The sequence below is a fragment of the Streptomyces sp. NPDC088810 genome (genome assembly GCF_044750305.1).
In the GTDB taxonomy this organism is placed as follows: Bacteria; Actinomycetota; Actinomycetes; order Streptomycetales; family Streptomycetaceae; genus Streptomyces.
This window is the reverse complement of the sequence record NZ_JBIVJQ010000003.1, coordinates 1-55,090: the sequence shown is the minus strand read 5'-3', so window position 1 is coordinate 55,090 and position 55,090 is coordinate 1. Positions and strand designations below refer to the sequence as shown.

54 protein-coding genes, 1 rRNA gene, 1 pseudogene and 1 riboswitch (1 of these 57 cut by a window edge) are annotated in these 55,090 nt (G+C 71.5%); of the genes and pseudogenes, 21 read left to right on the top strand and 35 right to left on the bottom strand.

The features are described 5' to 3' along the window. Positions 1 to 1,858, top strand: partial view of a restriction endonuclease gene (locus ACIP4Y_RS11070; protein ID WP_401390828.1) — the 3' portion only. Its footprint begins 203 nt before the window's first position; only the last 1,858 of its 2,061 coding nucleotides appear in the window; the start codon falls outside the window, past its left edge; its stop codon occupies positions 1,856 to 1,858. A gap of 53 nt (positions 1,859 to 1,911) precedes the next feature. On the opposite strand, the pseudogene ACIP4Y_RS11065 reads toward ACIP4Y_RS11070, so the two are convergent. Continuing rightward, a pseudogene (locus tag ACIP4Y_RS11065) lies at positions 1,912 to 2,118 on the bottom strand (DUF4291 family protein); the annotation flags it as partial. Positions 2,119 to 2,171: 53 nt separating this feature from the next. On the opposite strand from ACIP4Y_RS11065, the gene ACIP4Y_RS11060 reads away from it, so the two are divergent. Both ACIP4Y_RS11060 and lnt read left to right on the top strand, forming a co-directional pair. Beyond that, on the top strand, positions 2,172 to 2,648 hold the full coding sequence (locus ACIP4Y_RS11060) for a nuclear transport factor 2 family protein (protein ID WP_401390825.1): 477 nt from the start codon (positions 2,172 to 2,174) through the stop codon (positions 2,646 to 2,648). A 135-nt stretch (positions 2,649 to 2,783) separates the two neighbouring features. Continuing rightward, on the top strand, positions 2,784 to 4,358 hold the full coding sequence (gene lnt / locus ACIP4Y_RS11055; RefSeq protein ID WP_401390822.1) for an apolipoprotein N-acyltransferase: 1,575 nt from the start codon (positions 2,784 to 2,786) through the stop codon (positions 4,356 to 4,358). Here the strand turns inward: lnt and ACIP4Y_RS11050 are convergent. The 8 genes from ACIP4Y_RS11050 to ACIP4Y_RS11015 form a co-directional block, all read right to left on the bottom strand. Beyond that, the gene (locus tag ACIP4Y_RS11050) at positions 4,276 to 5,187 is read right to left on the bottom strand and encodes a Gfo/Idh/MocA family protein (protein ID WP_401390819.1); all 912 of its coding nucleotides are present in this window, start codon (positions 5,185 to 5,187) and stop codon (positions 4,276 to 4,278) included. The two genes, lnt and ACIP4Y_RS11050, sit on opposite strands and share 83 nt — an antisense overlap. Before the next feature lie 202 nt (positions 5,188 to 5,389). Beyond that, on the bottom strand, positions 5,390 to 5,902 hold the full coding sequence (locus ACIP4Y_RS11045) for a hypothetical protein (protein WP_401390817.1): 513 nt from the start codon (positions 5,900 to 5,902) through the stop codon (positions 5,390 to 5,392). Between the two features lie 183 nt (positions 5,903 to 6,085). Next, a complete protein-coding gene (gene ung, locus ACIP4Y_RS11040; protein ID WP_401390814.1) occupies positions 6,086 to 6,769 on the bottom strand; it encodes a uracil-DNA glycosylase in 684 nt (227 codons plus the stop codon). Between the two features lie 107 nt (positions 6,770 to 6,876). Continuing rightward, the gene (locus tag ACIP4Y_RS11035; protein WP_401390811.1) at positions 6,877 to 8,454 is read right to left on the bottom strand and encodes an ABC transporter substrate-binding protein; all 1,578 of its coding nucleotides are present in this window, start codon (positions 8,452 to 8,454) and stop codon (positions 6,877 to 6,879) included. 193 nt (positions 8,455 to 8,647) lie between these two features. Further along, entirely contained in the window at positions 8,648 to 9,409 is a 762-nt protein-coding gene (locus tag ACIP4Y_RS11030) for an SDR family oxidoreductase (protein WP_401390808.1), read from the bottom strand. 22 nt (positions 9,410 to 9,431) lie between these two features. Next, complete coding sequence (gene fabG / locus ACIP4Y_RS11025; RefSeq protein ID WP_358647402.1) at positions 9,432 to 10,193, bottom strand: 3-oxoacyl-ACP reductase FabG; 762 nt, start codon at positions 10,191 to 10,193, stop codon at positions 9,432 to 9,434. Positions 10,194 to 10,350: 157 nt separating this feature from the next. Continuing rightward, positions 10,351 to 10,800: a DUF3037 domain-containing protein gene (locus ACIP4Y_RS11020; RefSeq protein WP_401390801.1), complete on the bottom strand. Its 450-nt coding sequence runs from the start codon at positions 10,798 to 10,800 to the stop codon at positions 10,351 to 10,353. Positions 10,801 to 10,834: 34 nt separating this feature from the next. Then, on the bottom strand, positions 10,835 to 11,611 hold the full coding sequence (locus ACIP4Y_RS11015) for a HipA family kinase (RefSeq protein ID WP_401390798.1): 777 nt from the start codon (positions 11,609 to 11,611) through the stop codon (positions 10,835 to 10,837). Between the two features lie 164 nt (positions 11,612 to 11,775). Here ACIP4Y_RS11015 and ACIP4Y_RS11010 point away from each other — a divergent pair, with 164 nt between their 5' ends. Further along, entirely contained in the window at positions 11,776 to 12,246 is a 471-nt protein-coding gene (locus ACIP4Y_RS11010) for a Rieske (2Fe-2S) protein (protein ID WP_358647408.1), read from the top strand. Between the two features lie 6 nt (positions 12,247 to 12,252). Here ACIP4Y_RS11010 and ACIP4Y_RS11005 read toward each other — a convergent pair whose 3' ends face one another. Further along, a complete protein-coding gene (locus ACIP4Y_RS11005; RefSeq protein WP_401390795.1) occupies positions 12,253 to 12,897 on the bottom strand; it encodes a cysteine hydrolase in 645 nt (214 codons plus the stop codon). A gap of 98 nt (positions 12,898 to 12,995) precedes the next feature. On the opposite strand from ACIP4Y_RS11005, the gene ACIP4Y_RS11000 reads away from it, so the two are divergent. Then, entirely contained in the window at positions 12,996 to 13,466 is a 471-nt protein-coding gene (locus ACIP4Y_RS11000; RefSeq protein WP_358647412.1) for a pyridoxamine 5'-phosphate oxidase family protein, read from the top strand. 15 nt (positions 13,467 to 13,481) lie between these two features. Here ACIP4Y_RS11000 and ACIP4Y_RS10995 read toward each other — a convergent pair whose 3' ends face one another. After that, positions 13,482 to 14,384: a LysR family transcriptional regulator gene (locus ACIP4Y_RS10995; RefSeq protein WP_401390791.1), complete on the bottom strand. Its 903-nt coding sequence runs from the start codon at positions 14,382 to 14,384 to the stop codon at positions 13,482 to 13,484. Positions 14,385 to 14,458: 74 nt separating this feature from the next. Between ACIP4Y_RS10995 and ACIP4Y_RS10990 the strand changes: the two genes are divergently transcribed. Continuing rightward, positions 14,459 to 15,394: a DMT family transporter gene (locus ACIP4Y_RS10990; protein ID WP_401390788.1), complete on the top strand. Its 936-nt coding sequence runs from the start codon at positions 14,459 to 14,461 to the stop codon at positions 15,392 to 15,394. Positions 15,395 to 15,451: 57 nt separating this feature from the next. Here ACIP4Y_RS10990 and ACIP4Y_RS10985 read toward each other — a convergent pair whose 3' ends face one another. After that, entirely contained in the window at positions 15,452 to 16,783 is a 1,332-nt protein-coding gene (locus ACIP4Y_RS10985; RefSeq protein ID WP_401390785.1) for an aminotransferase class I/II-fold pyridoxal phosphate-dependent enzyme, read from the bottom strand. 49 nt (positions 16,784 to 16,832) lie between these two features. Here ACIP4Y_RS10985 and ACIP4Y_RS10980 point away from each other — a divergent pair, with 49 nt between their 5' ends. Next, positions 16,833 to 17,513, top strand: a complete 681-nt coding sequence (locus tag ACIP4Y_RS10980) for a pyridoxamine 5'-phosphate oxidase family protein (RefSeq protein WP_401390782.1) — start codon at positions 16,833 to 16,835, stop codon at positions 17,511 to 17,513. A gap of 10 nt (positions 17,514 to 17,523) precedes the next feature. Here ACIP4Y_RS10980 and ACIP4Y_RS10975 read toward each other — a convergent pair whose 3' ends face one another. The 3 genes from ACIP4Y_RS10975 to ACIP4Y_RS10965 all read right to left on the bottom strand — a co-directional run bounded on the left by ACIP4Y_RS10975 (position 17,524) and on the right by ACIP4Y_RS10965 (position 20,358). After that, on the bottom strand, positions 17,524 to 18,480 hold the full coding sequence (locus tag ACIP4Y_RS10975; protein WP_401390779.1) for a DMT family transporter: 957 nt from the start codon (positions 18,478 to 18,480) through the stop codon (positions 17,524 to 17,526). Positions 18,481 to 18,671: 191 nt separating this feature from the next. Then, positions 18,672 to 19,676, bottom strand: a complete 1,005-nt coding sequence (locus ACIP4Y_RS10970) for an EamA family transporter (RefSeq protein ID WP_401390776.1) — start codon at positions 19,674 to 19,676, stop codon at positions 18,672 to 18,674. A 46-nt stretch (positions 19,677 to 19,722) separates the two neighbouring features. Then, positions 19,723 to 20,358, bottom strand: a complete 636-nt coding sequence (locus ACIP4Y_RS10965; RefSeq protein WP_401390773.1) for a Clp protease N-terminal domain-containing protein — start codon at positions 20,356 to 20,358, stop codon at positions 19,723 to 19,725. Between the two features lie 243 nt (positions 20,359 to 20,601). Here ACIP4Y_RS10965 and ACIP4Y_RS10960 point away from each other — a divergent pair, with 243 nt between their 5' ends. Further along, positions 20,602 to 21,030, top strand: coding sequence for an SRPBCC family protein (locus tag ACIP4Y_RS10960; RefSeq protein ID WP_401390770.1), 429 nt, complete (start codon positions 20,602 to 20,604; stop codon positions 21,028 to 21,030). An 81-nt stretch (positions 21,031 to 21,111) separates the two neighbouring features. Here the strand turns inward: ACIP4Y_RS10960 and ACIP4Y_RS10955 are convergent, their stop codons facing one another. Both ACIP4Y_RS10955 and ACIP4Y_RS10950 read right to left on the bottom strand, forming a co-directional pair. Continuing rightward, on the bottom strand, positions 21,112 to 21,738 hold the full coding sequence (locus ACIP4Y_RS10955; RefSeq protein WP_401390767.1) for a PadR family transcriptional regulator: 627 nt from the start codon (positions 21,736 to 21,738) through the stop codon (positions 21,112 to 21,114). 123 nt (positions 21,739 to 21,861) lie between these two features. Continuing rightward, positions 21,862 to 22,227, bottom strand: coding sequence for a MerR family transcriptional regulator (locus ACIP4Y_RS10950; protein WP_401390764.1), 366 nt, complete (start codon positions 22,225 to 22,227; stop codon positions 21,862 to 21,864). A gap of 92 nt (positions 22,228 to 22,319) precedes the next feature. Between ACIP4Y_RS10950 and ACIP4Y_RS10945 the strand changes: the two genes are divergently transcribed. Together ACIP4Y_RS10945 and ACIP4Y_RS10940 are read left to right on the top strand one after the other, a co-directional pair. Continuing rightward, a complete protein-coding gene (locus tag ACIP4Y_RS10945) occupies positions 22,320 to 22,757 on the top strand; it encodes a hypothetical protein (protein WP_401390761.1) in 438 nt (145 codons plus the stop codon). Between the two features lie 45 nt (positions 22,758 to 22,802). Continuing rightward, positions 22,803 to 23,615, top strand: coding sequence for a PhzF family phenazine biosynthesis protein (locus tag ACIP4Y_RS10940; RefSeq protein ID WP_401390758.1), 813 nt, complete (start codon positions 22,803 to 22,805; stop codon positions 23,613 to 23,615). An 8-nt stretch (positions 23,616 to 23,623) separates the two neighbouring features. Here ACIP4Y_RS10940 and ACIP4Y_RS10935 read toward each other — a convergent pair whose 3' ends face one another. Beyond that, complete coding sequence (locus tag ACIP4Y_RS10935; protein WP_401392476.1) at positions 23,624 to 24,424, bottom strand: CPBP family intramembrane glutamic endopeptidase; 801 nt, start codon at positions 24,422 to 24,424, stop codon at positions 23,624 to 23,626. A 687-nt stretch (positions 24,425 to 25,111) separates the two neighbouring features. After that, on the bottom strand, positions 25,112 to 26,629 hold the full coding sequence (locus ACIP4Y_RS10930) for a glutamate--cysteine ligase (protein ID WP_401390755.1): 1,518 nt from the start codon (positions 26,627 to 26,629) through the stop codon (positions 25,112 to 25,114). 571 nt (positions 26,630 to 27,200) lie between these two features. Between ACIP4Y_RS10930 and ACIP4Y_RS10925 the strand changes: the two genes are divergently transcribed. Both ACIP4Y_RS10925 and ACIP4Y_RS10920 read left to right on the top strand, forming a co-directional pair. Next, a complete protein-coding gene (locus ACIP4Y_RS10925) occupies positions 27,201 to 27,800 on the top strand; it encodes a hypothetical protein (protein WP_401390752.1) in 600 nt (199 codons plus the stop codon). Between the two features lie 307 nt (positions 27,801 to 28,107). After that, complete coding sequence (locus ACIP4Y_RS10920; protein WP_358646330.1) at positions 28,108 to 28,314, top strand: DUF5999 family protein; 207 nt, start codon at positions 28,108 to 28,110, stop codon at positions 28,312 to 28,314. Positions 28,315 to 28,406: 92 nt separating this feature from the next. Here the strand turns inward: ACIP4Y_RS10920 and ACIP4Y_RS10915 are convergent, their stop codons facing one another. Genes ACIP4Y_RS10915 through ACIP4Y_RS10900 form a run of 4 tightly spaced genes read right to left on the bottom strand, consistent with a single transcriptional unit; the run spans position 28,407 to position 32,618 of the window. Then, positions 28,407 to 29,450: an endo-1,4-beta-xylanase gene (locus tag ACIP4Y_RS10915; RefSeq protein ID WP_401390748.1), complete on the bottom strand. Its 1,044-nt coding sequence runs from the start codon at positions 29,448 to 29,450 to the stop codon at positions 28,407 to 28,409. 37 nt (positions 29,451 to 29,487) lie between these two features. Continuing rightward, on the bottom strand, positions 29,488 to 30,321 hold the full coding sequence (locus ACIP4Y_RS10910; RefSeq protein ID WP_358646334.1) for a carbohydrate ABC transporter permease: 834 nt from the start codon (positions 30,319 to 30,321) through the stop codon (positions 29,488 to 29,490). Then, the gene (locus tag ACIP4Y_RS10905) at positions 30,318 to 31,316 is read right to left on the bottom strand and encodes a carbohydrate ABC transporter permease (protein WP_401390744.1); all 999 of its coding nucleotides are present in this window, start codon (positions 31,314 to 31,316) and stop codon (positions 30,318 to 30,320) included. Before ACIP4Y_RS10905 ends, ACIP4Y_RS10910 begins: the two co-directional genes overlap by 4 nt. Positions 31,317 to 31,322: 6 nt before the next feature. Beyond that, a complete protein-coding gene (locus ACIP4Y_RS10900) occupies positions 31,323 to 32,618 on the bottom strand; it encodes an extracellular solute-binding protein (RefSeq protein ID WP_401390741.1) in 1,296 nt (431 codons plus the stop codon). 375 nt (positions 32,619 to 32,993) lie between these two features. Here ACIP4Y_RS10900 and ACIP4Y_RS10895 point away from each other — a divergent pair, with 375 nt between their 5' ends. From ACIP4Y_RS10895 to ACIP4Y_RS10860, 8 genes are all read left to right on the top strand, one after another. Further along, complete coding sequence (locus tag ACIP4Y_RS10895) at positions 32,994 to 33,524, top strand: universal stress protein (RefSeq protein WP_401390738.1); 531 nt, start codon at positions 32,994 to 32,996, stop codon at positions 33,522 to 33,524. A gap of 71 nt (positions 33,525 to 33,595) precedes the next feature. Further along, the gene (locus tag ACIP4Y_RS10890) at positions 33,596 to 34,153 is read left to right on the top strand and encodes a hypothetical protein (protein ID WP_401390736.1); all 558 of its coding nucleotides are present in this window, start codon (positions 33,596 to 33,598) and stop codon (positions 34,151 to 34,153) included. 242 nt (positions 34,154 to 34,395) lie between these two features. Further along, positions 34,396 to 36,354, top strand: coding sequence for an amino acid transporter (locus ACIP4Y_RS10885; protein ID WP_401390733.1), 1,959 nt, complete (start codon positions 34,396 to 34,398; stop codon positions 36,352 to 36,354). A gap of 44 nt (positions 36,355 to 36,398) precedes the next feature. Continuing rightward, on the top strand, positions 36,399 to 36,794 hold the full coding sequence (locus tag ACIP4Y_RS10880) for a molybdopterin-binding protein (protein WP_401390730.1): 396 nt from the start codon (positions 36,399 to 36,401) through the stop codon (positions 36,792 to 36,794). A gap of 184 nt (positions 36,795 to 36,978) precedes the next feature. Next, positions 36,979 to 37,791, top strand: coding sequence for a molybdate ABC transporter substrate-binding protein (gene modA, locus ACIP4Y_RS10875; protein ID WP_401392473.1), 813 nt, complete (start codon positions 36,979 to 36,981; stop codon positions 37,789 to 37,791). Then, positions 37,788 to 38,648, top strand: a complete 861-nt coding sequence (modB, locus tag ACIP4Y_RS10870) for a molybdate ABC transporter permease subunit (protein WP_401390727.1) — start codon at positions 37,788 to 37,790, stop codon at positions 38,646 to 38,648. The genes modA and modB overlap by 4 nt, the downstream gene beginning before the upstream one ends. Beyond that, on the top strand, positions 38,645 to 39,781 hold the full coding sequence (locus ACIP4Y_RS10865) for an ABC transporter ATP-binding protein (RefSeq protein WP_401390724.1): 1,137 nt from the start codon (positions 38,645 to 38,647) through the stop codon (positions 39,779 to 39,781). Before modB ends, ACIP4Y_RS10865 begins: the two co-directional genes overlap by 4 nt. Before the next feature lie 28 nt (positions 39,782 to 39,809). Further along, on the top strand, positions 39,810 to 40,229 hold the full coding sequence (locus tag ACIP4Y_RS10860) for a TOBE domain-containing protein (RefSeq protein WP_358646349.1): 420 nt from the start codon (positions 39,810 to 39,812) through the stop codon (positions 40,227 to 40,229). Positions 40,230 to 40,283: 54 nt separating this feature from the next. On the opposite strand, the gene gcvP is transcribed toward ACIP4Y_RS10860, so the two are convergent. Then, positions 40,284 to 43,169 carry an aminomethyl-transferring glycine dehydrogenase gene (gene gcvP, locus ACIP4Y_RS10855; protein ID WP_401390721.1) on the bottom strand — a complete coding sequence of 962 codons (2,886 nt, stop codon included), beginning with the start codon at positions 43,167 to 43,169 and terminating at the stop codon, positions 40,284 to 40,286. A gap of 175 nt (positions 43,170 to 43,344) precedes the next feature. Continuing rightward, positions 43,345 to 43,439: riboswitch (glycine riboswitch) on the bottom strand. Positions 43,440 to 43,558: 119 nt separating this feature from the next. On the opposite strand from gcvP, the gene ACIP4Y_RS10850 reads away from it, so the two are divergent. Then, positions 43,559 to 43,930, top strand: coding sequence for a PRC-barrel domain-containing protein (locus tag ACIP4Y_RS10850; protein ID WP_401390718.1), 372 nt, complete (start codon positions 43,559 to 43,561; stop codon positions 43,928 to 43,930). 660 nt (positions 43,931 to 44,590) lie between these two features. On the opposite strand, the gene ACIP4Y_RS10845 is transcribed toward ACIP4Y_RS10850, so the two are convergent. The 11 genes from ACIP4Y_RS10845 to rrf all read right to left on the bottom strand — a co-directional run. Then, positions 44,591 to 46,075 (bottom strand): DNA polymerase IV, encoded by a 1,485-nt coding sequence (locus tag ACIP4Y_RS10845; RefSeq protein ID WP_401390715.1) that lies wholly within the window; start codon positions 46,073 to 46,075, stop codon positions 44,591 to 44,593. 67 nt (positions 46,076 to 46,142) lie between these two features. Then, positions 46,143 to 46,826, bottom strand: a complete 684-nt coding sequence (locus ACIP4Y_RS10840; RefSeq protein ID WP_358646357.1) for a MerR family transcriptional regulator — start codon at positions 46,824 to 46,826, stop codon at positions 46,143 to 46,145. A gap of 263 nt (positions 46,827 to 47,089) precedes the next feature. Continuing rightward, the gene (locus ACIP4Y_RS10835; RefSeq protein ID WP_026253112.1) at positions 47,090 to 47,563 is read right to left on the bottom strand and encodes a bifunctional nuclease family protein; all 474 of its coding nucleotides are present in this window, start codon (positions 47,561 to 47,563) and stop codon (positions 47,090 to 47,092) included. 86 nt (positions 47,564 to 47,649) lie between these two features. Then, positions 47,650 to 48,387, bottom strand: a complete 738-nt coding sequence (locus ACIP4Y_RS10830; RefSeq protein WP_401390711.1) for a MerR family transcriptional regulator — start codon at positions 48,385 to 48,387, stop codon at positions 47,650 to 47,652. 44 nt (positions 48,388 to 48,431) lie between these two features. Next, positions 48,432 to 49,262 (bottom strand): FHA domain-containing protein, encoded by an 831-nt coding sequence (locus ACIP4Y_RS10825; protein WP_358646361.1) that lies wholly within the window; start codon positions 49,260 to 49,262, stop codon positions 48,432 to 48,434. A gap of 190 nt (positions 49,263 to 49,452) precedes the next feature. Further along, on the bottom strand, positions 49,453 to 50,298 hold the full coding sequence (locus ACIP4Y_RS10820) for a DUF881 domain-containing protein (RefSeq protein WP_401390707.1): 846 nt from the start codon (positions 50,296 to 50,298) through the stop codon (positions 49,453 to 49,455). Between the two features lie 5 nt (positions 50,299 to 50,303). Beyond that, positions 50,304 to 50,636, bottom strand: a complete 333-nt coding sequence (locus ACIP4Y_RS10815; protein WP_003988855.1) for a small basic family protein — start codon at positions 50,634 to 50,636, stop codon at positions 50,304 to 50,306. After that, a complete protein-coding gene (locus tag ACIP4Y_RS10810; protein ID WP_358646365.1) occupies positions 50,633 to 51,481 on the bottom strand; it encodes a DUF881 domain-containing protein in 849 nt (282 codons plus the stop codon). The genes ACIP4Y_RS10815 and ACIP4Y_RS10810 overlap by 4 nt, the downstream gene beginning before the upstream one ends. A gap of 190 nt (positions 51,482 to 51,671) precedes the next feature. Next, a complete protein-coding gene (locus ACIP4Y_RS10805; protein WP_401390705.1) occupies positions 51,672 to 54,167 on the bottom strand; it encodes a sugar phosphate nucleotidyltransferase in 2,496 nt (831 codons plus the stop codon). Positions 54,168 to 54,280: 113 nt separating this feature from the next. Beyond that, on the bottom strand, positions 54,281 to 54,889 hold the full coding sequence (locus ACIP4Y_RS10800; protein WP_401390702.1) for a CDP-alcohol phosphatidyltransferase family protein: 609 nt from the start codon (positions 54,887 to 54,889) through the stop codon (positions 54,281 to 54,283). A 106-nt stretch (positions 54,890 to 54,995) separates the two neighbouring features. After that, positions 54,996 to 55,090, bottom strand: a 5S ribosomal RNA gene (rrf, locus tag ACIP4Y_RS10795); the annotation flags it as partial.

The following is a 55,090-nucleotide window of genomic DNA, read 5'->3' as shown; positions in this document are numbered from 1 at the left end:
GTCGTTGCAGGGTCTTCTTGCCTCGGGTTGCCAGGCTCCGCCCTTCAGGGCTGCCTCTCTCCTCCGACCCGAAGAGGTCCAGCCCTTCGCTCCAGGACCATTGGCGCAGCCGGTGCCCATGCCGGATTTCAGTCACTACCAAACGCAGAGCGGCTGGACTGCGAGTCGCCGAGCACAGGCACAGGCGGAAGCACGAGCACGCTTCGAGCGGGACTGGCAGGCTGCCCAAGCCGCAGAGGCACACCGACAGCAACAGCTGGCGGCCTACCAACGGGAGTACCAGCAGTGGGCCGATACTCAGCTGGCTGATGTACGGCGACACAACGCCGGCGTTGTTGCGATAACCGATGGCGTAAGGCGTCAAGATCCCGATTCCGTGGTCGAGTACTTCACAGCTGCTCTCTACGCCTCGACGGCATGGCCGGAGGGTTTCCCGCGCCAGGTGGCAGCAGCCTACGACCCGGCGGCCCGACAGTTGGTGCTGGATTGGGAACTGCCCCCTTACAGCATCGTGCCGGAGGTCAAGGCCGTTCGATACATGTCCGGGGTCGACCAGGACAAGGAGACCCCTCGCCCAGTAGGCCAGCGCCGTGCGCTGTACAGGGAGGTTCTCGCGCAGTGCATGCTCCTCGTTCTGCACGAACTGTTCGCCGCAGATGAGCTGGGTGCGCTTGAGTCAGTGACCCTGAACGGGTTCGTCGATGGGCATGACCCTACGACGGGCCGACCGGGCCATATCTTCCTTGCGACCGTCATGGCCTCGCGCTCTTCGTTCCGTGACTTACACCTGGCGCAGGTGGACGCAGGCAGTTGCCTGGCTGACGCACTGCGTGGTCAGCTCTCGGCTCGACCGGACCAACTCACACCAGTACGGCCGAGCAGGCGGCCGCAGGATGTCGGGAACCGCATCGTCGCCCATGGAAGCGACGAGGAACCGGACCTGTTCGCCATGGACCCGATAGCCTTCGAGAATCTCGTTGCCGATCTCTTCCGGGCCATGGGGATGCAGGCGGTGACCACCCAGCGTTCCAACGATGGCGGTGTGGACGTCGACGCACTGGATCCCACGCCCATCCGAGGCGGCAAGATCGTCGTGCAGGTGAAGCGCTACCGCAGCACGGTGCCGCCCACCGCTGTGCGCGACTTGTACGGAACCGTGCAGGACGTCGGCGCCAACAAGGGCGTCCTCGTGACGACGTCAGGGTTCGGCCCCGGCTCACACACCTTCGCCAACGGCAAGCCGCTGGAACTCATCTCGGGCCCCGAACTCGTCGACCTGCTGCATCGTCATGGGCTGCGTGGGCGGCTTGGTGACGGCGGTCGGCAAATCCCGGCACAGCCGACGCCCTCGGTGCCGGGCACTCGGCTACCAGAGGATTACAACGTTCTGGGCATGTCGTGGACCGGAGGCGTCGCCTTGGACGTGTGCGCTCTCGTCTGCCGTGGCAACCGGGTCCTCAGTGACGATCACTTCGTCTTCTTCAACAACCCGCAGACGCCGGACGGCTCAGTGCGGGCTCTCCCCGCCACTGCACCTGACAAGGCCGCGATCTGCGTCTCCTTCGACGGGTTGCCCGATGAGGCCGACCGGTTCGTGCTCGTGGCGGCCATCGACCCAGAGGTCAACCCGGACGCCGACCTCTCCGGCTTCACAAACGCCTCCATCCGCCTGCTCGACCCGGGGCTGGCTGAGCTCGGACAGCTTGAAGTCTCCGACGGCCGGCCGCGCGAAACCGCCTTGGTACTCGGATCCTTCCGCCGAAGGTCGAACGGAGACTGGGACTTCGTCCTGGGCGGCAAGGGCTACACGGGCGGCCTGGAGGAGCTAGTTCAGGATTTCGGCATCGAGGTGGAGTAGCCCCCTTTGGGTCCCGCTGCTGCACTGGTTGAGGGCTGTGAACGCGGCTTGATGATCCAGGTCATCCGGTCCCGCTTCCAGTCGGACGGGAACCGTCCGGTGCGGGCGGCCGGGCGGCCGATCTGCGGGCGGTAGGCCTGGTACACGGTGACGGTGGTCTCCGTGTGCCGGGCGCGGATGCGGAACGTGGGCTCGGTGATGGTCGTTTTCTCGTGCACGGGGACAGACTCGGCCGCCCCACGGGCCCCGCACCACCGAATATTCACCGCGCACGGCACTTGGATCCGCGCCCGCCGTGCCCAAGACTGGGCCGATGACGCAGCGTACGGAGTTCGCGACCGTGAGGGACCGACTGGCCGTGGACGACCTGGTGACCGCGTACGCGGTGGCAGTGGACGACGGCGACTGGAGGGGCTACCGAGACCTGTTCACGGCGGACGGACGCGCCGACTACCGCTCGGCGGGCGGCATCGAGGGCGACGCGGACCGGGTCGCCGCCTGGCTCGCCGAGAGCCTGGCCCTGTTCGCCATGCGCCAGCACCTGATCGTCAACCGGCAGGTGCGCTTCGGCGCCCTGGAGCACGACACCGGCGACACCGCCCGCGTCCGCGCCGACTACGTCAACCCGCTGCGCCTCACCGACGCGGACGACTCCGCCGCGCCGGACCTGGTGTGCGGCGGCCGGTACGACTTCGGGGTCCTGCGCACACCGGACGGCTGGCGCCTGAGCGAGGTCGTCGTACACGAGAAGTGGCGCAGGGGCGGCGGTCCCCGGGGGCGCACGCCCTAGGGGCCGCGGGACCCGCGCGACCAGCACCTTTCACGGCCCGTATCCGCCGGACGACCGCCCCCGCCCGAGCCGCAACGCGCACCGCCGCACACTCACCACGCACACTGGAGCCATCGGTGGGTAGGGAGGGTCCTTATGAGGATGATCAACCGCTGGCTGGCCTCCCCGTGGCGCCGCTCGGCCGCCGCCGCCCTCGCCGGTGCCCTTCCCGTGCTCGCGTTCCCGGCCCCGTCCCTGTGGTGGTTCGCGTACGTCGCCCTGGTGCCGTGGATCCTGCTGGCCCGCTCCGCGCCGACCGGACGGCGGGCCGGCTACGACGGCTGGTGGGGCGGCATCGGCTTCCTGGTGGCCGTCCACCACTGGCTGCTGCCGAGCCTGCACGTGTTCATCTTCCTGATCGCCGCGCTGCTGGGCCTGCTCTGGATGCCCTGGGGCCGACTGGTGCGCCGGCTCCTGGGCGGGGTGCCGACGCCGGGCCGCGGTGCCGCCGCGCTGCTGGTGCTGCCGTCGGCCTGGCTGGCGGTCGAGCTGGTCCGGTCCTGGCAGGGCCTCGGCGGGCCGTGGGGCATGCTGGGCGCCAGCCAGTGGCAGGTGAGCCCGGCGCTGCGGCTGGCCTCGGTCGGCGGGGTGTGGCTGCTCAGCTTCCTGGTGGTGGCCGTCAACGTGGCGGTGGCCATGCTGCTGGCCGTGCGCGAGTCGCGGGTGCCGGCCGTGGCCTCGCTGGTCGCCACGGCCGCCGCGACCTCGGCCGCGTGGGCGTGGGCGCCGCGGCCCGATGCCGACGGACAGGTGCGGATCGCCGTGGTCCAGCCGGGCATCGTGGCCGGGCAGGGCAGCGGCGACAAGCGGTTCGCCCGGGAGGAGCAGCTGACCCGGCGGCTCGCCGGGCAGGGTGTCGACCTGGTGGTGTGGGGCGAGTCCAGCGTCGGCTTCGACCTGGACGACCGTCCCGACCTGGCCCGGCGGCTGGCCGCCCTGTCCCGCGAGACCGGCGCCGACCTGCTGGTGAACGTGGACGCCCGCCGCTCCGACCGGCCCGGCATCTACAAGAGTTCGGTGCTGGTCGGCCCGCACGGCCTGACCGGCGACCGGTACGACAAGATGCGGCTGGTGCCGTTCGGCGAGTACATACCGGCCCGTTCGCTGCTCGGCTGGGCCACCTCGGTGGGCCGGGCCGCGGGCGAGGACCGGCAGCGCGGCACCGCGCAGACCGTGATGAACGTCGGGCACGGGCTGCGGGTCGGCCCGCTGATCTGCTTCGAGACCGCGTTCCCGGACATGAGCCGGCATCTCGCCGAGGACGGCGCACACGTCCTCCTCGGCCAGTCGTCCACCTCGTCCTTCCAGCGCAGCTGGGCGCCGGAGCAGCACGCTTCGCTGGCCGCGCTGCGCGCCGCCGAGACCGGCCGCCCGATGGTGCACGCCACGCTCACGGGCGTCTCGGCGGTGTACGGTCCGGACGGGCAGCGCCTCGGTCCGTGGCTCGGCATCGAGGCGAGCGCCGCGCGCGTGTACGACGTGCCGCTCGCGCACGGCATCACGCCGTACGTCCGCTACGGCGACTGGCCCGTGCACGGCGCGCTGCTGGTGCTGGCGGCGCTGGGCGTGACGGAGGGGGTGCGGGCGCTCAGGCTGCGCCGTAGCGGTCCTGAACCGCTCGGACCACCCTCTCGCACAGTTCATGAGTCGCCAGCGCGTCCCGGGCGCTGAGCACCTTCCCGGCCCGTACGGCGTCCAGGAACGCGAGGACCGCCTGCTCGATGCCGCGCTGCCGCGCCACCGGCACCCAGTCGCCGCGCCGGCGCACGGTCGGCTGCCCCTTGTGGTCGATCACCTCGGCGAGGTTGACCACCTGGCGCTTGGTGTCCTGGCCGGACACCTCCAGGATCTCCTCGGTCGAGCCGCTGAGCCGGTTCATCAGCCCGATCGCGGTGAAGCCGTCCCCGCCGAGCTGGAGCACGACGTGCTCGACCAGCCCGTCCTCGACGCGGGCACGCACCGTCACGTCGTCGACCGGGCCGGGCGCCAGGAACCGCAGGGTGTCGACGACGTGGATGAAGTCGTCCAGGACCATCGAGCGGGGTTCCTCGGGCAGTCCGATCCGGTTCTTCTGCAGGAGGATCAGCTCGCGCGGGTGGTCCCGGCACTGGGTGTACCCGGGGGCGTACCGGCGGTTGAAGCCGACGAACAGCGAGACGCCCCGCCGCTCGGCCAGGGCGACCAGCCGCTCGGAGTCGGCGAGCCGGTAGGCCAGCGGCTTGTCCACGTAGGTCGGCACGCCGGCCTCCAGCAGCCGGGCGACGATCTCGGGGTGGACGGCGGTCGGCGCGTGCACGAAGGCCGCGTCGAGGCCGGCGGCGAGCAGCGAGTCCAGGGTGGTGTGCCGCTGCTCCCGGGGCAGGTGCAGGAAGTCGCCGACCCGGTCCAGGGTGGCGGGCGTGCGGGTCTGCAGGTGCAGGTCGATGTCCGGCTGCGTGCCGAGCACCGGCAGGTAGGCCTTCTGCGCGATGTCCCCGAGTCCGATGCAGCCGACCTTCACGTGCGCTCCTCCACGGCTTGCCTGCGTGTTACCTGCCGGAAGCATACGGGGGTCCATGGTCACCGACGCCCCCGGAAGGGGCGCGGGGCTGTATCGACATGCGGCTGGGCCGGGTGGGCGCGGGCAACCACAACGACGCCGCAGCCGCCCGACGACACCCCCGGCACCCCACGGAGCGGAACCCGGCCGGACCAGCGGAGCGCTACCTCTGGCGCGGCGGTGTCCAGCCCTCGCCCCCCGGACCGCCGGCCTCCCCCAACCGCGACGCCAGCCGGCTGATCGCCGACCGCACCCCCGCGCCGTAGCCGTCGTCCGCGAGGACCCCCGCGGCGCTGCGGGCCCGGCGCAGATGGCTGCGGGCGGCCTCGGCGCGGCCCAGCTTGACGTAGTCGGCCGCCAGGTTGAGGTGGAGCGAGGGGAGGAAGCCCTGGACGCTCGACGGGTCGCCGCCCGCCCGGCCGTCGGCCAGCTCCTCCGCCGCCGACAGCGCCCGCAGGTCCCAGGCGAGTTCGTCCGCCGGGTCGTCCTGGGTGTCGGCCAGGTAGTGGGCCAGGGTGCAGCGGTGCAGCGGGTCGCCCTCCTCGCCGATCTCCGCCCACAGGCCCAGGAAGCGGCTGCGGGCCTCCTCGCGGTCACCACCGTGGTGCAGCATCACGACCTGCCCGATCCGCGTCAGCACGGCGTCCGGCGCCGCCTGTTCCTGTCGCTCCGCCACGGGTGCCTCCGGGTCGTCGGCAATGGTTCCGGTCCTGACGCTAACCGGCGCCGCGAGGATTCCATGCCAGGCGGGGCCGGTGGGCAACTGCGGGTCCGTTGTGGCTGGTCGCGCCACGCGCGGAGCCGCATGTCGATACAGCCTCGCGCCTCTTCGGAGCGCTCCCCGGCCCCCGGGCGGCAGTCAGCCCAGGTTCGGGATCCGCCAGTCGACCGGCTCGTGCCCCTGCGCCGCGATCGCCTCGTTGATCTGCGTGAACGGACGCGAACCGAAGAACTTCTTCGCGGACAGCGGCGAGGGGTGCGCGCCCTTGACCACCACGTGCCGGGTCTCGTCGATCAGCGGGAGCTTCTTCTGCGCGTAGTTGCCCCACAGGACGAAGACCGCCGGGTCGGGGCGGGAGGCCACCGCGCGGATCACCGCGTCCGTGAACTTCTCCCAGCCCTTGCCCTTGTGCGAGTTGGCCTCGCCGGCGCGGACGGTGAGGACCGCGTTGAGCAGCAGCACGCCCTGCCGGGCCCACGGCATCAGGTAGCCGTTGTCCGGGACGGGCAGGCCCAGCTCCTCCTGCATCTCCTTGTAGATGTTGCGCAGCGAGGGCGGGGTCTTCACACCCGGGCGGACGGAGAAGCACAGGCCGTGGCCCTGGCCCTCGCCGTGGTACGGGTCCTGGCCGAGGATGAGGACCTTCACCTGCTCGTACGGCGTCGCGTCCAGCGCGGCGAAGACCTCCTCGCGCGGCGGGTAGACGGGACCCTTCGCCCGCTCCTCCTCGACGAACTCCGTCAGCTCCTTGAAGTAGGGCTGCTGCAGTTCGTCGCCCAGAACCCCGCGCCAGGACTCGGGCAGCATGGCGATGTCGGTCACGTCAACGTCCTCACGATGTCGATCAACTACGGCGTGCGGTCACTTCCAGGTTCCAGAACCTACAGGCGACCACTGACAACCGGAGCCGCGAGGGCCGTTCGCCGGTCTCACCAGCTGGTCTTGCGGTGCAGTGTCCACATCATCATGATCGTCGACGGGTCGAGGGCCTGCTCGCCGCCGGAGATGTCGACGCTGGCCGCCACGAACTGCCGGCCCTGCCACAGCGGGATCAGCCGGGCGTCGTCGACCATGATCTGCTGGGCCGCCTCCACGTCCTTGACGGTCCGGGCGCGGTCGCTCTCCGCGCGCGCGTGGGGCAGCAGCTTGCCGGTGATCTCCTTGGCGGGGTAGGGCGTGCCGAGGGCGTTGTGCTCGCCGACGAACGGGGCGATGAAGTTGTCCGCGTCCGGGAAGTCCGGGAACCAGCCGCGCCCGAACACCGGGTACTCGCCCTTCTGGTAGCCGACCACATAGGTCTTCCAGGGGCGGCTCTCGAGGGTGATGGTGAACAGGCCGGAGGCGTCCAGCTGCCGCTTGAGCTCCCGGAACATCAGGGCCGTCTCGGAGCCGTAGCGGTCGGTGGTGTACCAGAGGGTGAGCGGGACGGGCCGGGTGATGCCGGCGTCGGTGAGGATCTTGCGGGCCTTGGGGACGCTGGGGTCGCCGTAGTCGTCGAAGAAGCCGGTGGCGTGGCCGGTCAGGCCCTTGGGGACCATGGAGTACAGCGGGTCGACGGTGTCCTTGTAGACCTTGTGTGCGATCGCGCCCCGGTCGACGATCTGCGCGACGGCCTTGCGCACGGCGGGCTGCTTGGCCCAGGGGTCCTTGGGGTTGAACACCAGGTAGCTGATGTCGGTGCCGGCGCCGTCGACCAGTTGCAGGTCCTCGCTGTCGTGCTCCTGCAGGGCGAGGATGTCGTCGGCGGCGAGACCCCGGTAGGTGACGTCGATCCGCTTGTCCTTGAGTGCCGTGACCATCCCGGCGGAGTCCTTGAAGTACCGGATGGTCACCGCGTCGTTCTGCGGCTTGGCGAAGCCCTCGTAGTTGCCGTTGCGGACCAGGACGGCCTCGGAGTCCTCCTCGTAGGACTGCAGTTTGTACGGTCCGGAGCCGTACACGGAGGTGTCCTTGCGCAGGGAGTTGGCGGGGTAGTCGTCCGGGTCGACGATCGACATGGCGGGGGTGGCCAGCACGAACGGGAAGGTGGCGTCGGACTGGTTGAGGTGGAAGACGATCTCGCGGTCGCCTGAGGTCTCGACGCGGTCCAGGCTGCCGAGCAGTCCGGCGGGGCCGCCGGGGGCGTTGATGGTGCGGATGCGGTCGATCGAGTGCCGGACGGCCTCGGCGGTCAGCGGGTCGCCGTCGGCGAACTTCAGGCCGGAGCGCAGCTTGCAGCGGTAGGTGCGGCTCGTGGAGTCGGTGAAGGAGCAGCTCTCGGCGGCGTCGGGCTGGGGGGTGGTGGCACCGCTCGGGTAGGCGAGGAGCGTCTGGAAGATGTTCCGGTACAGCTCCCAGGAGCCGTCCCAGGCACCGGCCGGGTCCAGTGTGCTGGGGGCGCTGGTGGTACCCACGACGATCGGGCCCTGGCTGTCGGGGTCGCCGTCGGACAGCAGACTGCATCCGGCCACCAGCGATATGGACGCGATCGCCGCGACTCTCCGCAGGAATCGGTTCCGGTTGAACACGCGCACGCTCCTCGATCTGCCATACCAAGGGTCGGCAGACCATACCGCAGCGTCCGGAGCCCTGAACCTCCCCCGGGACCGGCGTTCTTGATCGTCTGAACCATGACGACGTTGTCATTCCGCTGTGCGGATTCCGAACGGCCTCCCGGGCGCCGATCCGTCCGAAAATCGGCGCCCGGAAGAGATCTCCGCCTCAGCCGACGCCGGCGTTGAGGAAGATGCCGCCGTCCACGACGAGGGTCTGACCGGTGATCCAGTCGGACTGCACGGAGGTGAGGAACGCGGCTGCCCCGCCGATGTCGGCGGGCACACCGAGCCGGCCGAGCGGGTAGGCGGCGGCCGCCTCCTCCTCCCGGCCCTCGTACAGGGCCTGTGCGAACTTCGTCTTGACCACGGCCGGGGCGATGGCGTTGACCCGCACCTTCGGCGCGAACTCGTGCGCCAGCTGCTGGGTCAGGTTGATCATCGCGGCCTTGCTGACGCCGTACGCGCCGATGAACGGCGAGGGCGCGAGGCCGGCGACCGAGGCGATGTTGACGATCGCGCCGCCGTTGTCCTTCTGCCAGGCGTGCCAGGTCTTCTGGGCGAAGCCGAGCGCGGAGATCACGTTGGTCTCGAAGACCTTGCGGGCGACGTTCAGGTCGAGGTCCGCGATGGGGCCGAACACCGGGTTGGTGCCCGCGTTGTTGACCAGGAAGTCGACCCGGCCGAAGGCCTCCATGGTGCGCTCGACGACCTCGGTCTGGTGGTCCAGGTCGTGCGCCTTGCCGGCCACGCCGATGACGCGCTCGGTGCCGAGCTGCTCGACGGCCTCCTTCAGGGCGTCCTCGCCCCGGCCCGTGATGCACACGCGGTCGCCACGGGCGACCAGCGCCTCGGCGACGCCGTAGCCGATACCGCGGCTGGCGCCGGTGACGATCGCGACCCTGCCGGACAGCTCCGGGAGTTCAGTCATGTCCGTGTTACCTCTGAGTCCCTTAGTTGAGCGGTCCGCCGGCGACGTACAGCACCTGGCCGGAGACGAAGCCGGCCGCCTCGCCGGTGAAGAAGGCGATGGCGTTGGCGATGTCCTCGGGCTCGCCGACGCGCTGCACCGGGATCTGGGTGGCGGCGGCCTTCTTGAAGTCGTCGAAGCCCATGCCGACGCGGTCGGCGGTGGCCTTGGTCATCTCGGTCGCGATGAAGCCGGGGGCGACCGCGTTGGCGGTGATGCCGAACTTGCCCAGCTCGATGGCGAGGGTCTTGGTGAAGCCCTGGAGGCCGGCCTTCGCGGCGGAGTAGTTGGCCTGGCCGCGGTTGCCGAGCGCCGAGGAGGAGGAGAGGTTGACGATCCGGCCGAAGCCCGCGTCCACCATGTGCTTCTGGACGGCCTTGGTCATCAGGAAGGAGCCGCGCAGGTGCACGTTCAGGACGGTGTCCCAGTCGGAGACGCTCATCTTGAACAGCAGGTTGTCGCGCAGCACGCCCGCGTTGTTGACCAGGATCGTCGGTGCGCCCAGCTCCTCGGTGATCCGGGCGACGGCGGCCTCGACCTGCGCCTCGTCGGAGACGTCCGCGCCGACGGCGATGGCCTTGCCGCCGGCCGCGGTGATCTTCTCGACGGTGTCCTTGCAGGCGGCCTCGTCCAGGTCGATCACGGCGACCGCGCGGCCTTCGGCGGCCAGTCGTACGGCGGTGGCGGCGCCGATTCCGCGCGCCGCGCCGGTGACGACCGCGACCCGCTGTTCAGTGGTGGACATTGCTGCTTCTCCTCGCCCTTGAGAGAACCTCTTGAGAGAACCTGTGGGGCCTTGAAGGGCCCCTGGTGCGGTGAGCGACCGCTTAGTACCTTCAGCACCCGTGACGCTAGAAGCCCTGGCACCCGGTGTCAACGGCACATCCGGCCGGTGTGATCCATTACCTCACCAGGAGGTCCAGCAACCGCTGCGTCTCGGCGGCCGGGTCGGCGGTGAGACCGGTGTGCACGGGACCGGGCTGGACCACGGTGGAGCGGGGCGCGATCAGCCAGCGGTAGCGGCGCCCCGCGTCGTCGCCGGCCGCCTGCCCGGCCTGCTCCCCGCCCGCGCAGTGCCGCTCGATCGCACCGAGCGCGGCGCGCACCCCGGCCACGTCGGCGGCCGGGTCCAGCGCGAGCAGCCGGGCCTCGTCCAGGTGGGTGAGGGCGCCGACGTAGCCCCGGGCGCGGCAGTAGACGACCACGCCCGCGTTGATGCACTCCCCGCGCTCCACCCGGGGTACGACCCGCAGCAGCGCGTACTCGAACACGTCCCGGTCGCCGCCCTGGCCGGCCCGGGTGATGTGCCGCTCGGTCACATGACCGGCCATGTGGATGTGGCGCTCGCTCACGTGCCCTCCTGCAACCGCTCGCCGAACCGCTCGCTCACTTGCCCTCCTCGGTTCCGGTGCCGAGGCCGGTGATCCGCTCGGCGATGACGGCCGCCCGGGCGAGCAGCGGCCGCGCGTAGGCCCGGCGCAGCTCGTCCGGGGTGTCGAAGCCGGGCTCGTCGGCGAGCCAGGCCTCGGGGATCTCGGCGGTGACCTCGGCGAGCAGGTCCTCGGTGACCCGGGGTGCCAGCTCGGCCGCGGCGCCGGAGACGTCCGGGGCGAAGCGGGCGAGGGCGTGCTCGGAGGCGTCGTAGGGACGCGCGGCGGAGGCCTCGGCGGCGGGCCAGTTGTGGTGCCAGATCATGGTGGCGCCGTGGTCGATGAGCCACAGCTCGCCCTGGTGCACCAGCAGGTTGGGGTTGCGCCAGGAGCGGTCGACGTTGTTGATCAGCGCGTCGAACCAGACGATCCGGCCGGCCTCCGCCGCGCCCACCGGGAAGGCGAGCGGGTCGTAGCCGAGGGCTCCGGACAGGAAGTCCATGCCGAGGTTGGTGCCGCCGCTGGCCCGGAGCAGGTCCTGCACCTGCTGCTCGGGCTCGCCGAGCCCGAGGACGGGATCCAGCTGGACAGTGACCAGCCGGGGCACGCGGAATCCGAGGCGGCGGGCGAGTTCGCCGCACACCACCTCGGCGACGAGGGTCTTGCGGCCCTGTCCGGCGCCGGTGAACTTCATGACGTACGTCCCGAAGTCGTCGGCCTCGACGAGCCCCGGCAGCGAGCCCCCCTCACGCAGCGGCGTGATGTAGCGGGTCGCGGTGACTTCCTTGAGCATCGCCCCAGGTTACTGGGGTGCGGCCGGGCGTCCGGCCGACAGCCGCGGCTTACGGCCCGCTCACCGCCGGACGGCAAGGATCCGGGTGCCCGTCTGAACGGCCGCGCTCCCCGGGCCGTACCCCATGACGGACCAGGAGAAGCTCCGCGGAAGGGAATCCCCACATGACCAGCGCATCGCTCCACCCCGCAACCGGACCGGGCCGCCGTACCGTCGTGGCGGCGGCCGGAGCGGCGGGGCTCGCCGCCGCGCTGACCGCCTGCGGTTCGGGCGACGACTCCTCGGACACCGGGTCGGGATCCAACGGCACCACCGGGTCGACGCAGGGCGGCGGTTCCGCGGCCGGCGGCACCGCGCTCGCCAGGACGGCGGACATCCCCGAGGGCGGCGGCAAGATCTTCAAGGACCAGGGTGTCGTGGTCACCCAGCCGACGGCGGGCACCTACAAGGCGTTCTCGGCCAAGTGCACGCACCGGGGCTGTTCGGTGGGCAGCGTGGCGAACGGCGTGATCCTGTGCCCCTGTCACAACAGCGAATTCTCGGCGGCGGACGGCAGCGTGAAGAAGGGGCCCGCCACGCAGGCGCTGCCCGCGGCGAAGATCACCGTTTCCGGTGACGAGATCAAGCTGGCCTGAGCGGGCTCAGCGCCGCTCCCGCGCCCGGGCGAGGCAGCCGAGCACCTCGTCGGTGGTCGCGATCGTGGCCACCAGCGCGAGGGTGTTGCGGATCATCGCGGGGGTGTACTCGGCGGGCACCCCTGCGATGGCGTCGGCCGGGACGACGGCGGTGTAGCCGAGGTTGACGGCGTCGAACACGGCATTGGGGACGGCGACGTTCGCCGAGACGCCGGTGACGATCAGCGTGCGGCAGCCGAGGTTGCGCAGCAGGGCGTCGACGTCGGTGCCGTGGATCGGGGACAGCCCGTGCAGCCGCCGTACGACGAAGTCCTCCTCGGCGACCTCGATCGGGGGCGCGACCCGGACCGCCGTGCTGCCGGTCAGCTGGTGCACGGGAAGCCGTTCGGCGGCCCGGAACAAACGCGCGTTGCGGTTCGCGCCCCGGCCGTCGGGCCGGCGCTCGGCGACCGCGTGGATCACCTGCACCCCGCTCTCGTGCGCGGCGGCGACCAGCCGGGCCACATTGCGCAGGGCACCGGAGCAGCGTGCCTCGCGGGCGAGTTCGGGCAGGGCGCTGTCCGGTCCGACGACCCCCTGCTGGCACTCCACGGTGAGCAGGACGGTGCTCGCGGGGTCGAGGAGTGCGCCGAGTCGCTCGTACGACGGCATGGCATGTGCCCCCTTGTAGACGACGGCTTCTCTTTTCTGACGTGATGTCAGAGGATCACGATAGTTTTCTGACACGACGTGGGAGAAGAGGGGGCCGCATGTCCGTCACTCAGCAGCGCCGGGGCCGGAAGATCATGATGACGCCCGGCGAGCTGGACGAGTTCCTGACCACCCAGCGCACCTGCCGGGTGGCGACCGTGTCCGGCGACGGCACACCGCACGTCAGCGCGCTGTGGTTCGCCTGGGACGGCACCTCGCTGTGGCTGTACTCGGTGGTGCGCAGCCGGCGCTGGGCCCAGCTCAGCCGCGACCCGCGGGTGGCCGTCGTGGTCGACTCCGGCGAGGAGTACGACCAGCTGCGCGGGGTCGAGCTGTCCGGCCGGGTGGAGTTCGTGGGCGAGGTGCCGCGCCGGGGCGAGCTGTGCGCCGAACTCGACACGGCCGAGACGCTGTTCGCCCGCAAGAACTTCGGCCTGGAGGAGATGCCGCACGACGGCCGGCACGCCTGGGCCCGGCTGACCCCGGACAAGATCGTGTCGTGGGACTTCCGGAAGCTGGGCGGGGCGTGAGGCGCACCGCGGACCTCAGCCCAGCTTCTGGGCAGCCGTGCGCAGCGCCTCCACCGCCGCGCGGATCGAGGGCCGGCGGTCCGCGTCCGCCCGCCAGACCACGTACACATGGCGGCGCACGCGCTGCCTGAGCGGCACCAGGACCACGCCCTCGGGTACCGGGTGCCGGCCCAGCAGCGGCGCGATGCACACACCCAACCCGGCGGCCACCAGGCCGAGCTGGGTGTGGGTCTCGCCCGCGCGGTGGCCGACGATCGGCTCGACGCCCTTGGACCGCAGGGTGAACATCAGCCACTCGTGGCAGAACTCGCCCTCGCCCCAGGTGATCCACTCGTCCTCGGCGAACTCGGTGAGCTCCACCTCGTCCCGGTCCGCGAGCCGGTGCCCGACGGGCATCGCGACATCGGCCGGGTCGTCGAGCAGGGGCGCCTTGACGAGGCCGTCGGGCACGGGCATCGGCTTGTTGTACCAGTCCAGGACCACCGCGAGGTCGAGATCGCCGCGCACGACCCCGGCGATGCCGTTCTCCGGCTCCAGCTCGCTGGAGCGCACACGCAGCCCCGGGTGCTCGGTGCGCAGCGCGCCGAGCGCTGCCGGGAAGAGGCCGCGCGCGGCGGTCGGGAACGCCGAGAGCCGGAGTTCGCCGACGACCTGGCCGCGGTGCGCCTCCAGGTCGGACTCGGCCAGCTCGACCTGCGACAGGATGCGCGCCGCGTGCTCCGACAGCAGCCGGCCGGCGTCCGTGAGCCGTACGCCCCGGCCGTTCTTGGCCAGGAGCTGCTGGCCGATCTCCCGCTCCAGCTTGCCCAGCTGCTGCGAGACCGCGGATGTGGTGACGTGCAGCGCCTCGGCGGCGGCGCTGACCGAGCCGTGCCGGGCCAGTGCGTCGAGGGTGCGCAGGCGCTCCAGATTCAACATGTAAGCGATTCTAAGAGGTATCAGGCGAGAAATCTCGATTGTGCTACGAGATCGTCTCCAGCACAGTGGAGGGCATGAGCACGGTCACCACGTCATCCCGCTCCCGGTCCGCCACCCCCGCCCGCCCGCGCGCCCGCCTCGACTGGCGGCTCCGTTTCGGCGCCCTCTCCCTGATCTGGGGTTTCAGCTTCCTGCTGATCAAGGTGGGAACCGAGGGGTACGCGCCCTTCCAGGTCACCCTCGGACGGCTGGTGTTCGGTACGGCGGTCCTGGTGACGGCGATGGCGGTCAAGCGCGAGCGGCTGCCGCGCGGGGCCCGGCTGTGGGGGCACATGGCGGTCGCCGCGTTCCTGCTGAACGCCCTGCCGTTCTCCTTGTTCGCCTACTCCGAGCTGACGATCCCGTCCACCCTGGCCGGCATCTGCAACGCGACCTCTCCCCTGTGGGGCATGGCCCTGTCCCTGGTCGCCCTGTCCGAGGACCGGCCGTCCCGGGTGCGCGTGGCCGGGCTCGGGCTCGGATTCCTCGGCGTCCTCACCGTGCTGGGGGCCTGGCAGGGCTTCCACGGGCTGGACGCGACGGGCACGGTGATGGCGCTGCTGGCCTCGCTGAGCTATCCGGTGGGGTGGATCTACGTGCGGCGGACGCTGGCCGGCACGGGGAACTCCCACCTGTCGATGACCGGCGGTCAGTTGCTGCTCGCCACGGTGCAGCTCGCCCTCGTCACACCGCTGTTCACCAGCGTGCCCGAGCACTTCGCCCTCGTTCCGCTGCTGGCTGTCGCCGGGCTGGGCGTGCTGGGGACGGGGCTGGCGGTCCTGATCCAGTACGGGCTGGTCGCCGAGGTCGGACCCACCACCGCCCAGATGGTCACGTACTTCATTCCCGTCATCGCCACGGCTGCGGGGGTGGCGATCCTCGGGGAGTCGCTCCGGTGGACGACGCCGGTGGGCGCGGTGATCGTGCTGGCGGGGGCCGCGCTCACGCAGGTGCGGGGCAAGGGCGCCTGAGGGGGTGGGGCGCGAGGGGTGGTTTCTCGCGCCCCCGCCACTCTCCATCGGCCGCCGTCAGCCGTAGACGCGGGCCGGGGACGGGCGTACGGCCGCCGCCACCGCGTCGGCCAGCGGCGTGATGTCCTCCTCGGTGAGCGGTGAGACCGTGATGCGGACCGCCTGCGGGGAGGCCAGGCGGAAACGGGCTCCCGGGGCCACCGCCCAGCCGCGCTGGAGCAGGCGGGCGATGGCGCCCGTCTCGTCGGGCACCGGCACCCAGACGTTCATGCCGCTGCGGCCGTGGGCGACGACCCCCCGCTCCGCCAGCGCGTCGACCAGCCCGGCCCTGCGGTCACGGTACGACCGCGCCACCGCCGCCCGGTCCACCGCGCCGTGCGCCCACAGGCGGGCCACGGCCCGCTGCAGGAGGAGGCTCACCCAGCCGGGGCCCAGGCGCAGCCGGCCCCGGACCCGGTCGACGGTGACGGGGTCCCCCGTGAGGACGGCGAGGCGCAGGTCGGGGCCGTAGGCCTTGGCGGCGGAGCGGACGAAGGCCCAGTGCCGGGTGACGCCCGCGAGGGGGTGCAGGGGCAGCTCGACGATGCCGTGGCCGTGGTCGTCCTCGATGAGCAGGGTCTCCGGGTGGTCGCGCAGCACCGCGCGCAGGGCACGCGCGCGCGTGGCGGTCACCGAGGCGCCGGTGGGGTTCTGCGCCCGGTCGGTGACGATCAGGGCGCGGGCTCCGGCCTCCAGGGCGCGGCGCAGGTCGTCGGCGCGCGGTCCGTCGTCGTCCACGCCGACCGGGGTCGTGTGCAGGCCCAGCGCGGGGACGAGGTCGAGGAGGCTGCCCCAGCCCGGGTCCTCGACGGCGACCGTGTCACCGGGTCTGAGGTGCGCGGTGAGGACACGTTCGATGGCGTCGAGGGAGCCGGAGGTCACGGTCAGCGGGCCCGCGGGAACCCCGTCGGCGTCGAGTTCGGCGCGGGCGATGCGGGCGAGGTCCGCGTCCACCGGGTCGTCGCCGTAGCGGACGGGCCGGCGGTCGCCCTGCTCGGCCGCCGCGGCGAGGGCCGGTGCCAGGCGGGGCAGCAGGGTCGGGTCGGGGTTGCCCGTGGAGAGGTCACGGCCCCCGGGCGGCACCTCCACGCGCAGCTCTTCGCGGCCGGTGGTGGCGGGCTTGGGGCGGACACGGCTGCCCCGGCGGCCGGCCGTCTCGATCACCCCGCGGTCGCGCAGGATGCGATAGGCGGCGGCCACCGTGTTCGGGTTCACGCCCAGCCGGGCCGCCAACTCGCGCATGGCAGGCAGGGGCTGGCCCGGTTGCAGCTCCCCGGCGCCGACCGCCCGCTCGACGCCGGCAGCGATCTCGGCTGCGCCCCGCCCTTCGATCCGATACTCTCCTAGCACAAAGCACATTATGCACTAGTACAAAACTCGCCGCAATGGAGGGACCGCCGTGCAGCGCACGACCGAGGACACCCGGGCCGCCGCCTACTCACCGACCGACCGGACCGTGCCCACGCGCTCCGCGGACCGGGCGTCGTACGACAAGGAGCTGGTGCACGCGATATTGGACGAGGGGTACGTCTGCCACCTCGGCTTCGTCCGCGACGGCGCCCCGGTGGTGCTGCCGACGCTGTACGGCCGGGTCGGCGAGCGGCTCTACGTCCACGGCTCCACCGGCTCCCGGCCGCTGCGGATGGCCGGCGCCGCCGACCCGGGCCTGCCGGTGTGCGTGACGGTCACCCACGTCGACGGACTGGTGCTGGCCCGCTCCGCCTTCCACCACTCGATCAACTACCGCTCGGTGGTGGTGCACGGCACCGCGCACGAGGTCACCGACCCCGAGGAGCGGCGCATCGCCCTGGACGCGCTGGTCGACCACGTCGTCCCGGGCCGGGCCGCCGACTCCCGGCCCGCGAACAAGAAGGAGCTGGCCGCCACCGCGGTCATCCGCCTGGACCTGGAGGAGGTCTCCGCCAAGGTCCGCACCGGCGGCGCCAACGACGAGCCGGAGGACCTCTCCCTGCCGCACTGGGCCGGGGTCGTCCCGCTCCGCAAGGGCTACGACGCACCGGTCCGCAACGCCGACCTGGCGCCCGGCATCGAACTGCCGGAGTACCTGACGGCGCGGTGACGGCCCCGGGTCACACCGGAACCGGCTCCGGCCGGCCGGCCCCGCGGGCCTCGCTCACGGCGAGGCCCGCGACGGCCCCGAGCATCAGCAGGGTGCCGGCCACGGTGGTCGCGGTGAGCCGTTCGCCGAGCAGGACGACGGCGAGCACGGCCGCGGTCACCGGCTCCAGCAGCATGATCACGGAGACGGTGGCGGACCGGACCACGGCGGCTCCCGCGAAGTAGAGGGTGTACGCGAGGGCCGTGGGCACGGCGGCGATGTAGAGCAGCAGCCACAGCAGCCGGACCGGGTGGGCGGTGTGCGGGAGCAGCCCCTCGTGCACCGCGCACGGCAGCAGGCACAGGCTGGTCACGGCGAAGGCGCCCACCGTGGTGCCGGCGGCGTCGGCGCCGCCGCCCCTCCCCCACCAGCGGGTGAGCAGGGTCATGACGCCGTAGGCCGCCGCCGAGGCCAGGGCCGGCAGCAGGCCCGCCGGACGGACGGTCGCGGCCGAGCCGCCGAAGGTGAGCACGGCCAGTCCGGCGAGCGCACCGGCGACCGCGGTGACACCGCCCGCGCCGAGCCGCTCGCCGAGCAGCGGCCGGGCGCCGAGCGCGATGAGGACGGGGCCCGCGCCGAGGGTCACGACGGTGGCCACGGCCAGCCCGGTCGACGCCACGGCCGCGAAGTACGCGGTCTGGAAGACGGCGAGCGCGAGTCCGGTGGCCAGGGCCCGCATGACGCTGCGGCGGACCGGCCTGGCCGGGGCCGTACGGCGGGCGCGCCGGCGCCGAAGACGGCCGGCCAGCAGGAAGGCGAGGCCCAGCGCGCAGCGCCAGAAGGACAGGGTGAAGGCGCCCATGTCGCTGGTCCGGTAGACCAGGGAGGCGGCGGCGCCCGCGGTGCCCCAGGCGGCACCGGTGACGATCAGGCAGAGCAGGCCGCGCCCGACGGGCAGGCCGGCAGCGGGATGCGACGAAGTCGGCAAGGGAATCTCTCCGCAGAAGCGCACGCGAAGGTGCGGAAGTTCGAAAGCGTCCCGCTTCGGCGGGGCGCGCGGACTTCATCTGCGGGCAGCACCGTCCAGCCCGGCGCGTGTGCGCCGGGCGATGACCCGGAGGCCCGCCTCAGGCGGCCGGGGGCGGAAGGACGAGTGCGTGCTGCGACATGATCCGGACTCTAGGCCGCGGTGCGCCGGGCGGGCAACTCCCTTTCCGGACCGCCGGAGGCGACCGGTTCCGGGGAACCCTTGGCCGGGGTGGCGGACTGGGCGATGAACGCACCGACCAGGACGACCACGCCACCGACGACCTGCGGCGCGGACAGGTGCTCGCCGAGCAGCACCCAGGCCAGCACGGTCGCGATGACCGCCTCCAGGCAGGCGACCACGCCGGCGACCTGCGGCGACAGCCGGCGCACCGACAGCACGCCGGTCCCGTACGCGATCACCGTGGCGACCAGCACGATCCAGGCGAGCAGGGCGACGGCCGGTACGGCGGTGCCGTTCAGCCGTGCGGAGCCCGCCAGCACCGACCAGTCCATGCTCCAGGGGCGGGCCAGGGCGGTCAGCACGGCGGCGCCGACGAGCAGGCCGTAGGCGATGACGCCGAGCGGGTCCGGTGCCGCGTCACCCGCGTCGCTGCCCTGGTCGGACAGGACGAAGTAGCCGACCTGGCAGCAGGCGGCGCCGAGGGCGAGCACCAGGCCGAGCGCGTCGAAGCCCAGCCCGGACCAGACCTCGACCACGCAGGCGAGGCCGCCGGCCGCGAGGATCACACCGAGGGCGGCGGCGCGCGTGACGGGCCGCCGCTGCACGAACCGCACCCAGCCCAGCACCAGGGCGGGCGCCAGGTACTCGATGAGCAGGGCCACGCCGACCGGTATCCGGGAGAGCGCGGCGAAGTAGCAGGCCTGGACACCGGCGACGGCGAGCAGTCCGAACCCGGCGAGCAGGGCGGGCCGGCGGCGCGGCAGGGCCCGGTGCCGTACCGCGACGGGCAGCATCACCAGGGCGGCGCCCGCGACCCGCAGCCACACCACGTGCAGCGGGTCGAGCCCCGCCTCGATCAGCGGCTTGGCGGCCACTCCGGACCCGCCGAAGGCCAGCGCCGAAGCGAGTGCGAGGCCGAGCCCGGCTCCCTTGCCGGGGCTGTGGTGACTGCTCACAGACGTATGCACCGGCACATGATGACAGGCGTCGACAGGAGCGTCACTCCCTATGACACCTGTCTCAGTTGATGGACGGCACGGCGGTCGGCGGGCCGGGCTCGTCGGCCTGCCCGGCGGTGCCGGCCTCGATCCGCGCGGACAGCTCGTGGGCGGGGATGCCGGCGTGCTCCAGGACCTCGACGGCCCGGGACGCCGGGTCCGCGGCGAGCGCCGCGAGCAGGTCGGTGCCGCTGACGTGCGGTGCGCCCCGCCGCCGGGCCCGCGCCCGGGCGGCCGCGAGCGCTGCGGACGCGGCGGGTGACCAGCCCTCGGCGCCCCGCGCCGGGCCGTCCTGCCCGGCGGCCGGAGCGGACCGTGCGCCGGGGTCGGCCGGCCGGGCGGGCGGGGGTACGCGGGTGATCGCGCCGGAGTCCTCCACACCGGCCTGCCAGCGCAGTCCGTAGCCGATGCTGCGCTGGACGAGATAGCCGAGGAGCCGGGCGAGCCGCGGGCCGCCGACGGCGGCGCGGGCCTCGGGGTCGTGTTCCAGCAGGGCGTGGAGCAGATGGGCGGTGTCGGTCTGCCGGTCCCGGTCCCGGACGGCCCTGCGGCGGGCAGCGGCGACCACCGCTGCCAGCTCGGCACCGAGTCCGGCAGCGCCGTCCGCATGCGGAACCGCTCCGTCATCGGCGGTCCGGTGGGCTGCACGGGGTTGCACATCCCCTACCTCATCAGCCTCGACGGGACGGGGCATCCACGAGGGGAACCATCTTCGCGTCCCACAGGGAGTGGACATCGCCGGCCCGGATCTCATCCTTACGGAGGAGATCCGGCCGAACCCGCGCAAGGGTGCGCACGCAGCGACCGTTCCTGACGGTTCATCAGTATTGAATGTTCGCGCCCCTGCGGCTACGTTCCGCGACACCGTAGCCCGGTACGCCCGATCCGGAGGGGTGGTCGCATGGCCGAAGTCAGCGCGGAGGCACGCATCCAGGCACCGGCCGAGAAGGTGTGGGCGCAACTCACCGACTGGCCGTCGTACGGGGCGTGGAACGCGACGCACACCAGCTTTCCCCAGGGCGGCCCCGAGGCGCTGGCCGTGGGCGGGACGTTCCAGGAGAACATGAAGCTGATGGGCTTTCCGGCGGAGGTCGACTGGACCATCGAGGAGCTGGAGCCGGCCCGGGTGTTCGCCATCCGCGGCAAGGGCCCGATGGCGGTGACCGTCGCCACCCGCTACACGCTGACCCCGGACGGGAACGCCACGACGGTCCGGATCGACGGCGAGTTCACCGGCGCGGCGGTGTCGCTGATGGCGGGCAGGCTGAAGGACTCGGCGACGGCCGCGCTGAACGAGTCGCTGCGCAAGCTGGGCGGACTGGTGACCTGAGCCGGACACGCGCGGGCGCCCCGCGCGGTGGTCACGCGGGGCGCCCGGGCCGTCGTACGAGGGACGGCACCCGCCTACGGCTCAGTGCTCGTCGGCGAGGATGAGGTACAGCTTCTTGCGGGCGTCGTTGATGACGGCCAGCGCCTTCTCCCGCTGTTCCTTGCTGCCGGTCTTCCAGACCTGGCCGAAGGCCTCCATCAGACCGAAGCCGGCCTGGCGGATCTCGGTGAGGGCCTCCCAGTCGACTCCGCGCGAGGCCTCCTCCCAGGGGGCGTCGGCACCCTCCTCGGCGGCGGCGCGTCCGCCCTCGGTGAGGGAGAACAGCTTCTTGCCGCCCTCGCTCTCACTGGCGATCAGCCCCTCGTCCTCCAGCAGTTGGAGAGTCGGGTAGACCGAGCCGGGGCTCGGCTTCCAGGCGCCGCCGCTGCGCTCGGCGATCTCCTGGATCATCTCGTAGCCGTGCATGGGCCGCTCCTTGAGCAGGGCCAGGATCGAGGCGCGTACGTCACCTCGCCGTGCCCGTCCTCGCGGACCGCCCCGGCCGCGCGGCCCCCAGGGCCCCGGCCCGAAGCCGGGCCCGCCGGGTCCGAACCCCGGGCCGCCCGGCCCGAAGGGCCCGAACGCGGCCCGCCGCCCCTCGAAGCCGCCCATGCCCCGCCGGCCGGGGCCCTCGTGCCGATGTCCACGCTCGAATCCGTGGGTACGCATCGCGATCACTCCATTCCATCGCTGATCTGTCATGTGCGTATCGCGTATCGTTCGCGATGCCTCAACGATATATCGGGATCCATCGCATGACAATCCCCTTCACGGGCGGGGAGGAGTGCGCCGTCAGCCGGTCCGCTCGGCCGCCCGCAGGGGGCAGCCGGTGCCGACGCGGGCGGTGAGGTCGGCGCGGAGTGCCGCCAGCGCGGCCATGCGGGCGTCGACGATCCGGATCTTGTCCTCGAACAGGGCGGACAGGGCCTCGGCGCTGTCCGGCGCGTCCCGCAGTTCCGCGCCGTGCCGGGCGATCTCGGCCAGGGTGAACCCGAGCGCCTGCGCGGTGCGCACGTACTCCAGCCAGGTCACCGTCTCCGGCGGGAAGTCACGGTAGCCGTTGGACAGCCGGTCGCCCTCGATCAGGCCGATCTTCTCGTAGAAGCGCAGCGTGTCCTTGGACACCCCGGTGCGCGCGGCCAGTTCTCCGATACGCATGACTCCCCCGCCGCTCGGCCGACTTGACCTTGGAGCGTACTCCGCTGTCTAGCGTGGGCGGCGCCCGAGCGAACCGTTCCCGAGGAGGCCCGATGACCCCGTCCGCCCCTGCCTACCTGCGCATCGTCCGGACCAGCGGCTGGTACGACCTGATCGTCACGGCCGGCTTCGCGACGCCCTGGACGTACGCGCTGGTCCACCGCCTCCTGTCGGCCGGAGGCGAGGCCGCCGGCCTCGGCGCGATGCCCGCGCTCACGCCGATGCAGACCCTGTACGCCAACCTGATGGGCTCGGTCGTGGTGGTCTGGTCGGTCCTGCGCGTCGTACGGCCCCTTCCGTTGCACGGCCTCCTCGACGGGGCCGCTCGCGTGCTCTTCTCGCTGGGGCAGGCGTACGCGCTGGCACACGGCGGGCCGCCCGTGCTGTGGCCCTTCCTCGTCGTGGAGGTGTCGTTCGGCATCGCCCAACTCGCCCCGTGGCTGCGGACCCAGGCGGCCGTGACCGGGCGGGAATCAGTCCGGCGCTCGTGAATTGGCCTTGGTCCGGGAGCCGCCGCAGCCGCTAGCGTCGGCGCCATGCGCATTCGAATCGTGGACGCCTTCACCGACCGCCCCTTCACCGGCAACCCGGCCGGAGTCCTGCTCCTGGACGACGTCTTCCCGGACGACGACTGGCTCCAGAACGTCGCCATGGAGGTGAACCACGCCGAGACGGCGTTCGCGCACCGGCTGCCCGGGGGCGGCGAGGCGGACTGGGCCCTGCGCTGGTTCACGCCCGTCGCCGAGGTCGCGATGTGCGGGCACGCCACCCTCGCCACGGCCCACGTCCTGCACACCACCGGCGCGCACGAGGGCCCGGTGCGGTTCGCCACCCGCAGCGGCGTGCTGATCGCCACGCCCGCCGCGGACGGCTCGATCACCCTCGACTTCCCGACCGCGCCGCTCAGCCCGGTCGAGGCCCCCGCCGGGGTCGCCGAGGCGCTGGGCGCGACGCCGGTCGCCGTCTTCGACACCGGCCCGAACGTCGGCGACCTGCTGGTGGAGCTGGCCGACGAGAAGACCGTCCTCGGACTCTCCCCCGACCTCCGGGCCCTGCGCGCCTACTCCTCCCGCGGCGTCATCGCCACCGCCCGCGCCGACGACCCGGCCCGCGGCTACGACTTCGTCTCCCGCGGCTTCTTCCCGAACGTCGGCATCGACGAGGACCCGGTCACCGGCAGCGCCCACACCGCGCTCGCCCCGCACTGGTCCGCCCGCCTCGGCCGCGACGACCTCACCGGGCTCCAGGCCTCCCGCCGCACCGGCGTGGTCCGCACCCGGCTGCGGGGCGAGCGGACCCTGCTCACCGGCAGCGCGGTGACCGTCATCGAGGGCGAACTGCGCGCCTGAGAGGCCGCTCAGGCGGTCGGCAGCCAGCCCACCTTGCCGGCGATGAGGGCGTAACCGACGAAGGCGCCGATGTCGAGCAGGGAGTGCGCGACGACCAGCGGCCCGACCCGGCCCCAGCGGCGGTAGAGGTACACGAACACCACGCCCATCACCATGTTGCCGAGGAAGCCGCCGACGCCCTGGTAAAGGTGGTACGACCCCCGCAGGACCGCGCCGGCCACCAGCGCGGTCCCCGGGGTCCAGCCCAACTGGCCCAGCCTGCGCAGCAGGTAGCCGACGACGATCACCTCTTCGAGGATCGCGTTCTGCAGCGCGGACAGGATCAGCACCGGGTACTTCCACCACACGTCCGGCAGCGCCTCGGGGACGACGGTGAGGTTGAAGCCGAGGCCGCGGGCGGCGAGGTAGAAGGCGATGCCGGTGCTGCCGATCACGGCCGCGACGCCGGCGCCCCGGGCCAGGTCGGGCCAGGGCCGGGTGCGGTCGAAGCCGAGGGTGCGCAGGCTCCCGCCCTCGCGCAGCAGCAGGTGGGCGACGAGGGCGACGGGGACCAGCGCGGTGGCGATGCCGAACAGCTGCCAGGCCAGATCCAGCCAGGGGCGGCCCGGGGCGGCCGAGGCGTTCAGGGTGGCCGCCTGGTCCTTGAGACCGCCCGGCTTGGTGACCGAGCCGATGAAGCTGATCAGCGCGGACACCCCGCTCGCCCCGAGCGAGAGCGCGAGGACGAGCAGCGTCTCGTCCCGCAGGATCCGCCGCGGGTCGCGTTCCCGCGCCGAGGAATCGGCCACCGAGTCAGCCTCCACCTGCACCCCTGCCTCCAGCCGGCTCACGGGCCCCTGGCCCACCTTCGCCTGGCAAGGATCGCAGACAGAGCCGCACGAGCCGCGGACCGGTCCCCCGTCTCCCGCGCCCCCTCCTCTCCGCCGGCCCCCCGGCCCATTACTCGTCCGCCGGCCTCTTCTCTTCGCCGGCCTGTTGCTCGTCCGCCGGCCCGTTGCCCGCCCGCCGATCCCACGCGTCCTCGCCGGCCCGTTGCCCGCCCGCCGACCTCTTCTCTCCACCGGCCCGTCGGTCGCCCGTCGGCCCCTTCTCTCCGCCAGCCCGTTGCTCGCCGTCCGACCTCTTCTCTCCGCCAGCCCGTTGCTCGCCGTCCGGCCCCTTCTCTCCGCCGGCCCGTTGCCCGCCCGCCGATCCCACGCGTCCTCGCCGGCCCGTTGCGCGTCCGCCGACCTCTTCTCTCCACCGGCCGGTCGGTCGCCCGTCGGCCCCTTCTCTCCGCCGGCCCGTTGCTCGCCGTCCGGCCCCTTCTCTCCGCCAGCCCGTTGCTCGTCCGCCGACCCCCCGCGTCCCCGCCGGCCCGTCGCTCCTCCGCCTCACCGCCTGCCCCCGCGTCCCCGCCGGCCCGTCGCTCCTCCGCCGCGGCAGCGCTGACCCGGACGCCCGCGCCGGTGGGCCGTACGATGCTCAGCCCCGCGGCTCAGCCGCTGGAGCCCGCGTCAGCCCAGCGGTACCGGATCCGGCAGTCCGACCGGCCATGTGTGCACCGGCTCCCCCACGTGCATCAGCTCGGCGTACCGACGCGTGGTCGCCGCCAGGGCCGCCTCGCGGGACAGGCCCTGCTCCAGCGCCCGGTGGAAGGTGGCCGCCTGCCAGGACGCCCCGTTCACCCGGCGCCGGCAGCGCTCCTCGATCACGCCCAGGTAGAGGTCCCGGTCGGCGGCCTCCACGCCCCACGCGTCGAGCCCGGCCGCCGCGAGCGGCAGCAGCTCGTCGCGGACCAGCGTGACCGCGTCGACCTCCCCCGTGCCGCCGTACCGTCCCCGCCGGGGCCAGACGAAGCGGGCGTCGATGCCGTACCGGCAGGCCGCGTCGAAGTTCGCCTCGGCCGCGGCGAACGGCAGCCGCGTCCACACCGGCCGGGGCTCCTCGGCGAGGGCGCGGACGAGGCCGTAGTAGAAGGCCGCGTTCGCGATCACGTCGGTGATGGTCGGCCCGGCCGGCAGCACCCGGTTCTCCACCCTGAGGTGCGGGACACCGTCCGCGATGCCGTACACCGGCCGGTTCCAGCGGTAGATGGTGCCGTTGTGCAGGACGAGTTCGGCGAGCGTGGGCACCCCGCCGGCCTCGACGACCTCCAGCGGCTCCTCGTCGTCGCAGATCGGCAGCAGGGCCGGGAAGTAGCGCAGGTTCTCCTCGAACAGGTCGTACGCGGAGGAGATCCACCGCTCGCCGAACCAGGTGCGCGGCCGGACGCCCTGTGCCTGCAGCTCGGGCGGCCGGGTGTCGGTGGACTGGAGGAACAGCGGGGGCCGGGACTCGCGCCACAGCTCGTGCCCGAAGAGGAACGGTGAGTTCGCGCCGACGGCGATCTGCGCGGCGGAGGCCGCCTGGGCCGCGTTCCACACGTCGGCGAACCGGCCCGGCGTGACCTGCAGGTGCAGCTGTACGGAGGTGCACGCGGCCTCGGGCACGATCGACTTCGAGGTGCAGACGAGGTGCTCAACGCCCTCGATGTCGAGCCGGAAGTCCTCCCCGCGCGCGGCGACGATCTGGTCGTTGAGCAGGGTGTAGCGGTCGGCCTCGGAGAGGTTGGACGACACCAGGTCGTCCCGGTCGAGGGTGGGCAGGATGCCGATCATCACGATGCCCGCGTCCACCTCACCGGCCTTGCGGTCGGCGTAGGCGAGCGAGGTGCGCAGTTCCTCGGCGAGCCGGTCGAATACCCGGCCGCCCAATCGGTGTGGGGCTATGTTGACTTCCAGGTTGAACATGGCGAGTTCTGTTTGGAAGTCGCGGCTCGCGATGCGCTCCAGTACCTGCCCGTTCAACATTTTCGGCATACCGTCGGACCCCGCGAGATTCAATTCGATCTCGACTCCCATGAGGTTCTTCGGGCGATCGAATCGCTTCTCGCGCAGCAGCCGCTCCAGTCCCGTCAGGCACATCTGGAGCTTTTCTCGGTAGCGCTGGCGATCGGACAGGTCGAACTGCCCTGCCACGACCTTCTCCCCCATCGAAGTATCCCTCCTCGGATGGGCGGGCCGACGATCCGGCCGCCGGGCTCCCGGGTCAGGTGGGATGATGCCCAGCCGAAGCGATCGATAACGTCCCGCGCGGGCGCGTCGCCCGCTACTCTTACGAATGTTCCCGGCGGCACATTCACGGGGCATGCCGCACGGTGCACCTCCGGGTGCCCCGAACGCCTCGTGAAAAACGCCGATGACATTCGGCCGACCGCTACTGGCGCGTATGGCGAGGTCAGAGCCGAGGGCCCGGTCCCGAAATCGGGATTATTTCCGCGAAACGACGCCTTAATTCCACCTTGCCCGGCCGAACGGAATCGGATAGCCGAAACACCGGCCGAACACGCGTCGTATAAACTCCGTCCACAAGGCGGAAGGTTGGCGCCCTCGGTCCTGGTTTCCGCGGTGTTACTGCCGTCCCGGTTGACGGGCGGCAGACCGAGCCGCACTCTCTTCCACACCGAACCGGGCCCCCACCTCTCCGGCCTTCCCCCTGAGCAGACAGCGCCGTCCGCCCCACCCTCCTCGCGCCGCCGCGCCTGTCGAACGAGAGGCGACCCACATGCCGCTGCACGTACCCCCTGCCCCCGCGCCTGCCCTGCGCTCCGTCCTGACCGCCCTCGGCTCCCCGACCGCGGTCCGTGAGGCCCGCACTCCCTCCCTGCGCGCCGCGCAGGGCCCCGCCACCGCCGAACTCCCGCTGCCCGTGCACGTGCTGGACCGGATCACCGCGCAGGGCCTGTCCGCGACGCGGCTGGCCGGCTGGCGCTTCCTGATCCGGTGCGGCGACCGAGCGGTGGCCGCGGCCGAGACCATGCTCACCCCCGACGGCTGGGCCTTCTCCCATTTCTTCGAGGGCCCCTACGTCGCCTCCACCGAGCGCGCCCTGCAACAGGCCGAGGCGCTGCAACAGCCGTATCAGGCGCGTCTGCTGTCCGTGCCCGGTCTGTACATGCTCACCCTGTGGCTGCACGGCGACTGCTCCGGCGACGGCACCGAGGGCCATCCGGCCGCGACCGATCTGCTCGTCCCGCTGGCGCCGGCGCCGCCCGGCATCCCGGCGCACCGTCCGTTCCGGGTCGCCGAGTTGCTTCCGGTGCTGACCCATCGGGCGACTCCTCTCCCGCTGCTCGGCTCGCCGGTGCTCGGCTCGCCCGCCTGACCCCCGCACGCGTACCCCGCTCCCCGGAAGGGAAGCGGGGTACGGCCGTACTCGGGGACTTCTCCGCCCCGGGCCATCCGGACTAGTCCCATCCGGCCACCGGGGACCACCCGAAGAGTCACTGCGAACCACCCGAAGAGACCGTGCAGTTGGACTGAACCGTCCGCGCGGGTGACGCGTCCTGAACCTGTGAGAAGCGGTGCCGTGAAATCCCTGCGGAAACACGCCCAGAGGACAACACTGGACTCCGACCGACTCATCACCACGGGGGACGGACATGATCACATCAGAGCGAAAGATCCCGCCCATGTGCCAGCACCAGCCGTCGTGCCCGCCAGCCGAATCCGCCGACCGGGAGTCCGCCCGTCTCGTGGCGCACCACCCGGAGCAGGGGTGGAGCCTGCTGTGCAACGGCGTCCTGCTCTTCGAGGACACCGGCGAGCTGCTGCCCGACGGCCGCATCATCGCCCCGCACCGTCCGCTCGGTGCGGATCAGGTGATGACCGCCGCCTGAGCGGCACAGTGACCTGAGGGGCCGGCCGCACGAACTCGGTGCGCACCGGCCCCGACGTGTGTCCGGCGGTGGCTGCGAAGGGTAGCGGGGTGCTAGCGCAGCGCTTCCCGCAGCGCCTGGTAGGCGGGCTTGGGACGCAGCTCCTCGTCCCACGGCAGGGCCGCGCCCTCACCCGGGAAGAACGCCGGTATCCAGGAGTACTTGTCCGTGTAGTCCCAGATGGTCACGCCCACGCAGCGGCGTACGGCCAGGCAGGCCGCGGTGAGGTCCCGGTACCAGGTCGCCTGCTCGGCGAGCTTCTCCTCGGTCGCGGGCAGCTGCATCCGCACGTCGACCTCGGTGAGCGCGGTGTCCAGGCCCAGCCGGGAGAAGCGGCGGAGGTTGTCCTCCAGGGTGGCGGGATAGCCGTACTGGAGGGCCAGATGGGCCTGGAAGCCGATGCCGTCGAGGGGCACGCCCCGGGCCAGGAGGTCCTCGGCCAGCCGGTGGTAGGCGTCGCTCTTCGGGCCGGTCGCCTCGATGTTGTAGTCGTTCAGGTACAGCTTGGCGTGCGGGTCGGCCTGGTGGGCCCAGCGCAGCGCGTCGGCGATGTAGCCGGGGCCGAGGGTCCTGTACCAGATGGTGTCGCGGTAGCTGCCGTCCTCGTTGAAGGCCTCGTTGACGACGTCCCAGGAGTACACCTTGCCCCGGTAGTGCCGTACCTCGGTGGTGATGTGCTTCTTCAGCACGGCCCGCAGTTCGCTCGCCGTCCACTGCTTCGAGGTGAGCCAGTCGGGCAGCTGGCTGTGCCAGACGAGGGTGTGCGCGCGGACCTTCTGGTGGTTCTTGCGTGCCAGGTCGACGATCTGGTCGCCGTTGGTCCAGTCGAAGACGCCCTGCTGCGGCTCGGTGGCGTACCACTTCATGCCGTTGCCGGGCGTGATCATGTCGAACTCGCTGCCGAGGATGCGGGTGTAGGCGGTGTCGGTGAGTTCGGGGTTGTCGGTGGCGCTGCCGAAGTAGCGGCCGTGGCGCTCGGCGAGGTCGGCGAGGGTGTGCCGGCGTACCGGGTCCGGGGCGGCCTGCGCGGCCGGGCCGGTGACCAGGCCGGCGGTGACCAGGACGGCCGCGAGGGCGCCGGCGAGTCTCAGACGCATGGTGGGACTCCTGTCTGGGGATCGGGGAAGGTGCGGTTCAGCCCTTGGTGGCGCCGGTGGTGAGACCGCCGACGAGCTGGCGTTCGGCGACCGAGTAGAAGGCGAGGGCGGGGACCATGGCGAGGACGAGATAGGCGAAGACCCGTGCGTACTCCGCCGAGTACTGCCCCTGGAACTGCTGGACGCCGATGGGCAGGGTCCACCAGGTGCTGTCGGTGAACACCAGCAGCGGCAGGAAGAAGTTGTTCCAGCTGGTGACCACCGCGAGGACCGAGACGGTACCGAGCGCCGGCCGGGCCATGGGCAGCAGGACCCGCCAGAAGAACCCGAAGGCGCTGCAGCCGTCGAGCGTGGCGGCCTCCTCCAGTTCGCCGGGGATCTGCCGGAAGAAACCGCGCAGGATGATGATCGTCATCGGCAGTCCGAACGCGGCCTGCGGGAGGATCACACCGAGCGGGTTGTCCAGCAGGCCCAGGGAGCGCAGCAGCAGGAACAGCGGCAGGGCGGCGACCGCGAAGGGGAACATCAGCCCCATCGTGAAGACGGTGAACAGCACCTCCCGCCCGCGGAAGGCGAACCGTGCGAAGGAGAAGGCCGCGAGCGCGGACACCGCGACCACGAGCACGGTCGTGCCCACCGCGATCAGCGTGCTGTTGCCGACCAGCCGCCAGAACCCGCCCGAGCCGAGGATGTCGGTGTAGTTGCCGGTCAGCCAGTGTTCGGGCAGTCCGAACGGGTTGCGGGACAGCTCGTCGGTGGATTTGAAGCCGGACAGGACGGCGTACAGCAGCGGTACGAGCATCACCGCGCCGACCACCAGAAGGATCAGGTGCAGCGGCAGCGTGCGCACGCCCCTGGTTCTGCGGGTCACGTGCCGTCTCCCCTCATCGTCGTGGTGGCCCCTTCGAGGTCGCGGCGGAGCACGAACCGCTGGTAGGCGAGGGCGAAGACGAGGCAGATGCCGAACATGACCACGCTGATCGCGCTGGCGTAGCCGACCTGGTAGCGCTTGAAGCCGTACTGGAACATGGTCACGGCCATCGTCTCGGAGTGGTGGTCGGGGCCGCCCTGGGTGATCACCCACACCAGGTCGAACAGCTGGATCGCCCCGATCACGGACAGGAAGACGCTGATGCGCAGGGTGGGCGCGAGCAGCGGCAGGGTGACGTTGCGGAACCGCTGCCAGGGCCCGGCGCCGTCGATCAGCGCCGCCTCCGTCAACTCGGCCGGGATCGACTGGAGTCCGGCCAGGTAGAGCATCATGTGGAAGCCGAAGTACTTCCAGGTCATGACGAGGAAGAGGGCGGCCATGACGGAGGAGGGGTCGGCGAACCACTCGCCGCCCAGGCCGTCCAGTCCGACGGCGCCCAGGACATGGTCGGCGAGTCCGTCGTCCGGGGCGAAGACCATGCTGAACAGCACGCCGGTGATGGCCTCGGACAGCACGTACGGCGCGAAGAACAGCATTCGGTACACGGCCCGGCCGCGCAGCCGCTGGTTGAGCAGCACCGCCATGGCCAGCGCGAACGGCAGCTGGAGCACGAGCGAGAGCACCACCAGCACCAGGCAGCGCCACAGGTCGCCGAGGAAGACGTCGTCCTGGAAGAGGCGGGTGAAGTTGTCCCCGCCGACGTAGTCGGAGGGCATGCCGAAGCCGCCCCAGCGGAAGAAGGCGGCGTACAGCGCGAACAGCATCGGCAGCAGCACCAGCCCGATGAACAGCACCAGCGCGGGCAGCTGGAAGCCGACCGCGGTGAGCCAGTTCAGCGTGCGCCGCCGGGTCCGGGTGCGGTCCGCGCCGGCGGCCGGGAGCGGGGGGCCCGCGGGGGGACCGCTCCGCTTGTCCGGGAGGAAGGTGGAGGTCATCGCCGGCTACTGCTCTTCCTTGGCGGTCCTGGTGATCGACTGTGCGACCTGCTCGGCCGACTTGGAGCCGGCGATGAGCGCGGCCACACTGTCGTTGACCTCCTGGCCGACGGCGGGCGCGTAGGCCTGGTCGAGGTAGAGCTGGAAGCCGGTGGCGGCCTTCAACTGGGCTTGTACGGCCTTGAGGTTGGGGTCGGTGAGCGCGGACTCGGCGGCCGGGACGACCGGCAGCACCCCGGTCTTCTTCACCAGTTCCCGGTCGGTGGTCCGGGAGGCGAAGAACTCCAGGAAGTCGACGGCGGCCTGCGGGGCTCCCCGGCGCAGGGCGTGGCCGCCGCCTCCGCCGAACACCTCGGTGATCTTGCCGTTGCCGCCCTCGACCTCGGGGAACGGGAAGAAGCCCAGGTTCGCGCCGAGGCCCTTGCCGGCGTCGGCCTCCACGACCGGGGCCCACTGGCCCATCAGTTCCATCGCCGCCTTGCCGTTGCCGACGCTGGCGGCCTGGCCGGTCGGGGTGGAGTACGCGGCGCCGAGGAAGCCCTTCTGGAACGGCTGGAGGTCCACCAGCTCCTTCAGGTGCTGTCCGGCCTGCACGAAGCCGGCGCCGGTGAAGTCCTTGCTCTCGCCGGCCTTACGGAGCGCGTCGACACCGGCGGTGCGCATCGCCAGGTACGCCCAGTAGTACATGCCGGGCCACTTCTCCTTGCCCGCCAGGGCGAGCGGCGTGACGCCGGCGGCCTTCAGCTTCCGTACGGCGTCCAGGAAACCGCTCCAGGTGGTCGGGGGTGTGCTGATCCCGGCCTTCTTGAAGAGCGCCTTGTTGTACCAGAAGCCGATCATGCCGATGTCGAACGGGATGCCGTACGCCTTGCCGTCCAGGAGGTACGGCTCCTTCGCCACCGGCAGCAGACCGTCGGCCCAGGGCTTGGTGCGGTCCGTGAGGTCCTCGACCAGTCCCGCGTCGACCTGCTGCCGCAGCACGCCGCCGCCCCAGGTGTGGAAGATGTCCGGCAGCTTCCCGGAGGCGGTCAGCGCGGTCATCTTCGACTTGTAGGCGTCGTTCTCCAGTTGGACGATCTTTATCTTGACCTTGGGGTTGTCGGCCTCGAACTTCCTGGCCAGCGCCGCCCACACGGTCTTGGTGGGCTCCGTGGTCGAGATGTTCCACCACTCGACCGTGGTCGTCCCCGAGGACGACCCTCCGTCCGAGTCGCCGCCGCAGCCGCTGAGTGCGGTCACACCGAGGCCGGCGCCGACGGAGGCCGCCAGGAAACCGCGGCGGGACAGTGCAGGGTCGCCCATCATGCGCTCCTTCGAAACTTTCGAGTTGCTTCGGAGAGGGTCCCGACTGAGAGAATCGGGCGCCACCGAGAGCCGCCGACGCGCTCGTCGGCCACCGGCGGGCCGAAACATTCGGGCGATTTCCCGAACGTTCCGAACGGCGACTCTAGGAAGGCAGGTGGGGAGCGTCAAGGTGTCGTGCACGAGGTGACGAGCGCACGGCCGAACTCGCCGGAAGCGGCGCGGCCATCGGGAGGGCCGAATGTTTCGTTCGCGGCGCCGCACTCGGACGGCTCGACGGGACCCGGCGGGAAGGATCGGGTCCTCCGGCTGGTCGAATCGCCGGCGCGGGAGTGGGATGGAAGGGAGCGAGACCATGCCCGGAACGGTGGAGTCATGTCCGGTAACGACGCCTCGGCGGTCGCGCGAGTGGTGGTCGGTGTGAGCGGCTCCCTGAACAGCGTCACGGCCCTGCGCCGGGCCACCGCGCTGGCCCGGCGGCTGGGAGCCGAGCTGTGGCCGGTGCTGGCCTGGGAGCCACCGGGCGGTGACCCCGCCGCACGCCGCGCCCCCGCCGCCGGCCCGCTGCTCGAGGAATGGCAGCGCCTGGCCAAGCAGCGGCTGGCCTCGGTCCTCTACGAGATCTTCGGCGCGGAGAGTCCCGGCGTACCGATGCACGCCGTCGTCGTCCGCGGCGCCCCGGGCCCGGCCCTGGTGGCGACCGCCGACCGCGAGACCGACGTACTGGTCGTCGGCTCGGGCCGACGCGGCCTGCAACGCCCCTTCGCGGCCCGCGTCTCCCGCCACTGCGTGTCCCATGCCCGCTGCCCGGTCCTGGCGGTCCCGCCGTCCCCCCTGGAATCCGAGCTGCTCTCCGTCCACCGCCGCAACACCTGGCATCTACGGCTCGACACACGGGGGTTGTGAACCTAGCGGCGCAAGGCCACAGCCGCCCCGCCACAGGCGCGCCCGGCCCCCGGCGGTCTACCGTCGTTCTCATGGAGCACCGCGACGGCATCCACCCCCGGCCGGCCGGCGCGCACCCGTCCGGCGCCGAGGCCGTCGGGTACGACCGGAGCTGGGCCGGGGAGGTGCGCAGTGCCGGCCGGTGTGCCGGGGCGCTGTTCGCGCTGTTGCTGTGTGTGGACCGGGCGGGCGGCTCGCTGACCTGGGGACGCGCCGCCTTGTGGCTCCTGCTGGCCCTGCTGCTGCTCCTCGTCCTGTTCCCGGTGCGCGTATCGGCCGGCCCGGGCTGGCTGGCAAGCCGCCGGCTGCTGCGCACCCGCCGCGTCCGCACCGATCTGCTGGCGGCCGTGAGCCCGCTGGACGGCGTCACCCGGCGCCTGGTGCTGCACGACACTCTCGGCAACCGGGTCGAGATCGACCCCGAGGTCCTCGTCCGAAACCCGGAGCTGTGGTACCGGTTCGACGAGGGCGCCCGCGCCTCGGAGGCGGCCGGCACCCTGCTGTGCGGCACGGCCGCCCTGCACCGCCTGGCCCGCCGCGTGGACCGCGAGACGGCCCGGGACGTGTTCCGGGCGTCCGGCCTGGAGTGACGCTCGGTGGCCGCCGCCCGGCCGGCTCCCTTTGGGGGTCACCCGCCCGCCCCCACCCCGGTCAGACCCGCCCCGGCCTCCCCTTCTTGATGCGGTAGCCCCTCTCGCAGGCCATTCTTAACGCAAGCTTGACGGCCGCCCGAGCCCTGATCCATAGGCCCAGGCGTCACGCTCTGCTTACGCTGGTGCCGCCGTCCGCGTGATGGCCGAGAACAGCTGAGCCGCACATCAGGAGCACGCCGATGGCCACGACCGAGCGCCCTCCCAGTACCAGCCGCCTGCGCGCCTGGATGCTGGAGGGACTGTCCGACATGGGCAAGGACGGTGGCCACCCGGGACCACACGCCGAGCCGGAGGCCCCGCACCAGGGACAGCGCTGGTGGCGGGTGATGTGCCTGACCGGTGTCGACTACTTCTCCACCCTCGGCTACCAGCCCGGCATCGCGGCCCTGGCGGCCGGCCTGCTCTCCCCGGTGGCGACCATCGTGCTCGTCGTCGTCACCCTGGCCGGCGCCCTGCCGGTCTACCGCCGGGTGGCCGAGGAGAGCCCGCACGGCGAGGGCTCGATCGCGATGCTGGAACGCCTGTTGTCGTTCTGGCAGGGCAAGCTCTTCGTCCTCACCCTGCTGGGCTTCGCGGCGACCGACTTCCTGATCACCATCACGCTCTCCGCCGCCGACGCCTCCACCCACCTGGTGGAGAACCCGCATCTGACGGAAGCCCTGGACGGCAAGCAGATGCTGATCACGCTGTTCCTCGTGGCGCTGCTCGGCGCGGTCTTCCTCAAGGGCTTCCTGGAGGCCATCGGGGTCGCGGTCGCCCTCGTGGGCGTGTACCTCGCCCTCAACGTCGTCGTCGTGATCACCGGCCTGTGGCACGTCATCACCGCCGGGCACGTGATCACCGACTGGAGCACCGCGCTGACCGCGCAGCACGGGAACGTCTTCTTGATGATCGGCGTGGCGCTCATCGTCTTCCCGAAGCTCGCCCTGGGCCTGTCCGGCTTCGAGACCGGTGTCGCCGTCATGCCGCACGTGCAGGGCGACCCGGGCGACACCGAACAGCGGCCCGCGGGCCGGATCCGGGACACCAAGAAGCTCCTGACCACCGCCGCGCTCATCATGAGCTGCTTCCTGATCGCCACCAGCTTCATCACCACGCTGCTGATCCCGGAGAAGGAGTTCCGGACGGGCGGCCAGGCCAACGGCCGCGCGCTCGCCTACCTCGCGCACGAGTACCTGGGCAACGCCTTCGGCACGGTGTACGACGTCTCGACCATCGCCATCCTGTGGTTCGCCGGCGCCTCCGCCATGGCCGGCCTGCTCAACCTGATGCCGCGCTACCTGCCCCGCTACGGCATGGCCCCCCACTGGGCCCGGGCGGTGCGCCCGATGGTCATCGTCTTCACACTGATCGCCTTCCTGGTGACCTGGATCTTCGACGCCGACGTGGACAAGCAGGGCGGCGCCTACGCCACCGGTGTGCTGGTGCTGATCAGCTCGGCCGCGATCGCGGTGACCATCGCCGCGCACAAGGCGGGGCAGCGCGGCTGGACCATCGTGTTCGCGGTGATCTCGGCGGTGTTCCTCTACACCACCGTCGTGAACGTCATCGAGCGCCCGGACGGTGTGAAGATCGGTGCCTGCTTCATCGCGGGCATCATGCTGGTCTCGCTGCTGTCCCGGCTGGCCCGTGCCTTCGAGCTGCGGGTGACCAGTGTGTCGCTCGACCCCATGGCGGAACGATTCGTCCGGGACATGGCCAGCCGCAGGCTTCGGTTCATCGCCAACGAGCCGGACCGGCGCGACAACGCCGAGTACCGCGACAAGGTAGAGCAGATCCGCACCGACAACGACATGCCCGACCAGGAGGACTTCATCTTCCTCGAGGTCACGGTCACCGACCCGTCCGAGTTCGAGGCGAGCCTGACCGTCCGCGGCGAGGTGCTGCACGGCCGCTACCGGGTGCTGACGCTGGAGTCCGCCTCCATCCCGAACGCCCTGGCCGCCCTGCTGCTGCACGTCCGTGACCTCACGGGCTGCACCCCCCACATCTACTTCGAGTGGACCGAGGGCAATCCGTTCGCGAACTTCCTCCGCTTCTTCCTCTTCGGCCAGGGCGAGGTCGCACCGGTCACCCGTGAGGTGCTCCGCGAGGCGGAACCCGACCCGGCCCTCCGGCCCCGGGTCCACACGGGCTGACCCCACGTCCACGAATCCCCGCGCCTGGCCCTATCGTGACCGGCATGCAGTCCTACACGATCGGCCAGGCCGCGCGGCTGCTCGGCGTCAGCCCGGACACCGCCCGCCGCTGGGCCGACGCCGGCCGGGTGGCCACCCACCGCGACGAGTCCGGGCGGCGGCTCGTCGACGGCAGGGACCTCGCCGCGTTCTCCGTCGAACTGGCCAAGGGGGGCGGTGCCGAGGAGGACGCCTCGCACACCTCCGTCCGCAACGCCTTCCCCGGCATCGTCACCGCGATCAAGCTCGGCGACGTCGCCGCCCAGGTGGAGATCCAGGCCGGCCCGCACCGGCTCGTCTCGCTGCTGACCCGGGAAGCCGTGGAGGAACTGGGCCTGGAGGTCGGCATGGAGGCCACCGCCCGCGTGAAGTCCACGAACGTACACATCGACCGCGCCTGACCCGGGCCCCACGGACACGGCCTGCGCCCGGACCCTCGGAGCGTCACACAACGCACATGCAAGCTACAAGTCGCAGGTGCGCAGCTCATGCGATACGACAAGGGACTTATGCCTCGCAGATGCGGCAGTATCATCGCCGCAGGGCGTGACGTGTGTGTGACACAACCCGAGGAGTAGCTCCGTGATGATTCGTTCCGTGCGCCGGACCCGGCGGACGTGGCAGCTGGCCGGTGCGGGAGCCGCCGCCCTGATGGCCCTCGGCGCCTGCTCCTCCTCGTCGGACTCCCCCGGCACCTCCGGCACGTCGGCTTCCTCGAAGCTCTCCGGCACGGTCACCGTGTTCGCGGCGGCCTCCCTGAAGGAGAGCTTCACGACCCTCGGCAAGAAGTTCGAGCAGGACCACCCGGGCACGGAGGTCAGCTTCAACTTCGGCGGCAGCGACAGCCTCGCCGCGAGCATCACCGGCGGTGCCCCGGCCGACGTGTTCGCCGCGGCCAGCCCGAAGACCATGGCGCTCGTCACGGACAAGAAGGACACGGCCGGCACCCCGGCCGCCTTCGCCCGCAACCAGCTGGAGATCGCCACCGTGCCGGGCAACCCGCACAAGGTGTCCTCCCTGAAGGACCTCACCGAGTCCGGTCTCAAGGTCGTCCTGTGCGACAGGACCGTGCCCTGCGGCGCCGCCGCCCGGAAGGCCCTGGACGCCGCCAAGCTGAAGCTCACCCCGGTCTCCTACGAGCAGGACGTCAAGGGCGCCCTGACCAAGGTGGAGCTGAAGGAGGCCGACGCTGCGGTGGTCTACAAGACCGATGTGAAGGCCGCGGGTGACAAGGTGGAGGGCGTGGAGTTCCCCGAGTCCGCCCACGCGGTCAACGACTACCCGATCGCCCTGCTGAAGAACGCGCCGAACGCCGAGACCGCCAAGGCGTTCATCGCCCTCGTGCGGTCCGCCGAGGGTCAGCGGGTGCTGAGCGAGGCCGGGTTCCTCAAGCCGTGACCTCGCTCGACGAACCCGGCGCCGCGACCGCCCCCCGTACGGGCCGGCCGCGGCGCCGCCGTGGCGGCGCGGGGGGCCGACGCGGGGTGCCGTTGCCACTGCTGCTGCCGGGCGTGCTGGCCCTGGCGTTCCTGCTGCTGCCGCTGCTCGCGCTGCTGGTCCGCGCGCCCTGGCGCAGCCTGCCGGACCAGCTGACCAGCACCGAGGTGTGGCAGGCGCTCCAGCTGTCCCTGGTCAGCGCCACCGCGGCGACGGCCGTGAGCCTCGTACTGGGCGTGCCGCTCGCCTGGCTGCTGGCCCGTACGGAGTTCCCCGGGCGTGGGCTCGTACGGGCCCTGGTGACCCTGCCCCTCGTCCTGCCCCCGGTCGTCGGCGGTGTGGCCCTGCTGCTGGCCCTCGGCCGCAACGGCGTGATCGGCCGGTGGCTGGACTCCTGGTTCGGAATCACCCTGCCGTTCACCACCACCGGGGTCGTGATCGCGGAGGCGTTCGTCGCGATGCCGTTCCTGGTCATCAGCGTCGAGGGCACCCTGCGCGCGGCCGACCCGCGCTACGAGGAGGCGGCGACCACCCTCGGCGCGTCCCGCTTCACCGCGTTCCGCCGGGTCACGCTGCCGCTGATCGCACCGGGCATCGCGGCCGGCGCGGTGCTGGCCTGGGCCCGGGCGCTCGGCGAGTTCGGCGCGACGATCACGTTCGCGGGCAACTTCCCCGGCCGCACCCAGACCATGCCCCTCGCCGTCTACCTCGCCCTCCAGAACGACCCCGAGGCCGCCATCTCCCTCAGCCTGGTCCTCCTGGCCGTCTCGATCACGGTCCTGGCAGGCCTCAGGGACCGGTGGGTGACACCCTCATGACGAACCACGCCGAACCCACACACGAGGCAGCCGCACCCGCCGACGCCGCTCAGCCCCCACCCGGGCCACCCGCACCCGGCGACGCCCGCGAACCCACCGGCCTGCACGCCCACCTCGTGGTGGACCGCCCCGGCTTCCGCCTGGACGTCACCCTCACCGCCGCCCCCGGCGACGTACTCGCCCTGCTCGGTCCCAACGGCGCCGGCAAGACCACCGCCCTGCGCGCCCTCGCCGGCCTCACCCCCCTCACGGACGGCCACCTCCGCCTGGACGGCACCCCGCTGGAGGACACACCTCCGGAGTCGCGCCCGGTCGGCGTGGTCTTCCAGGACTACCTGCTCTTCCCGCACCTGTCCGCCCTGGACAACGTCGCGTTCGGCCCCCGCTGCCGGGGCACGAGCAAGGCCGAGGCCCGTGCCCAGGCGGCGGCCTGGCTGGAGCGCATGGGCCTCACACCGCACGCGGCCGCCAAGCCGCGCCGCCTCTCCGGCGGCCAGGCCCAGCGCGTGGCCCTCGCCCGCGCCCTGGCCACCCAGCCCCGGCTGCTCCTCCTGGACGAGCCGCTCGCGGCCCTGGACGCCCGTACCCGCCTGGAGGTCCGCGCCCAGCTCCGCCGCCACCTGGCCGAGTTCGAGGCCGTCTCCGTACTGGTCACCCACGACCCGCTGGACGCCATGGTGCTGGCGGACCGGCTGGTGGTCGTGGAGCACGGCCGGGTCGTCCAGGAGGGCACCCCCGCCGACATCGCCCGCCACCCGCGCACGGACTACATCGCCCAGCTCGTCGGTCTCAACCTGTACCGCGGACAGGCCGCGGGGCACACCGTACGGCTGGACGCCGGTCCCGCGATCACGACCACGGAGGAGCTGTCCGGCCCGGTCTTCGTGGCGTTCCCGCCGTCCGCCGTGACCCTGTTCCGGGACCGCCCCTCCGGCGCCAGCGCCCGCAACCTGTGGCGCTGCGAGGTGGCCGGACTGGAGACGCACGGCGACCAGATCCGCGCCGACCTCAGCGGGGAACTCCCCCTCGCCGCCGACCTCACGACGCTCGCCGCCGCCGACCTCGACCTGCACCCCGGCACATCCGTCTGGGCGACGGTCAAAGCGGCGCAGACACACGCATACCCGGCCTGACCGGGCGGGCGCTCTACCGTGAGTGCCCATGACCCTCAGCATCCGCAACCAGCTCCCCGGCACGGTCACCGCGATCCAGCCGGGCGAGGCCATGGCCACCGTCAAGCTACGCCTGGACGGTGGGCAGGACATCACCGCGGCCATCACCAAGGAGTCCGCCGAGGACCTCGCCCTCGCTCCCGGCTCGCCCGTACGGGCCCTGGTGAAGTCGACCGAGGTCTCCCTCGCCACCCACCGCGTCGAGGGTCTGTCGATCCGCAACCAGCTCCCCGGGGCGGTCATCGGCCTCACCACCGGCGCCGCGATGGCCTCCGTGAGGATCTCCGTCCCCGGCGGCGAACTGACCGCTGCCATCACCAAGGACGCCGCCACCGACCTCGGCCTGTTCGTGGGCTCCGACGTGGTCGCTCTCATCAAGGCGACCGAGGTGTCCCTGGCGACGGCCTGACACGGCGAGGGCCCCGCCCGGAAACCGGACGGGGCCCCGAGAGCCGCCGCTCGCTCAGTCCTCGTACGCGTCCAGCGGCGGGCAGGAGCACACCAGGTTGCGGTCGCCGAAGGCCTGGTCGATCCGGCGCACCGGCGGCCAGTACTTGTCGGCGGCCGAGACACCGGCCGGGAAGACGGCCTCGTCGCGGCTGTAGGCGTGCGTCCACTCACCGCCGAGCGCGGCGGCGGTGTGCGGGGCGTTCCGCAGCGGGTTGTCCTCGGCGGGCCACTGGCCGGAGCCGACCTTCTCGATCTCCGCGCGGATGGCGATCATCGCATCGCAGAAACGGTCCAGCTCGGTGATGTCCTCCGACTCGGTCGGCTCGATCATCAGCGTGCCGGCCACCGGGAACGACATGGTCGGCGCGTGGAAGCCGTAGTCGATCAGGCGCTTGGCCACGTCGTCCACGGTCACGCCGGTCGCCTTCGTCAGCGGGCGCAGGTCGATGATGCACTCGTGCGCGACCAGGTTGCCGGGGCCGGTGTAGAGGACCGGGTAGTGCGGCTCCAGGCGCTTGGCGATGTAGTTGGCGGAGAGCACGGCCACCTGAGTGGCCCGCTTCAGGCCCTCGCCGCCCATCAGGCGGACGTACGCCCACGAGATCGGCAGGATGCCCGCGCTGCCCCACGGAGCCGCCGAGATGGGGCCCACGCCGGTCTCCGGGCCGGCCTCCGGCTGGAGCGGGTGGTTCGGCAGGTACGGCGCCAGGTGAGAGCGGACCGCGACCGGGCCGACGCCCGGACCGCCGCCGCCGTGCGGGATGCAGAACGTCTTGTGCAGGTTCAGGTGGGAGACGTCACCGCCGAAGTGGCCCGGCTTGGCGAGGCCCACCAGGGCGTTGAGGTTGGCGCCGTCGACGTACACCTGGCCGCCGGCCTCGTGCACCTGGGCGCAGATGTCGGCGACGTGCTCCTCGAACACACCGTGCGTCGACGGGTAGGTGATCATCAGCACCGCCAGCTCGTCGCGGTACTGCTCGATCTTGGCGCGCAGGTCCTCGACGTCGATCTCGCCGTCCTCGGCGGTCTTCACGACGACGACCTTCATGCCCGCCATCACGGCGCTGGCCGCGTTGGTGCCGTGCGCGGAGGACGGGATGAGGCAGACCGTGCGCCGCTCGTCGCCGTTGGCCCGGTGGTAGCCGCGTACGGCGAGCAGACCGGCCAGCTCGCCCTGCGAACCGGCGTTCGGCTGGAGCGAGACCTTGTCGTAGCCGGTGACCTCGGCGAGACGTCCCTCCAGCTCGCGGATGAGCGTGAGGTAGCCCTGCGCCTGCTCGGCTGGCGCGAACGGGTGCAGCTGCCCGAACTCGGGCCAGGTGACCGGCTCCATCTCCGTGGTCGCGTTGAGCTTCATGGTGCACGAGCCCAGCGGGATCATGCCGCGGTCGAGCGCGTAGTCGCGGTCGGCCAGCTTGCGCAGGTAGCGCAGCATGGCGGTCTCGGAGCGGTACTGGTGGAAGACCGGGTGGGTCAGGTAGGCGTCGGTGCGCAGCATCGCCTCGGGCAGGGTGTCCTCGGCACCCGCGTCGAGCGCCTCGATGTCGCCCTCCACGCCGAAGGCGGCGAAGACGGCGGCCAGCTGGGCCCGGTTGGTGGTCTCGTCGCAGGCCGCCGAGACGTGGTCGGCGTCGACGAGCCGCAGGTTGACCCCGTTCTCCCGCGCGGCGGCGACGACCTCGGCGGCCTTGCCGGGCACCCGCGCGGTGACGGTGTCGAAGTAGGCGCCGTGGACGATCTCCACGCCGCCGGCCTTCAGACCCTCGGCGAGGATCGTTGCGTACCGGTGCGTCCGCCGGGCGATGGTCCTGAGCCCGTCCGGCCCGTGGTAGACGGCGTACATGCCGGCCATCACGGCGAGCAGCACCTGTGCGGTGCAGATGTTGCTGGTGGCCTTCTCGCGGCGGATGTGCTGCTCACGGGTCTGCAGCGCGAGCCGGTAGGCCTTGTTCCCGTCGGCGTCCACGGAGACGCCCACCAGGCGCCCGGGCAGGCTGCGGGCGAACTTCTCGTGTACGGCCATGTAGCCGGCGTGCGGACCGCCGAAGCCCATCGGCACACCGAAGCGCTGGGTGGTGCCGACCGCGATGTCCGCGCCCAGCTCGCCCGGCGAGGTGAGCAGGGTCAGCGCCAGCAGGTCGGCGGCGACGGTGACGAGGGCACCCAGCTCGTGCGCCTGGTCGATGACGGGCTTGATGTCGCGTACGGCACCGGAGGCGCCCGGGTACTGGATCAGCACGCCGTTGATCTCGCGCTCGGCGATGTCCGCGGGGATGCCGTCGCCGAGGTCGGCGACGACCACCTCGACGCCGGTCGGCTCGGCACGGGTCTCGATCACGGCGATGGTCTGCGGCAGCGCGTCCGCGTCGACCAGGAACAGGCCCTTCTTGTTCTTGCCCATCCGCCGGGACAGCGCCATGGCCTCGGCCGCGGCCGTGCCCTCGTCCAGGAGGGAGGCGCCGGAGGTGGGCAGCCCGGTGAGCTCGGCGACCACGGTCTGGAAGTTCAGCAGGGCCTCGAGCCGCCCCTGGGAGATCTCCGGCTGGTACGGCGTGTAGGCCGTGTACCAGGCCGGGTTCTCCATGACGTTGCGCAGGATGACGGGCGGGGTGAACGTGCCGTAGTACCCGAGCCCGATCATGGAGCCCAGCACCTGGTTGCGGTCGGCGAGCGAGCGCAGTTCGGCGAGCACCTCGGCCTCGGTGCGTGCGCCCGGGAGGTCCAGGGCATCGGCGTTCTTGATCACGTCCGGGACGGCGGCGGCGGTCAGCTCGTCGAGCGAGCCGTATCCGACCTGCGCGAGCATCTTGGCCCGCGCCTCCTGGTCGGGTCCGATGTGGCGCTGCTCGAACGGAATGCCCGCTTCGAGCTCGGAGAGCGGAATGCGATGGGCGGTCATTGCGGAGGCCTCCTGGTCTGACGCGACCTTCGAGGGGCACCCCGGTACGGATACCCCGACGGCCTCCCCCTCTGTCATCTCAACCTGAGAGCTTCACCGGCCACCCGAAGGGCGCCGGCTTTCACCGTCGGTGAGGGCGGGAGCCGTGGACACCCGCCCTGCTTTCCAGAGTGACCTCGTCCGTGCGGTACGTGAGCCTGAGAGATTCCGGGGAGGAGTTGCTCCTTCGGCGCCTCCGAGGTGGTCGGAGGACTCTCCCGCACGGGGTCAGCAGCCGCTGTCAGCCTACCAGCGAGGTCAACGCCGGAGCCTTCGAGTGGCCGCCTCCCTGAATGTGCTCTTTTGTAGTGCTTACGGATGAGTTGCGACCACGTGGAGGGAGAGGGACCGTGCAGACCGACATCGATCCGCGCAACCTGATCGGCCGCAAGGCGTTCGACCGCAATGGCACCAAGATCGGCACCATTGACGAGGTGTACCTGGACGACGCCACCGGAGTGCCCGAGTGGGCGGCCATACGCACCGGCCTGTTCTCCCGGGACGCCTTCGTGCCCCTGGCGCCCAGCGAACTCGTCGACGGCACCCTGCACGTCCCCTTCGACCGCGCCCTGATCAAGGACGCCCCCGACTTCGGCGTGGGCCGCCACCTCTCCCCCGAACAGGAACTCCAGCTCTACCACCACTACGGCCTCGACGTGGTCCCACCCCCCACGGTCCCGGACCACACTTTCGGCAAACTAGCCGGAACAGAAGAACCCTGACCTCCCCGACACCAGCCTCCCTCGCCCCACGCCCGACCCGGGACGGGGCACGCGACCGGCCCCGGCCCGGGGCCCGGCCCATGTCCGCCCTCTGCTCCGACGTCCACGACTCGGCCCAGGCCCGCGCTTGACCGCATCTGCGGCTCCCCGCACCCCCGGGCCCCCGCCCGGCATGTCCGCCCGCCGCCCCGACACCCACGGCAGGGACTACCCCCGCACCTCACCGCATCCGCAGCTGCCCGCACCCCCAGCCCCAGTCCGCTGCGCGACTGACCCCGCCCGAGGCCTGGCGCATGTCCGCCCTCCGACCCACACCCGCGCCAGGGCCTGCATCCGAGACCTCCCCGACTCGGCCCACGCCCGCGCTTGACCGCATCTGCGGCTCCCCGCACCCCCGGGCCCCCGGCATGTCAGTCCTCTGCCCCACGCCCACCCCCGGCCAACGTCTACGGGATCCTGCTCCCCGCCTGGCCCACGTGGGGGTCCCGGCCGGGTGCACCGGCATGGCTTACGCCTGTGATCCTGCCTACGTCTCGGGCCCGGCCCACCTCTGAGGCGGTGTGGGTACCCGGGCCGGCCCCGTCGGGCCTGGCCTACTTTCTCGACTTGCCCGACCTCCACTACCCGCCCCTCAAGCTTGGCCCACGTGCACGGCCGCGCTCAGGCCCGAGCCACCGCCCCCTGCGCACCCGGGCCCGTGTCCGAGCCCCGATCTGCCTCCACATCCTGACCCACGTTCCCGGCTCGACACCCGCCTGGTCCGTCGGGCGGAGTCCCGGGAGGGTCAGTGAGGGAGGTGGGTGGATGGGGGAGGTCCGGGACCAACGGCAACGGGTCGGCCGACTCCAGCGCGGGATCGTCGACAAGAAACGTCCGCACACGCCCCGGCTCGGACTGCGGCGTCTCGAACCGCACCGTCACCCGCCCCAGCCCACTCCCCTGCACCCACCCGGGCCCGTACTCCGCATGCCGTACGTCCTGCCCGGCACGCCAGTGCCGTTCCACCGGCTCCGGCCGTTCCACAACGCCCTCGGCCATGGCCTCCTCCGGCGCCTCCGCCACCGCCCGCGTGGGCATCGCCTGCGCGAACAGGTCCTCCTGCGTGTAGTCGGCGAGCCCGGACACCCCCACCCCGAGCAACCGCACCCCACCCGTGGTGTCCACGGAGTCCAGCAGCCGCGCAGCCGCCTCCCGGATGACGGCGGGGTCGTCCGTGGGCCCCCTGAGCGTCTCGGAGCGGGTCAGCGTGGAGAAGTCGTACCGCCGTACCTTCAGCACGATCGTCCGCCCCGACAGCCCCGCCTCGCGCAGCCTCCGCACACACCGGTCGGCCAGCCGCTGCACCTCGAGACCCACCCGCAGCCGGTCGTGGATGTCCACGTCGTACGTGTCCTCCACCGACACCGACTTCGCCTCCCGTTCGGCCACCACGGGCCGCTCGTCCCGGGCCAGTGCCATCGCGTACAGCGCGTGACCGTGCGCCTTGCCGAGCAGCCGCACCAGTTCGTCCTCACCGGCCTCGGCCAGCTCCTGCACCGTGCTGATCCCGGCCCGGCGCAGATGGTCCCCGGTGGCCGGCCCCACCCCCGGCAGGGTCCGCACCGGCATCGGCCCCAGCAGCGCCCGCTCGGTGCCCGGCTCGATCAGCACCAGGCCGTCCGGCTTGGCCTGCTCGGACGCGATCTTCGCCAGCATTTTCGAGGCGGCGAGCCCCACCGAACCGGTGAGCCCGGTGACCGCCCGGATGTCCGTGCGCAGCTTCTCCCCGGTCCGCCGCGCCGACTCCTCGTCCCAGGCCGCTCCCCCGGCCTCCAGATCCACGAACGCCTCGTCCAGGCTCAGCGGCTCCACCAGCGGCGACAGCTCCCGAAGCAGGGCCATCACCTGCTCGCTGATCGCCCGGTACAGACCGAAGCGCGGCACCAGATACGCGGCGTTGGGTGCCAGCCGGCGCGCCTGGGCCATGGGCATCGCGGAGTGGACCCCGAACACGCGTGCCTCGTACGACGCGGTGGCCACCACCCCGCGCGGTCCGAGCCCGCCCACGACGACCGCCTTCCCGCGCAGGCTCGGCTTGGACGCCTGCTCCACCGAGGCGAAGAAGGCATCCATGTCGAGATGCAGGATCGTGGGCGCGTTTCTCACATCTCCGATGCTGCACCACGCCACTGACAATGCGGTGGTGCCGGAGCGCCCCTGCGGGGACCGGTGGTCAGACCGCCCGGTTGCGGCGCCGCGCCAGCTCGTCCGCGGGGTTGTGCCCGACGAGCGTCTCGCCGGTGTCGATGCGCTCGCCGTGCAGCTGGGAGAGGGCGCTTTCCACGTCGCGCCACACCACGCCGACGGCGATCCCGAAGATGCCCTGACCGCCCTGGAGCAGGGCGTGGACCTCGTCCGGCGAGGTGCACTCGTACACGGTCGCGCCGTCGCTCATCAGGGTCATCCGCTCCAGGTCACGGAAACCGCGTTCCCTGAGGTGCTGGACGGCCGTACGGATGTTCTGCAGCGACACCCCGGTGTCCAGGAACCGCTTCACGATCTTCAGGACGACGACGTCCCGGAAGCTGTACAGCCGCTGGGTGCCCGACCCGTAGGCGGGCCGCACGCTCGGCTCGACCAGACCGGTGCGAGCCCAGTAGTCGAGCTGCCGGTAGGTGATGCCGGCCGCCGCGCAGGCCGTGGGCCCGCGGTAGCCGATCTCCTCGGACGTCATGGCCGCCACCCCTCCACCGTTCGGCACCGCCGTCGGCAGCTGCGGAGCGTGATCCACCGCGCTGCCCGGATGGGGGTGTGCCCCGCCTGAGCGCAGTCGCGGGCTCGGGGGCGGGTACGGACCGCTCTCCCCGAAACTGCGTCCGGGGGCACCCCCAGCCGTACCGTCGCCGCTCGTTCTCACGCCGACCTCCGTCCTTGACCTGCCTTCTCGACGGTAGGCAGTCACCAGGGGTGCGTCAACGATCGCCACACTCGGCACGCCGAGTGATAATCACCCTAGGAGTGGTTTCCCGTGTCCCACCGCGGGGAAAGGCTAGCCGAATGCGCTCGCGGCGGGCCGTAGGACGCTCTCACTGGCCGGAGGCAAATGCCGAGGCGACGGCCGCGCGGACCTGCCGGCCGGCCCGGTGGAACCCCGGGTCCGGCGGACCGCGCCCCGCCGGCTCACTGGCTGCTGGTGCCGAAGTCCTCGGGCGAGATCTGGTCGAGGAACTCGCGGAACTTCTCGACCTCGTCCTCCTGCTCGTCCGGAATGGCGATACCCGCGTCGTCCAGCACCGTGTCACTGCCGTAGATCGGCGTTCCGGTGCGCAGGGCAAGCGCTATGGCATCGGAGGGGCGGGCGCTGACCTCGACCCCGCTGGCGAACACCAGCTCCGCGTAGAAGACGCCTTCCCGCAGATCGGTGATGCGCACTTCGGTCAGCTCCTGGCCGACGGCCTCCAGCACGTCCTTGAACAGGTCGTGGGTCAGCGGTCGCGCGGGGGCCATGCCCTGTTGGGCGAAGGCGATCGCCGTCGCCTCCCCCGGCCCGATCCAGATGGGGAGGTAACGGTCGCCCCCCACTTCGCGCAGGAGCACGATCGGCTGGTTGGAGGGCATTTCGACCCGGACACCTACGACATCGAGCTCGTTCACACAGCAACCCTAGGCCGTGCCCGGGACGTTTGGGTAGTCGGGCCGGGAACAGGTGCCCGATCCGGCCGCCCCGCAGGCCCGCCGTCTCAGGGCAGCCGCACTCCCAGAGCGGTCTGCACCAGCGCCGCGTGCAGCTTCACGGTGAGGGCCGCCAGCTCCTTCGTGCGGGCTTCTGCGTGGGCCCTGGTCTGCGGGTTGCGGTGGCGCTTGAGCGGGGCGACCACCTGGTCGACCAGCCCCGCCTCCCGGTCCGCGGCGGCCTTCATCACCCGGAGGTGGCGAGGCTCGATCCCGAACCCGCCCAGCTCGGCGATGAGCGAGGCCACGGTCACGGCCTCGGCGTCGTACGCCCCGTCCTCCAGGGGAGCGAGCAGCCCGTAGGACTCCCACTCCTTCAGCTCGTCCTCGCCGATGTCCGCCGCGGCCAGCAGCTCGGACCTGCCGATCCTGGCCACCGTGCGCCCCTCGGCCTGCGCCGGCACGTCGTCCGGGGTGCGCTGGCGGCCCACCACGGGCAGCGGGACGGCCTCACCCCGCTCCATGGCCTCCAGGTGCTCCCGGATCACCTTGAGCGGCAGATAGTGGTCCCGCTGCATCCGCAGGACGTGACCGAGGCGCTCGACGTCCGCAGGGCTGAACTTGCGGTACCCCGACGGGGTCCGCTGCGGCTCGATGAGCCCCTCCGACTCCAGGAAGCGGATCTTGGAGATGGTGACTTCGGGGAACTCGTCGCGCAGCACGTTCAGCACCGTGCCGATGCTCATCAGCCCACTGTCCCTGGCGGCGGTACCGCTTCCGGCACCGCCGCTCGGTGTTTGAAGCATGGACCTTCCCTGGGGGTTCCCCCGGACACCGGTCCGGGGGTGGGTCAGATGCCCTGCCGGCTCGCGTAGAACACCAGCCGGTACTTGCCGATCTGCACCTCGTCACCGTTCGACAGAGCGACCTGGTCGATGCGCTCGCGGTTGACGTACGTGCCGTTCAGGCTGCCCACGTCGGCCACCGTGAAGGAGCCGTCGGGGGAACGCCGGAACTCCACGTGCCGCCGGGAGACCGTCACGTCGTCCAGGAAGATGTCGCTCTGCGGATGGCGGCCGGCCGTGGTCAGGTCGCTGTCCAGCAGGAAGCGGCTGCCGGAGTTCGGACCGCGGCGCACCACCAGCAGCGCCGAGCCCAGCGGCAGCGCGTCCACCGCGGCCTGCGCCTCCGGGGAGAGCATCGGCAGCGGCGTCTGGCCGGTCGCCTCGGAGTCGTACGCCTCCAGACCGGAGATCGAGATGGTGGACGTCGTCTCGGAAGCCCGCTCGGGCGCCACCCCGGGGCGCAGCGGCGCCCCGCAGTTGGAGCAGAACCGGGCGTTCTCCGCATTCCGGTTACCGCACCTCGTACACACCAGGACCGACATCGACGGATCCTCCTGCCGCGGCTGCCCCGCCGGGGCGTTGGACGCGTACGGGCCGGAGGCAAACCCTCCACCCGTACCTGAGGTTGACGGTTGCCCGAAACCTATGCCGCCGGACTGGGCAGGGTCAACAGACGCCGCGCCCTGACCACCGGAAATGTCACCGCCCGGACCAGCGACCTGGTCTCGGAACAGCGGGCGCTGGCCCTCCGCGTCAGGCTGTGCGCGATGACGAGCGGTCGCGTTGTCGCGGCCCTCTCGCGCGCTCTTGCCGAACAACTTCGCAAACAACTTCACGGGCGATTCCCCTTGACCGAAACAGACCCGCCCGTGGGGCAGGACGAACCCTGATTGCCTACACCGGCCGAGCCGGACATTCTCACAACGTCCGTATCCACCAGACAGTTTCCACCACGCACCACCCCTTCGGTGCGCCGACCCCCCGCAACCTCATGCCCCTGCGCGACGACCCCCATGCACCACCGGTTCACTGGGAGGACGACCGAGCGTAGTCAGGCCGCTTCGCCTGTCGCAAGGCGTCCACGACGATCTTGTCCGACCGCTCGACGGTCACCGTGGCCTGCTCCTTCTCCAGAGTCTGCACCACGCCTCCCGGGATGTTCAGCGCCGGCTCGAGGTCCTGCGGCTTGCCGATGACCTTGAAACGATAGGGGGCGTCGATCTGGTTCCCGCCGACGCTCACGCTCTTGCCGGAGTCGGTGACGTAGGTGCCGGCCACCACACGGACCCCGTTGACCTGGATCGCCTCCGCGCCGGCCGCGCGCAACTCCTGGATCGCGTCGAGCAGCATGTCCGCCTGGACCGTCCCCTTCGTGTCCTCGATCGTCATCGTGATGCCGGGACCCTGCGCCGCCACGGTCCCCGCCAGGATGCCGAGTTGCCTCTCCTTCTCGGCGGTCTGCCGGCGGGCCTCGGCGGCCTGGTCGGAACTGGACTGCAGCTCCTGACGCTGCTTCTCGAGTCCCTGCTTCTCGTCCTCAAGACGCTGAGTACGGGAATCCAGTTCATCGAGGATGCGAACAAGATCTTCTTGACGCGCGCCGCGCAACGCGCTGTCGGTGTCGCTGTTGGACGCCACCTGGACGGCCAGGCCGAAGCCGAGACCGAACAGCAGCAGCGCGACGATGAGTTGGGCCCGCGTGAAACGAGGCGGCCACAGGCCCTTGACGAGCCGCTGCCTGCCCGTCACATGCTGCTGGGGCTGCTCCTGGCCCTGCTGCCCGGCCTCGGGCGCGGGCACGGGCACCTCGGCCGGCAGCTCCCTGCGCAGCGGGTTCACCGGCTGCTCGTTCCGGTCGTTCTGCTCGCTCATCGTCGTCACGCCCGGAACACGTGACGCCGGATCGCCGCGGCGTTGGAGAAGATCCGGATGCCCAGGACCACCACGACCCCCGTGGACAGCTGCGCGCCCACGCCCAACTTGTCGCCGAGGAACACGATGAGGGCGGCAACGACCACGTTCGACAGGAACGACACCACGAAGACCTTGTCGTCGAAGATGCCGTCCAGCATGGCCCGCAGACCGCCGAAGACGGCGTCCAGCGCCGCGACGACGGCGATCGGCAGATACGGCTCGACGACCGCCGGAACCTCGGGCCGGACCAACAGGCCGGCCACGACTCCCACGACGAGGCCCAGTACGGCGATCACGATGTGCCCTTCCCGGTTTTCTCGGACTTCGGCTGTGCTGTACGTACGATCACACTGGGGGCGGCGGGCAACCGGACGTCGCCTTCCGTGGAGATGGTGGCGCGGATGCCGTAGTTCTCCTCCAGGGCATGCAGATACAGGCCGTCGGCGCTGTTCTGGAACCTGGTGCTCAACCTCTCTCCGTCCCCCACCGCCAGCACCGTGTACGGCGGCACCAGCGGCCTGTTGTCGACCAGTATCGCGTCACCCGCGGCCCTGATCGCGGACAGGGCGGTCAGCCGCTGCCCGTTGATGGAGATCGCCTCGGCCCCGGAGGCCCACAAGCCGTTGACCACGCGCTGCATGTCGCGATCCCGCACCCGGCCGGTGTCGGAGAAACCCGAGGTCTCGCGGGGGTTGGTGCCGTCCCCGCCGCCGGCGGCCTCCTTGGCGTCGTTCACGACGAGCTTGACGCCGGGGCCGTGCACCGCGCTGGCCCCCGACAGCACGCCCACCAGGTCCGCCTCGGCGCTGCCGCCGCTCGACCTCAGGGCCGCCCGCTGGCGCGCACTGACGTCGTCGCGCAGCGTGTCCACGGTGCTCTCGAGCTTGTCCGCGTCCGCGGTCTCGGCGTCGATGCGGTCGATCAGCTCCTGGCGCTCCTTGGCCACGACGGGCGCCGTCACCCGGGCCTGTGCCGCCCCCACGGTCACGACCAGCGCCGCGAGGACGAGACCTGCGGCCAGGCCCAGCTTGGCCCGGAGCGTCTTCGGCAGGCCGCCCTCGCCCTGGGACTTCTTGCGGGCTGCGGCCTCGGCGTAGCCGTCGTCGAGGCTGTGGTCCATGACGTTGGTGATCAACGACATGGAGGCGTCCGGGCGCCGCGACCTCGTGGGGCTGCTCCGAACGGGGGGTTGCTGCGGCATGCCGCACATCGTCGCATGTCGCGCGCAGTACCTCCGAACGGCCCCACCGGCGTGCCGGACAGGCCCCCTTGGGGACACTTGTCCGGCACGCGCGCGTGCAGCGGCTTTTGCCGCTCTCAGCCGCCGGGAGCTACCGGCCGGCGCTGTCCACGACCGCCGACCATTCGTCCAGCAGGGCCTGCGCGGAAGCGTCGTCGGGCCCCTCGGCCCACAGATGGGTCACCGCCTCGGCAGGGTCCGGCAGCACCATCACCCAGCGGCCGTCGGTCTCCACGACCCGCACACCGTCGGTCGTGTCGACGGAGCGGTCCCCTGCGGCCTCGACCACCCGGCGCATCACCAGACCCTTGACGGCCCACGGCGTCGCCAGGTCCCGCTTGAGGACGTGCGCCCGCGGGATCCGGGCGTCGATCTGGCTGAGCGTGAGCTGCGTCCGCGCCACCAGCCCGATGAGCCGTACGAAGGCCGCTGTGCCGTCGTAGACGCTGCTGAACTCGGGGACGATGAAGCCGCCCTTGCCGTCACCGCCGAAGATGGTGCCTTCCTCGCGTCCCACGCGCGTGAGGTCGTCGGGCGAGGTGGTGGTCCACTCGACCTGCGTGCCGTGGTAGGCGGCCACCTGCTCGGCGATCCGGGTCGTGGTGACCGGAAGCGCCACCCGCCCGCTGCGCCGCTCGGCGGCCACCAGGTCGAGCATCACCAGCAGCGCACGGTCGTCCTCGATGATCCGGCCCTTCTCGTCCACGAGCGACAGCCGCTCGCCGACGGGGTCGAACCGCACACCGAACGCGGCACGAGAGGACGCCACGATCTCACCGAGCCGCACCAGCCCCTTCCGGCGCATCTCCTCGGTCTCCGTGGGCCGGGACTCGTCAAGACCGGGGTTGATGGTCAGCGAGTCCACACCGAGCTTGCCGAGCAGGCTGGGCAGCACGAGCCCGGCACTGCCGTTCGAGGCGTCCACGACGACCTTGAGACCCGATTCCGCTATCCCGGTCGTGTCGACGTTCCGCAGCAGCGATCCGGTGTACGAGTCGAAGACGCTGGCCGGGAAGTGCAGGTCACCGATCTCGCCGGGGAACGCCCGCCGGTACTCCTGGCGCGCGAACACCCGGTCCAGCTTGCGCTGGCTGCCCTGCGAGAGGTCCGCGCCCTGCCCGTCGAAGAACATGATGTCGACCGAGTCCGGCACACCCGGCGAGGTCCGGATCATGATGCCGCCGGCACTGCCTCGCGCGGTCTGCTGCCGGGCCACGGGCAGCGGCACGTTCTCGAGGTCGCGTACGTCGATGGCGCTGGCCTGGAGCGCGGAGATCACCGCCCGCTTGAGCGCCCGGGCACCCCGGGAGTGGTCCCGGGCCGTGGTGACCGTGGAGCCCTTCTTCAGTGTCGTGGCGTAGGCGCCGGCGAGCCGCACCGCCAGCTCCGGCGTGATCTCCACGTTCAGGATGCCGGTGACACCGCGGGCGCCGAACAGATGGGCCTGTCCGCGGGACTCCCAGATGACCGAGGTGTTGACGAAGGCGCCGGCCTCGATGGTCTTGAACGGGTACACGCGGACGTTGCCCTGAACGATCGATTCCTCACCGATCAGGCACTCGTCGCCGATGACCGCGCCGTCCTCGATCCGGGCGGCGCGCATGATGTCGGTGTTCTTGCCGACGACGCAGCCGCGCAGATTGCTGTGCTGTCCGACGTACACGTTGTCGTGCACGACGGCCTTGTGCAGGAAGGCGCCGCTCTTGACGACCACGTTGGATCCGACGACGGTGTGCTCGCGGATCTCCGCGCCGGCCTCGACCTTCGCGTAGTCGCCGATGTACAGCGGCCCGCGCAGTACCGCGTCGGGATGCACCTCGGCGCCCTCAGCGACCCACACGCCCGGGGAGATCTCGAAGCCGTCGATGTCGACGTTGACCTTGCCTTCGAGGACGTCCGCCTGGGCCTTCACGTAGCTCTCGTGCGTGCCGACGTCCTCCCAGTAACCCTCGGCGACATAGCCGTAGATCGGCTTGCCTTCCTTCATCAGCTGCGGGAAGACATCGCCGGACCAGTCGACGGGCACATCGGCTTCGACGTAGTCGAAGACCTCGGGCTCCATGACGTAGATGCCCGTGTTGACCGTGTCGGAGAAGACCTGCCCCCAGGTCGGCTTCTCCAGGAAGCGCTCGACCTTGCCTTCCTCGTCGACGATGGTGATGCCGAACTCCAGGGGATTGGGCACGCGGGTCAGACAGACCGTGACCAGCGCACCCTTCTCCTTGTGGAAATTGATCAGCTCGGTGAGGTCGAAGTCGGTCAGCGCATCGCCGGAGATCACAAGGAAGGCATCGTCCTTCAACGCCTCCTCGGCGTTCTTGACGCTTCCGGCGGTACCGAGTGGCTTCTCCTCGTTGGCGTACGTGAGCTCCATGCCGAGCTCTTCGCCGTCACCGAAGTAGTTCTTTACGAGGGACGCCAGGAACTGCACGGTGACCACGGTCTCGTTGAGCCCGTGCTTTTTGAGCAGTCGCAGCACGTGCTCCATGATCGGGCGATTCGCCACGGGCAGGAGCGGCTTGGGCATGCTGGAGGTCATTGGGCGAAGGCGCGTGCCTTCGCCGCCGGCCATCACGACGGCCTTCATGTCGGAAGCGTCCTCCTAAAGAGATGACTGTCTAGCCGACTTCACCCGTCCAAAGTGTCCCGCATTTCACGGCGGCGGGCCATCGGACGACTTTGTCCAGACAAGAGACGGGCTCAATCGGCCACGGTGTCCGCGCGCACCAGACGGCGGACTTGTACCACGTAGAGCACTCCTGCCCACCAATAGAGGGTTGTACCCCATCCGGCGAAAGCCCACCCGAAAACTGCGCCGAGTGACGCGATCCATCCGTTTCCGTCGCTGAGGAGCAGGAGCGGGAAGGCGTACATGAGGTTGAAGGTGGCGGCCTTCCCGACGAAGTTCACCTGCGGCGGCGGATAGCCGTGCCGGCGGAGGATGCCCACCATGACCAGGAGGACCAGCTCCCGGGCCAGCAGCAGGGCGGTCAGCCAGAGCGGGAGGATCTCCCGCCAGGTCAGCCCGAGCAGCGTGGACAGGACGTAGAGCCGGTCGGCCGCGGGGTCGAGCAGTCGGCCAAGGCTGCTGATCTGGTTCCAGCGCCGGGCGAGCTTGCCGTCCAGGTAGTCGCTGACCCCACTGAACGCGAGCACGAGGAGGGCCCAGCCATCACTCTTGGGGCCGCCGAACTCCGGCCTGAGGATCAACCACAGGAAGAGGGGTACGCCGACGAGCCGCGCCATGCTGAGGATGTTGGGGATGGTGAGGACCCGGTCTGTCTGGACACGGGTCTCCTGGACCTCCACCCGGGGGCCTCCTGTGCGAAACGAGCCGACGATGCCCCCTGACCTTACCTCAACGCAAAAAAGCTCCGGCTCTTGGGCAGTGCCCAAGAGCCGAGCTGTAAAAGGAGTTCGGCGGCGTCCTACTCTCCCACAGGGTCCCCCCTGCAGTACCATCGGCGCTGTGAGGCTTAGCTTCCGGGTTCGGAATGTAACCGGGCGTTT

Excerpts from the sequence above, each read along its gene's own strand:
- ACIP4Y_RS10955 (WP_401390767.1), bottom strand. The coding sequence starts at position 21,738 with ATGCGTACCCACGGATTCGAGCGTGGACATCGGCACGAGGGCCCCGGC.
- ACIP4Y_RS10895 (WP_401390738.1), top strand. The coding sequence starts at position 32,994 with ATGTCCGGTAACGACGCCTCGGCGGTCGCGCGAGTGGTGGTCGGTGTG.
- ACIP4Y_RS10960 (WP_401390770.1), top strand. The coding sequence starts at position 20,602 with ATGGCCGAAGTCAGCGCGGAGGCACGCATCCAGGCACCGGCCGAGAAG.
- ACIP4Y_RS10810 (WP_358646365.1), bottom strand. The coding sequence starts at position 51,481 with ATGTCGTTGATCACCAACGTCATGGACCACAGCCTCGACGACGGCTAC.
- ACIP4Y_RS11030 (WP_401390808.1), bottom strand. The coding sequence starts at position 9,409 with ATGACTGAACTCCCGGAGCTGTCCGGCAGGGTCGCGATCGTCACCGGC.
- ACIP4Y_RS10880 (WP_401390730.1), top strand. The coding sequence starts at position 36,399 with ATGCAGTCCTACACGATCGGCCAGGCCGCGCGGCTGCTCGGCGTCAGC.
- ACIP4Y_RS10925 (WP_401390752.1), top strand. The coding sequence starts at position 27,201 with ATGCCGCTGCACGTACCCCCTGCCCCCGCGCCTGCCCTGCGCTCCGTC.
- ACIP4Y_RS10900 (WP_401390741.1), bottom strand. The coding sequence starts at position 32,618 with ATGGGCGACCCTGCACTGTCCCGCCGCGGTTTCCTGGCGGCCTCCGTC.
- ACIP4Y_RS10905 (WP_401390744.1), bottom strand. The coding sequence starts at position 31,316 with ATGACCTCCACCTTCCTCCCGGACAAGCGGAGCGGTCCCCCCGCGGGC.
- ACIP4Y_RS10930 (WP_401390755.1), bottom strand. The coding sequence starts at position 26,629 with ATGGGGGAGAAGGTCGTGGCAGGGCAGTTCGACCTGTCCGATCGCCAG.
- ACIP4Y_RS10990 (WP_401390788.1), top strand. The coding sequence starts at position 14,459 with ATGAGCACGGTCACCACGTCATCCCGCTCCCGGTCCGCCACCCCCGCC.
- ACIP4Y_RS10945 (WP_401390761.1), top strand. The coding sequence starts at position 22,320 with ATGACCCCGTCCGCCCCTGCCTACCTGCGCATCGTCCGGACCAGCGGC.
- ACIP4Y_RS10830 (WP_401390711.1), bottom strand. The coding sequence starts at position 48,387 with ATGCTTCAAACACCGAGCGGCGGTGCCGGAAGCGGTACCGCCGCCAGG.
- modA (WP_401392473.1), top strand. The coding sequence starts at position 36,979 with ATGATTCGTTCCGTGCGCCGGACCCGGCGGACGTGGCAGCTGGCCGGT.
- gcvP (WP_401390721.1), bottom strand. The coding sequence starts at position 43,169 with ATGACCGCCCATCGCATTCCGCTCTCCGAGCTCGAAGCGGGCATTCCG.
- ACIP4Y_RS11000 (WP_358647412.1), top strand. The coding sequence starts at position 12,996 with ATGTCCGTCACTCAGCAGCGCCGGGGCCGGAAGATCATGATGACGCCC.
- ACIP4Y_RS11015 (WP_401390798.1), bottom strand. The coding sequence starts at position 11,611 with ATGCTCAAGGAAGTCACCGCGACCCGCTACATCACGCCGCTGCGTGAG.
- ACIP4Y_RS11005 (WP_401390795.1), bottom strand. The coding sequence starts at position 12,897 with ATGCCGTCGTACGAGCGACTCGGCGCACTCCTCGACCCCGCGAGCACC.
- ACIP4Y_RS10805 (WP_401390705.1), bottom strand. The coding sequence starts at position 54,167 with ATGAAGGCCGTCGTGATGGCCGGCGGCGAAGGCACGCGCCTTCGCCCA.
- ACIP4Y_RS10995 (WP_401390791.1), bottom strand. The coding sequence starts at position 14,384 with ATGTTGAATCTGGAGCGCCTGCGCACCCTCGACGCACTGGCCCGGCAC.
- ACIP4Y_RS10820 (WP_401390707.1), bottom strand. The coding sequence starts at position 50,298 with ATGAGCGAGCAGAACGACCGGAACGAGCAGCCGGTGAACCCGCTGCGC.
- ACIP4Y_RS11060 (WP_401390825.1), top strand. The coding sequence starts at position 2,172 with ATGACGCAGCGTACGGAGTTCGCGACCGTGAGGGACCGACTGGCCGTG.
- ACIP4Y_RS10865 (WP_401390724.1), top strand. The coding sequence starts at position 38,645 with ATGACGAACCACGCCGAACCCACACACGAGGCAGCCGCACCCGCCGAC.
- ACIP4Y_RS10950 (WP_401390764.1), bottom strand. The coding sequence starts at position 22,227 with ATGCGTATCGGAGAACTGGCCGCGCGCACCGGGGTGTCCAAGGACACG.
- ACIP4Y_RS11010 (WP_358647408.1), top strand. The coding sequence starts at position 11,776 with ATGACCAGCGCATCGCTCCACCCCGCAACCGGACCGGGCCGCCGTACC.
- ACIP4Y_RS10885 (WP_401390733.1), top strand. The coding sequence starts at position 34,396 with ATGGCCACGACCGAGCGCCCTCCCAGTACCAGCCGCCTGCGCGCCTGG.
- ACIP4Y_RS10915 (WP_401390748.1), bottom strand. The coding sequence starts at position 29,450 with ATGCGTCTGAGACTCGCCGGCGCCCTCGCGGCCGTCCTGGTCACCGCC.
- ACIP4Y_RS10940 (WP_401390758.1), top strand. The coding sequence starts at position 22,803 with ATGCGCATTCGAATCGTGGACGCCTTCACCGACCGCCCCTTCACCGGC.
- lnt (WP_401390822.1), top strand. The coding sequence starts at position 2,784 with ATGAGGATGATCAACCGCTGGCTGGCCTCCCCGTGGCGCCGCTCGGCC.
- fabG (WP_358647402.1), bottom strand. The coding sequence starts at position 10,193 with ATGTCCACCACTGAACAGCGGGTCGCGGTCGTCACCGGCGCGGCGCGC.
- ACIP4Y_RS10860 (WP_358646349.1), top strand. The coding sequence starts at position 39,810 with ATGACCCTCAGCATCCGCAACCAGCTCCCCGGCACGGTCACCGCGATC.
- ACIP4Y_RS10920 (WP_358646330.1), top strand. The coding sequence starts at position 28,108 with ATGTGCCAGCACCAGCCGTCGTGCCCGCCAGCCGAATCCGCCGACCGG.
- ACIP4Y_RS10890 (WP_401390736.1), top strand. The coding sequence starts at position 33,596 with ATGGAGCACCGCGACGGCATCCACCCCCGGCCGGCCGGCGCGCACCCG.